Consider the following 56,769-nt stretch of genomic DNA (forward strand, 5'->3'; position numbering starts at 1 on the left):
CGCCCAAGGTGAACCAGAGACTCTCGGTCGTACGGTGCGTTCGGCCGTCCGCCGTGCCGAGTGGTGTTCCTCGGACCCGCTCTGTATGGAGACCGAGGCGTCCGGTGCCGGCGGAATCAACCTGGCGGCCTGCCACGCCTGCGTGATGCTGCCGGAGACGAGTTGTGAGCACAACAACATCCTGCTCGACCGCGCCCTGCTCGTCGGTACCCCCGACGACCCTCGACTCGGGTACTTCGAGGGCGTCCTGGGGCAGTGACGTCGAATCATCCGCAATGGCGCCGATGGTGATCCGACACGTGCCGCTCTCCCGGCTTCGGAGCCAGAGGAACTGCCCCAACAGCTCCGAAAGTCGGTAGAGCGCAGCCCGGAGCGTCAAGTCGCTCACTTCGCAATACGCTCTGCCTCCGCATCGAAGCGCAACTGGGCCCGGTCGCGGGACCTCGTCCGCGTCATGGCCATGCACCCGAAGCCAATGAAGGAGGTCAGCGATGGCCTCGACCGCAGTCGTCTCGGCAACGGTGGTCATCAACCTGTTCGACGCGGCCGGACGTACAGGCTGCCGCACTTCGTAAGAAACCGCCCAAGAAGTAGGCCACCGGCTCCCTCCGCTCACGCAAGTCATCCCACGGCGCCCCGGCCGTGTGACGCGTCACACCCCGAGCAACGCAAAACCCCAGGTCACGCAGTACATGACCTGGGGTTTCAGGTGAGCCGCCTTCGGGATTCGAACCCGAGACCTACGCATTACGAGTGCGTTGCTCTGGCCAACTGAGCTAAGGCGGCGTGGTGCGCGGCCCAGTCTACACAGGAGCAGGGGGTGCTCTGTACTCGGTTCCGGAGGGGGCCCTGGTGGGGGCGGGTGAGGCGGGCGGAGTGGGCGGAATAGACCGATATGGGGTGTGGGTCAGGTGCAGCGCTTGTTCTTGGCGGGTGGGGTGCCTTCGAGGAGGAAGGTGTTGATGGCGGTGTCGATGCAGTCGCTGCCGCGGCCGTAGGCGGTGTGGCCGTCGCCGACGTAGGTGAGGAGGGTGGCGCTGGAGAGCTGGGCGGCCAGCCCCTTGGCCCAGGCGTACGGGGTGGCCGGGTCGCGGGTGGTGCCGACGACCACGATCGGGGCGGCGCCCTTGGCCGGGATGCGGCGGGCCGTGCCGGTGGGCTTGACCGGCCAGTAGGCGCAGTTCAGGGCGTTCCAGGCGAAGTTGTCGCCGAAGACCGGGGATGCCTTGCGGAAGGCCGGCAGGGCGGCGCGGACCTGGTCGGGGCTGGTGAAGGGCGCGGGGAGGTCGAGGCAGTTGACGGCCGGGTTGGCGTACATCTGGTTCGCGTAGTGGCCCGAGGCGCTGCGCTCGTAGTAGCTGTCCGACAGGGCGAGCAGGGCACGGCCGTTGCCGTCCTTGGCCTGGGCGATGGCGGTGCGCAGCAGGGACCAGGCACCCTCGTCGTACATGGCGGCGATGACGCCGGTGGTGGCCAGGGACTCGGTGAGCTTGCGGTCCTGGCCGGTGGGCACCGGGTGGGTGTCCAGCTTCTTGAAGAGGGCGGAGAGCTGCCGACCGGCGTCCGCGGCGCTCTTGGTGCCGAGCGGGCAGTCCTGCCTCTTCACGCAGTCCGTGGCGAACGCGGTGAAGGCGGTGTTGAAGCCGGCGGTCTGTTCGAGGTTGACGGTGCGGGAGTCCAGCGACGGGTCCGTCGCACCGTCGAGGACCAGGCGACCGGAACGGGTCGGGAAGAGGCCGGCGTAGGTCGCGCCGAGGAAGGTGCCGTAGGAGGCGCCGACATACGTCAGCTTCTGGTCGCCGAGGACCGCGCGCAGGATGTCCATGTCGCGGGCCGCCTCGATGGTGGAGACGTGCGGCAGCAGCTTGCCGGAGCGGGCCTCGCAGCCCTCGGCGAAGTTGCGGTAGGCGGTGACGAGCTTGCCGACCTCGGCGGGGGTGTCGGGGGTGGTGTCGATCTGGGTGAAGTGGTCCATCTGGCGGTCGGTGAGGCACTCGACCGGTTCGCTGCGGGCCACGCCGCGCGGGTCCATCGCGACCATGTCGTACCGCGCGCGGACCGCGGCCGGCTGGGGCGCGTACTGCTGGAGGTAGTCGATCGCCGAACCGCCGGGGCCGCCCGGATTGACCAGGAGGGAGCCGATCCGGGGGCCGGGGCCGGTGGCCTTCTTGCGGGCCACCGCCAGCTTCAGGTCGGTGCCCGGGTCGGGCTTGTCGTAGTCCAGGGGCGCCTTCATCGTCGCGCACTGGAAGCCGGCCACACCGCAGTCGTGCCAGCTCAGCCGCTGGTCGTAGTACGGGCGAAGAGCAGTCGGGACGACGGCGGGAAGCGGCTCCAGGGGCGAGCCGTCGGACGCCGGGAGCCCGGCGCCGGCCTCCGTCGAACGGCCCGGGGCAGCACCGCCAGGGGACGGGCCGCCCGACGAGCAGCCGGAGATCATCAGGGCGAGGGCCGCGGTCGCAGCGGCCGCGGCGGCGGTGGTCGAGCGGAACAGGCGGCTGGGCGGCATGGCGGTCCCTCGGTGTCGGTCCCGGGTGGAGATGGTCCCGGTGGTGGCCGGCGTGACGGTCGTTCCTGGTGGCGGCGCCTCGGCGGGTGAGGCTCCTGGCTCCCCGGCCCCGGCTGGGCGGTTCGAGGTCACCAACGGAGCGTATCCAGAGATGAACGGTGTGTGCGCGGTGATCGGGCGACCGGACGTCACGAGGGGGAGCAGGACGGCGGGCGGAGCGGCGCGCGGTCGGCCCGGCCGAGCAAAACCCGCCAGGAGGCCGGGGCAGCCCCGTCAGCCGGCCCGGAGGGCGACGGTCATGGCCTCGACGGCGAGCAGGGGGGCGACGTTGCGCGACAGGGCCTCCCGGCAGGCGATCACCGCTTCTATGCGGCGCAGGGTGCGCTCGGGGGTGGAGGTGCCGGCGATGCGCTGGACGCTGTCGCGGACCTCGTCGTTGGCGAGCGGGACACCGGCGGCCATCTGGACGGCGAGGACGTCGCGGTAGAAGCCGGTGAGGTCGACCAGGGCGAGGTCGAGGCTGTCGCGCTGGGTGCGGGTGGCGCGGCGCTTCTGCCTGTCCTGGAGCTCCTTCATGGCGCCCGCGGTGCCGCGGGGCAGCCGGCCGCCGGTGCCGGCCGCGGCGCCGAGGGCGGCCCGCAGCTCCTCGGTCTCCTTGGCGTCGACCTCCTCGGCGACCTGCTTGGCGTCCTCGCCGGCGGCGTCGATCAGCTCCTGGGCGGCCTTGAGGCAGCCGCCGATGTCGTCGATGCGGAGGGGGAGCTTCAGGACGGCGGCGCGGCGGGCCCGGGCCCGCTCGTCGGTGGCGAGCCGGCGGGCCCGGTCGATGTGCCCCTGGGTGGCGCGGGCGGCGCGGTCGGCGGTCTCCGGGTCGATGCCGTCGCGCCGTACGAGGACGTCGGCGACCGCGCCGATCGGGGGCGTGCGCAGCGACAGATGGCGGCAACGGGAGCGGATCGTGGGCAGGACGTCCTCGATGGAGGGGGCGCAGAGGAGCCAGACCGTGCGGGGGGCGGGCTCCTCGACGGCCTTGAGGAGCACGTTGCCCGCGCCCTCGGTGAGGCGGTCGGCGTCCTCCAGGACGATCACCTGCCAGCGGCCGCCGGCCGGGGAGAGCGAGGCCCGGCGGACCAGGTCGCGGGTCTCCTTCACGCCGATGGAGAGCAGGTCGGTGCGGACGATCTCGACGTCGGCGTGGGTGCCGACCAGGGTGGTGTGGCAGCCGTCGCAGAAGCCGCAGCCGGGTGTACGGCCGGCGTCGAGGGCGAGCGAGGCGTCGGAGCACTGGAGGGCGGCCGCGAAGGCGCGGGCGGCGGTGGCCCGGCCGGACCCGGGCGGGCCGGTGAACAGCCAGGCGTGCGTCATCTGGGAGGCGCCGCTCCGCTCCGCGGCCTCCCCCTGCGGCTCATCGGGCCGCGACTCCTGCGTGGCGGCCTCCGCGGCCACGAGGGCGTGCGCATCGCGTGCGGCCGCGGCGAGCTGCTCCGTCACCCGCTCCTGGCCGACCACGTCGTCCCATACCGCCATCGCTGCTGCCGTCCTGTCCGTTCCGCCGGTGCTGCCCGGGGCGCCGCACGCGTCCGCGGACCGTGCGGCGGTGGCTCGGCCGTCCCGACCCGGCCGTCCTGACCCGCGCCCCACCCATTGTCGTGCACCCCACTGACAACCCGCGCCGGGCGCCCGTGACGACGAACGGAGAACGGCCGTGGCCGCGGCGCTCGCGCGCTGCGGCCACGGCCGTTCATGCCGGGACTTCGGAGCCGGTCCGGTCAGTCGCGCCGGCCCCGGCGGCGGCCCTTGCCGCCCGTCCCGTGGTCGGTGTCCTCGTCCGCCTGCCGGCCCAGGAGCTCGTCGGCGAGCGTCGGCAGGTCGTCCAGCGGGGTCTCCTCGGCCCACTCCGGACGGGGACGGCTGCGCCGCGGGGGCTCCGCGGGGCGGCCGGTCTCCGGATCGACCTGCGGAAGCTCCCGGGTCCGCTCGACGCCGTGCTCGGCCGCTCCGGCGTTCCCGCCCGCGCCCTGCTCCTCGGCGAACATCCACGGCGGCACCCGGTCTCCCGCATGGCCCTCCCGGACGGACGGCAGGACGGTGGTCTCCTCGGAGTCCGCGCCGCCTGCCTGGTGGCCGCCCCGGGCCTCGTCCCGTACGGACGGCAGGACCGCGGTCTCGTCCGCCGGGCCGTGCGCGCTCTCCGCCTCGGGCCGCGGCAGCGCCGTCGTCCGCTCGCTGTCCGGGTCGCCGGCGGAGCCCCTGCCGGAGCCCGCGTCACCGGAATCGGCACCGCCCTCCGTGGCCATCCGCTTCCGCAGCTGCGTCACATCCGTCTCGGCGGTCGGCGCGTCGGCCGCCGCGGCCGACTCCGTACGGGCCCGGGCCTCGGCCGCCGCCGTCTCCGCGGCCGCCGCGATCCGGGCCTCCTCGGCGCGCAGCAGCGCCTCCTCGGCCTTGCGCTGCTTCTCCAGGCGCCGCTCCTCGGCCTCCTGGCGCAGCCGCGCCTGCTCCTCGTGCAGCTGGCGCAGCCGCTCCTGCTCGTCCTTGCGGGCCTTCTCCTCCGCCTCGCGGCGGCGGCGCTCCTCCTCGGCGGCCCGGCGGGCCTCCTCGGCGCGCTTGCGGGCCTCCTCGGCCTGGCGGGCGGCCTCCCGGGCCTTGGCCTCCTCGGCCTCCCGCCGCTTGCGCTCCTCTTCCTCGGCGCGCAGCTTGGCGAGCTGCTCCTCGAGCTCGCGCTCCCGGCGCTCCTCCTCCGCCTTGCGCGCGGCCTCCTCCTCGGCCTTGCGGCGGGCCTCCTCCTCGGCGCGCTTGCGGGCCTCCTCCTGGGCCTTGACCTCGGCCTCGGACAGCGGCAGCACCTGGTCCAGCCGGTGGCGGACGACGGTGGTGATGTCCGCCGGCTCCTGGGCCGCGTCGACGACCAGATAGCGCGCGGGGTCGGCGGCGGCCAGGGCCAGGAAGCCGGCCCGGACCCGCTGGTGGAACGCGGCGGGCTCGGACTCCATGCGGTCCGGCGCCTCGGTGAACCGCTCGCGGGCCGCCTCCGGGGCGATGTCCAGCAGCACGGTCAGGTGCGGGACCAGGCCGACCGTCGCCCAGCGGTTGATCCGGGCGATCTCCGTGGGCGCGAGGTTGCGGCCCGCGCCCTGGTAGGCCACGGACGAGTCGATGTAGCGGTCGGTGATCACCACCGCGCCGCGCTCCAGCGCGGGGCGGACGACGCTGTCGATGTGCTCGGCGCGGTCGGCGGCGAACATCAGCGCCTCGGCGCGGTCGGACAGCCCGGACGTGGACACGTCCAGGATGATCGAGCGCAGTCGCTTGCCGATCGCCGTGGCACCCGGCTCCCGGGTCACCACGACCTCGTGGCCCTTGCCGCGGATCCACTCCGCCAGCGCCTCGACCTGGGTGGACTTCCCGGCCCCGTCGCCGCCCTCCAGGGCGATGAAGAACCCGGTGGTCGCCGTTGCCTGCGCCGGGTCCCCGCCGCGCACCGCCTCCTGGAGGTCGTGCCGCAGCGGGACGCCCTGCCGGTCGTCGGTCTTGCCCAGCACCCACGCGGCGACCGGCAGCAGCAGCGCGCCGACCAGCATCAGGGTGTACGCGGCGCCGCCGTGCGCGAAGACGAAGGCGCCGCCGCCCAGATGGTGCGGGCCGATCACCGCGGCCAGCAGGGGCGCGACGATCGCGGCCACCCCGATGGCGAGCCGGACGACGGCCTGGAGGTGCTCGGTCGTCCGGGCGCTGCGGGACTCCTCGGTCTCCAGGTCCAGCAGGGCGTGGCCCGTGTTGGCGGCGATGCCGGCGCTGACGCCGGCGAGCAGCGCGAGCAGCAGCACCGTGGTGGTGTCCGGGACCAGCCCCATGGCCAGCAGCAGCAGACCCGTGACGGCCACCGCCAGGGCGAGCAGCCGACGCCGGGAGAATCCGGGCAGCACCTTGCGGGCGCTGCGGATGCCCAGGGCCGTGCCGCCGCTGAGCGCGAGCACCAGCAGTGCGTAGCCGGCCGGTCCGGCGCCCAGGTCGACCGCGTGCAGGACGACGAGCGAGGCGGCCGCGGCGATCGCGGCGGCCACCGCGGCGCAGGCCAGCACCAGCAGCGGAAGGGCGCCGGTGCGGCCCCGTTCGGCCGCGGCCGAGGTGATCTTCGGGCGGCGCAGGCCCTCCAGGGGCGAGCGCGGCCGCGGCGTCTGCCCACCGGGCAGCGCGATGAAGTAGAGGATCGAGACGGACGCGGCGAACAGTCCGGCCGCCAGATACGAGCCGAGGGCCGCCTGGTGCAGGTGGAACCACTCGACGCCGATCCCCAGCAGCTTCCCGATCAGCGCACACACCAGCAGGGCGGCGGCCGCGAGCGGCACGGCGACGAAGCCGGTGCGCAGCGACAGCCGGCGCAGCGCGTCCAGGTTGTCGGGCAGCGGCCGGATGGCGGCGCCCTCCGGCGGGGGCGCGGGCAGCAGGGCCGGCGCGGCGCTCTCCCGGGCCACGGTCCAAAAGCGCTCGGCGACGCCGGTGACGAAGACCGTCACCAGCAGCCAGGCCAGGGCGCTGGTGGGCGTCCAGTCGATCCACAGGGGGGCGATGACCAGCAGTGCGATCCGCAGTCCGTCCGCGGCGATCATCGTCCAGCGGCGGTCCAGCGGCCCGTCGGGCGCCGTGAGCGCGGACAGCGGCCCCAGCAGGACGGCTCCGAAGAGGAGCGTCGCCAGGACCCGGACGCCGAAGACGGCGGTGACCGCGAGGGCGGCGCCACGGTAGCCACCGCCGAACACGGCCTGGCCGCCCAACGGCACGTATTGCGCCGCCTGAAGGCCGAGGAGCACCAGGACAAGCAAGGACAGGGCATCGCCGACACCCCCTACGAGCTGGGCACTCCACAGTCGCTTCAGCGGGGGGAAGCGCAGCAGGGCTCGTACCGCACGCTCGCGGGAATCGGCTGCGAGGGCGTCTGACGTGGGGGTCACGACCGTTGGCTGCTCGGTACGCGTCATCTCGCCAGCCTATCGGGACACGGCACTCCACCGGGCGCCCGCCCGAACAGATGGGCGGATACGTGGGCGGGCCGGCGGAGCGCATCCGCCCGCCTGCCCGCCCACGTTCCGCGCCGGACCGCCCCGGACCACACCGGCCCGGGACCGGCTCACTCCTCGTTCTTGGCCGCCGTCTTCTTGGCCGCGGTCTTCTTGGCGGTGGTCTTCTTGGCCGCCGTCTTCGTCGCCGCGGTCTTCTTGGCCGCGGTCTTCTTCGCGGCCGTCTTCTTGGCCGGCGCCTTCTTCGCCGCCTTCTTGGCGGTCTTCTTCGCCGGCCCCTTGGCGCGCTTCTCCGCCAGCAGCTCGTAACCGCGCTCCGGCGTGATCGTCTCGACGTCGTCGTCCCGCCGCAGCGTCGCGTTGGTCTCGCCGTCGGTGACATACGCGCCGAACCGGCCGTCCTTGACCACCACCGGCTTGCCGCTCACCGGGTCGGTACCCAGCTCCTTCAGCGGCGGCTTGGCGGCGGCCCGCCCGCGCTGCTTGGGCTGCGCGTAGATCGCCAGCGCCTCGTCGAGAGTGATCGTGAAGAGCTGCTCCTCACGCTCCAGGGAACGCGAGTCGGTGCCCTTCTTGAGGTACGGGCCGTAGCGGCCGTTCTGCGCGGTGATCTCCACGCCCTCGGCGTCGGCGCCCACCACCCGCGGCAGCGACATCAGCTGGAGCGCGTCCTGGAGCGTCACGGTGTCCAGGGACATCGTCTTGAAGAGCGAGGCGGTGCGCGGCTTGACCGCGTTCTTGCCGGTCTTCGGGGTGCCCTCGGGCAGCACCTCGGTGACGTAGGGGCCGTAGCGGCCGTCCTTCGCCACGATCTGGTGGCCGGAGACCGGGTCCATGCCCAGCTCGTAGTCGCCGCTCGGCTTGGCCAGCAGCTCCTCGGCGTACTCCACGGTCAGCTCGTCGGGCGCCAGGTCGTCGGGGACGTCGGCCCGCTGGTGGCCCTCCTCGTCCTTCTCCCCGCGCTCGACGTACGGGCCGTAGCGGCCGACCCGCAGCGTGACGCCGTTGCCCACCGGGAACGAGGAGATCTCCCGGGCGTCGATCGCGCCCAGGTCCGTGACCAGCTCCTTCAGGCCGCCGAGGTGGTCGCCGTCGCCGTTCCCGGCATCCGCCGCGCCGCCCGCGCCCTGGCCCTCGCCGAAGTAGAAGCGCCGCAGCCACGGCACGGCCTGCGCCTCACCGCGGGCGATGCGGTCGAGGTCGTCCTCCATCTTGGCGGTGAAGTCGTAGTCGACGAGCCGGCCGAAGTGCTTCTCCAGGAGGTTGACCACCGCGAAGGAGAGGAACGACGGGACGAGCGCGGTGCCCTTCTTGAAGACGTAGCCGCGGTCCAGGATCGTGCCGATGATCGACGCGTACGTCGACGGGCGGCCGATCTCCCGCTCCTCCAGCTCCTTGACCAAGGTGGCCTCGGTGTAGCGGGCGGGCGGCTTGGTGGCGTGGCCGTCGGCGGTGATCTCCTGGGCGGCCAACGCGTCGCCCTCGGCGACCTGCGGCAGCCGCCGCTCGCGGTCGTCCAGCTCGGCGTTGGGGTCGTCGGCCCCTTCCACATACGCCTTGAGGAAGCCGTGGAAGGTGATGGTCTTGCCGGACGCGCTGAACTCGGCGTCCCGCCCGTCCGCGGCCCGGCCGCCGATCTTGACGGTGACGGAGTTACCGGTCGCGTCCTTCATCTGGGAGGCGACGGTCCGCTTCCAGATCAGCTCGTAGAGCCGGAACTGGTCGCCGGTCAGCCCGGTCTCGGCGGGCGTGCGGAAGCGGTCGCCGGAGGGGCGGATCGCCTCGTGCGCCTCCTGCGCGTTCTTGACCTTGCCGGCGTACGTGCGCGGCTTGTCGGGGAGGTACCCGGCGCCGTACAGCTGCGTCACCTGCGCCCGGGCCGCGGCGACCGCGGTGTCCGAGAGCGTGGTGGAGTCCGTACGCATATAGGTGATGAAGCCGTTCTCGTACAGCTTCTGCGCGACCTGCATGGTGGCCTTGGCGCCGAAGCCGAGCTTGCGGCTGGCCTCCTGCTGGAGGGTCGTCGTCCGGAACGGCGCGTAGGGCGAGCGGCGGTAGGGCTTGGACTCGACCGAGCGCACCGAGAACGCGGTGTCCGCCAGGGCGGCGGCCAGCGCGCGGGCGTTCGCCTCGTCCAGGTGGAGCACGTCGGCGTTCTTCAGCTGCCCGTTGGGGCCGAAGTCGCGGCCCTGCGCGACGCGGCGGCCGTCGACGGTGTTCAGACGGGCGGTCAGCGTCGACGGGTCGCTGGTGTCGCCGGCCCGCCCGGTGGAGAAGGTGCCGGTCAGGTCCCAGTACTCGGCGGAGCGGAAGGCGATGCGCTCGCGCTCCCGCTCGACGACGAGCCGGGTCGCCACCGACTGCACCCGGCCCGCGGACAGCCGGGGCATGACCTTCTTCCACAGCACCGGGGAGACCTCGTAGCCGTAGAGGCGGTCGAGGATCCGGCGGGTCTCCTGGGCGTCGACCAGCTTCTTGTTCAGGTCGCGGGGGTTGGCGACGGCCTCGCGGATGGCGTCCTTGGTGATCTCGTGGAAGACCATCCGGTGGACCGGGACCTTCGGCTTGAGGATCTCCTGGAGGTGCCACGCGATGGCCTCGCCCTCGCGGTCCTCATCGGTGGCGAGGAAGAGTTCGTCGGACTCGGCCAGCAGCGCCTTGAGCTTCTTGACCTGGTCCTTCTTGTCCGCGTTGACCACATAGATCGGCTGGAAGTCGGCATCGACGTTCACACCGAGGCGGGCCCAGGACTCACCCTTGTACTTGGCCGGGACCTCGGCCGCGCCGTTGGGGAGGTCGCGGATGTGCCCGACGCTGGCCTCGACCACATAGCCGGGGCCGAGGTAGCCCTTGATCGTCTTCGCCTTGGCAGGCGACTCCACGATGACGAGTCGGCGGCCGCCGCCCTCTGCGGTCTCGCTGGTCGGGGACAACTTGGCTCTTCTCTCCGGTCGACGCTGGGAACGCTCCCGGGCCGGACGCCCGAGGTGCACTGCGGTGACGCTTGACGCTGCGGAGTGTGACGGTACCTCCCGCCCCCGTGTCAAACGGAAAAACCCCGCAACGCCACTCGAACGGTAACCCGACTACATGCCTTCGTGCCGCCCCGACCGCTCCGGCCGCTCACCGGCGCCCCCGTCCCCGTCCCCGTGGATCACCGCGGCCCGCGCCGCCCGGCCGTCCGACGCCGGCCGACCACCGTCCCGGCCTGCCCCCGCTCTCACAGAGTGACCGTCCGGTGCCCCTCTTCGCCCCTCCGCGCGCACCCCGGGTGCGGAAACGGTCACACGGCGGGCCCGGTTGCCGTCATCGCCTTGATACAGCAGGTGACCGGGCTGGCAGGATGGACGCGGCACGGCTCACCGGGTGAGCCGGTGAGCCGCCGTCACCACGCACTCTCGGGGGGAACCCACCCATGGCGAACCAGTACCCCGGCCCGCCCCCGGAACAGCCGCCCGGCCCGCCCGGCCCGAGCCCGTACGCCACCCCGGAGGGCGGCGGCCCCGCCGGCGCCGGCTACGGCTACCCCCAGGGCGGCCGCCCCGGCGAGCCCGGCTACGGCTACCCGCAGGCCGCCCCGCCGCCGCCCATGCCCGCCGCTCCGCCGCCCCCGCTCGGCGGCTTCCCGGGCCAGCCGCAGCCCGGCGGCATGGTGCTCTCGCTCGGCGACATAGCGGTCAGCGGCGACACGATCATGACGCCGGTCGGTCCGCTGCCCCTCAGGGGCGCGGTCTGGACGGCCACCGACATGTCGCGCACGGAGGAGAAGATCCCGTCGCACGCCATCGTCCTGGCCGTCGTCTTCTTCGTCTTCTGCTTCCTCGGGCTGCTCTTCCTGCTGATGAAGGAGCGCACCACGAGCGGCTTCGTCCAGGTCACGGTGAACAGCGGCGGACGGCATCACGCCACGATGGTCCCGGTGCACTCCCGCGAGCAGGTGATGTTCGTGCTGAACCAGGTCAACTACGCCAGGTCGCTGAGCGTGTGAGCGGCATATGAGCGCCGACGTGCCTCCGGAGCCCACCGGCCCGCCACCGCCCGGCGGGCCCGTACCGCCCGGCGGCCCCGGGGGCCCGCGCATCGAGGCCGCGGCCCACGGCGCCGACCCCGCGGCCGTCCGCCGGCGCACCCTGCGCACCGCCTCCCTGGCGCTGGGCACCGGCGCCCTGGCCGCCGGCTACCTCTGGCACACCGACCCGCACCAGTCGGGGCAGTTCCTCATCCCCTGCCCCTTCCGCCTGCTGACCGGTCTGCTCTGCCCGTTCTGCGGCGGGACGCGGATGGCCTACGACCTGATGCACGGCGATCTGGCGACCGCGTTCGGCGACAACGCCGTGCTGCTCGTCCTCGGCGTCCCGGCCTTCGCGTACGCCGTGGGGCGCTGGCTGGTCGCCGGGCTGCGCGGGCGGCGCCGGCCGATGAGGCTGACGGCCCGCGGCAATGCCGTGGTCCTCGGCATCGCCGCGGTGTGGATGGTCGCCCGCAACCTCATCGGCTGACGGCCGGCCTTCCCGCCGCGTCAGCGGACGGTGACCTGCACCACCGGGGAGAGCGTGCTGCCGGAGGCGATCCGCAGGTGGTTGAGGCCCTTGATGCCGAGCTCGACGCGGATCCCGTAGCTGCCGCTGTGGTTGATCGGTGCCTGGGCCGGCAGCGAGACCCACTTCGCGCCCTGCTTCTGCTGGACGGTGACCTTGCTGCCCGCCTTGATGCCCTTGGCGATGCCGGTGATCCGGAACTCCTGCCAGGCCTTCACCGTCGTCGCGCTGGCCTTGGCGGTCAGCGTCGCGTTCGCGGGCGCGGTGGCCACGACCGGGGCGGGCGTGTGGACCTGCTCCGGCGCGGCGAAGGCGGCGGCCGTGCCGCCGGCGAACAGGGCGACGGCGGCCATGCCGACGGCGGCGTAGCGCAGTGCACGATTCATGTCGGATTCCTCACTGATGGGCCAATGAGCCGGTTGGTGACCTTCCCTCAGGAATACGGGCCCCCGCAGGCGGAGGTTCCCCCTCCGCCGCACATCCAGCCGAAATCCCCGAAACTGGCCGGAACTGAACACCCGCTTCCACAGGGGCAGTTGTTCCTCAGAGCGCACCCAGCAGCCGGCACCCCAGGGCCAGGAACGCCACCCCGGCCAGCAGCGCCGTCACCGCACCGGCCACCCGGCCGTACCCCACCGCCACCGGCTGCCCGCTGCGGGCGCAGACCCCCGCCCACAGCAGCAGCCCGCCCCCGAACAGCGCGAACGCCGCGCCCGCGAACACCTCCGGCCCCCTGTCCATGGCGCCAGCCTGGCAGCCCCGTACGGCGGCGGGACGAACACCGTGTGAACGTGCACCCGCCGCCGCGCCGCCCCGGCTCAGCCCACCGGCTCCAGGAAGCCCTGCTCGACCAGCATCCGGATCGAGGCCGGTGTGCGGTCCCGCAGCAGCACCGGGTCCTCGCCGACGAGTTGGGCGATGGCGTCCAGGATCCGCCCGGCGGGCAGCGATCCGTCGCAGACGCCCGCGAACCCGGCGCCGACCGTGTCCACCTTCGTGGCCCGGCGCATAGCGCGGTTCTGACGGAGCACCACATGCTCCGGATCCTCCGCGCCGGGCAGCCCGACCTGCTCCTGCACCACCTCGTCGACCAGCCGGAAGCGCCCGGCCAGCAGCGCCGCGTCGTCGGTGGTGCGCAGGTAGTCCTGCCGGTCGAAGTGGCGCAGCACCGCGTCCCCCAGGGGCTGTTCGACCGGGTGCGGCCATTCCTCGACAGTGAGGGACGGGTCCTCGGCGCCGGACTTGCGCAGCGTGATCCAGCCGAAGCCGACGGCCTTGGTCTTGCGCGCCTCGAACTCGTCCAGCCAGGCGTCGTAGCGCGCCGCGTACGCCTCCGGGCCGGCGCGGTGGTCGCCGCCGTCGCGCAGCCACAGCTCGGCGTACTGGGTGATGTCCTGCACCTCGCGCTGCACGATCCAGGCGTCGCAGCCGCGCGGCACCCAGGAGCGCACCCGGTCCTGCCACTCCTCGCCCGCCACGTGCTGCCAGTTGGCGAGCAGTTGGCAGTAGCCGCCGTCGGTGAGATGCGCGGCGGCCTGCTGGACGAGGGTGCGGCACAGGTCGTCGCCGCCCATCCCGCCGTCCCGGTAGGTGAGCCGCGCGCCCGGTGAGATCACGAACGGCGGGTTGGAGACGATCAGGTCGTAGGTCTCCTCGCCCACCGGCTCGAAGAGCGATCCCTGGCGCAGATCGGCCGGACCGGCGCCGGAGAGCGCCAGGGTCAGCGCGGCGATCCGCAGCGCGCGGGGGTTGAGGTCGGTGGCGGTGACGCGGGTGGCGTGCTGGGCGGCGTGCAGCGCCTGGATGCCGGAGCCCGTACCGAGGTCGAGCGCCCTGGCGACCGGGCGGCGCGTGGTGATCCCGGCGAGGGTCGTGGACGCCCCGCCGACGCCGAGCACCAGCTCGGAGCGGTCCACCCCCGCGGCGCCCTGGATGCCGCCGGCGCCGCCGACCGCGCAGCCGAGGTCGGAGACGATCCACCAGTCCTGTCCTTCGGGGCCGCCGTACGGCCGCACGTCCACCGTGGCGCGCACCTCGTCGCCGTCCCGCACCAGCCAGCCGTCGGCCAGGCAGTCCGCCAGCGGCAGCACCGCGGCCGCCCGCGCCTGGCCCACCGGACGCTGCAGCAGGAACAGCCGCACCAGGGTCTCCAGGGGGCTCTCCCCCCGGGTCGCGCGCAGCGCGGGCACGGTCTCGCTGCGGGCCAGCGCGGCGTACGCGGGCGCGCCGAGCAGCTCCAGCAGGCCGTCGGCGGTGAAGGCGGCGGCCAGCAGCGCCTCGCGCAGCCGGCCGGTGCGCGCGGTGCTCTCGGGGTCCTGGGCATCTGCGGTGGGGAGGTGCATCGTCACCCCACCATTGTCGGCCCTGCCACCGACAATCGGCGACGGCCCGGCGCCCCGCCCGTCTCGGGCGCGTCGCCGGGCCGTGGCCGCGGGCCTTCGTGGCGGTCTCAGAAGCCCTAGGCGCTCTTGGACGGCGCCGCGGACGGCCCCTTGGACGAGCCCTGGTTCTGGCAGCCCTTCTGCTGGGCCATCGCCTTGCCGACGTCACCGGCCTCCAGCTTCTTGAAGGCCTGCTCGCTCTTGGCGTTGAGCTTGTTGATCCCGTCGGAGAGGCTGCGCAGCCCGTCGGCGAACTTCAACTTGTCGCCGGTGTCCAGGCCGTCCACCTGCTTCTTGAGGTCGGCGTACCCCTTGGAGAGGGAGTTGAGCTCCTTGACCGCGTTCTTCTGCGCGTCCTCGCCGCCCTCGGTCGGCGGCGCCCCGGCCTTGTCCAGGGACGTGGCCAGCTTGGCGTACGCGTCGGAGATCTTCTGGAAGGCCGCCGAGTCGGTCTGCTGGACCTTCTTGGAGTCCGTGTTGCCGCTGTCGGCCGTCTGCATGGCGGCGTTGGCGGCCTGGATCTGCTTGAACGGCGCCTCCGCGGGGTCGCAGAACGACTTCGCCCAGCTGTTGAGCTTCTCACCGCTGTTGTCGCTGCCGCAGCCGGTCAGTGCGAGCAGGAGTGCGGCACCGCCGGACAGGGCAGCCACAAGCTTCTTGTTCACCGGATTGGTCCCTTCCATGGCTCTCGGCCCCGGAACATACACGTCCAAACGGCCTGGCTTATGGGTCGGCCATCCTCCCCGGCCCGCATTGCAGCCATTTGCACCAAGGCCCGCGGACGCGGCCGAGCACGCCGCGGGCGGGTGTCCGGCGCGCACAAAAAGCGCCGTACACCCGCCCGTTGAGCGGTCAGCGGGCCGCTCGCGCGGCCCTTCCCTTCAGGACGCCACGGCGGTCTCGGCCGACTTGGCCACGCTTTCGGAATCCTCGGAGTTGTTGCCTTCGTCACCCACGGCGATCCCGCGCCGCTTGGAGACGTAGACCGCGCAGACGATGACCAGCAGCGCCAGCACGGCGGCCGCGATGCGCACGGCGAGGCTCTTGTCGTGGCCGTACGAGAACTTCACCACCGCCGGCGCGATGAGCAGCGCGACCAGGTTCATGACCTTCAGCAGCGGATTGATCGCCGGGCCCGCGGTGTCCTTGAACGGGTCGCCGACGGTGTCGCCGATGACCGTCGCGGCGTGCGCCTCGCTGCCCTTGCCGCCGTGGTGGCCGTCCTCGACCAGCTTCTTGGCGTTGTCCCACGCGCCACCGGAGTTGGCGAGGAAGACCGCCATCAGCGTGCCCGCGCCGATCGCCCCGGCCAGGAACGAGCCGAGCGCGCCGACGCCGAGCGCGAAGCCCACCGCGATGGGCGTGAGCACCGCCAGCAGCCCGGGCGTGGCCAGTTCGCGCAGCGCGTCCTTGGTGCAGATGTCGACCACCCGCCCGTACTCGGGCTTCTCGGTGAAGTCCATGATCCCCGGCTTCTCGCGGAACTGCCGGCGCACCTCGAAGACCACCGATCCCGCCGACCGCGACACCGCGTTGATCGCCAGCCCCGAGAACAGGAAGACGACCGACGCCCCCAGGATCAGCCCCACCAGGTTGTTGGGCTGCGAGATGTCCAGGCTCAGGCTCATCCCGCCGGCCTCCCGGCCGATCTCCCGTACGGCCTTGCCGATCGCGTCCCGGTACGAGCCGAACAGCGCGGACGCCGCGAGCACCGCGGTCGCGATGGCGATGCCCTTGGTGATGGCCTTGGTGGTGTTGCCCACCGCGTCCAGGTCGGTCAGCACCTTCGCGCCGTCCCCGGTGACGTCACCGGACATCTCGGCGATGCCCTGCGCGTTGTCGGAGACCGGCCCGAAGGTGTCCATCGCCACGATGACCCCGACGGTGGTCAGCAGGCCGGTGCCGGCCAGCGCCACCGCGAACAGCGCCAGCGTGATCGAGGCGCCGCCCAGCAGGAACGCCCCGTAGACCGCCAGAGCGATCAGCACCGCCGAGTAGACCGCCGACTCCAGGCCGATGGAGATGCCGGAGAGCACGACGGTGGCCGGCCCGGTCAGCGAGGTCTTGCCGATGTCCCGGACGGGCCGCCGGTTGGTCTCGGTGAAGTAGCCGGTCAACTGCTGGATCAGCGCGGCCAGCACGATGCCGACGGCGACCGCGACCAGTGCCAGCATCCGCGGGTCGCCGCTGCGGCCCAGGATCTCCGGGTCGCTGACGCCGCTGAGGTCCTTGTAGCTGGACGGCAGGTAGGTGAAGACCGCGACGGCCACCAGGACCAGCGAGATGCCCGCGGAGACGAAGAAGCCGCGGTTGATCGCGGTCATCCCGCTGCGGTCCCGGCGCCGGGGCGCCACGACGAAGATGCCGACCATCGCGGTGAGCACGCCGATCGCGGGCACCAGCAGCGGGAAGGCCAGCCCGGCGTCGCCGAAGGCCGCGGTGCCCAGGATGAGCGCGGCGACCAGCGTCACCGCGTACGACTCGAAGAGGTCGGCCGCCATACCGGCGCAGTCGCCCACGTTGTCGCCGACGTTGTCCGCGATGGTGGCGGCGTTGCGCGGGTCGTCCTCCGGGATGCCCTGCTCGACCTTGCCGACGAGGTCGGCGCCGACGTCCGCGGCCTTGGTGAAGATGCCGCCGCCGACCCGCATGAACATCGCGATCAGCGCGGCGCCGAGACCGAAGCCCTCCAGCACCTTGGGCGCGTCCACCGCGTACACGAGCACCACGCAGGACGCGCCCAACAGGCCGAGTCCCACGGTGAACATGCCGACGACGCCACCGGTGCGGAAAGCAATCTTCATGGCTTTGTGCGCGACCGCCGTAAGATCCTTTTGCGCTGTCGCGTCTTCACCCTGAGTCGCCTCTCGGGCCGCTGCCGCCACACGCACATTGCTCCGCACCGCGAGCCACATGCCGATATAGCCGGTGGCCGCCGAGAATGCCGCGCCGATCAAGAAGAAGGCGCTGCGCCCTGCGCGCTGCGTCCAATTGTCCGCGGGGAGCAACATGAGCAGGAAGAACACGACCACGGCGAATACGCCGAGGGTCCGCAACTGCCGTGCCAGGTAGGCATTTGCGCCTTCCTGCACCGCCGCCGCGATCTTCTTCATACTGTCGGTGCCCTCACCGGCCGCGAGCACTTGGCGGACCAGCACCGCCGCGACCGCCAGGGCGGCCAGGGCGACGACGGCGATCACCAGCACGATCCCGCGGTTGCCCGCGGTGAGTGACGGTCCGGCCAGCACGGTGGGGGTGTCCAACAACTGAGGGGTGGAAGGCCCCGCCATTCGTCCTCCTTGACGTTATGGCACATGGGCGCGCGAAAGCACGCTCAGGCGTCCTGAGCAAGATGTGGACGGATTGTAGGGAGCCACGGTTGATCAAAACAGGGCGCCGCAAAGGGAATTCGCCTGCTCCACGCGAAGATCAAAAGGCCGAGGGTTCAAGAAATTCGCCCGGACGAAGGAAAGCGGCGAATTCGCTGACCCTCCACCGATGATCGCCATTCCCTACTGATCCCCGCTGCTCAAGGACCCCGCGCCGCGCCCCGATCCACCTGTGACCGCCTGGAAACCGGAGAGAATTGAGCCGCCGACCGCCCCTCCACAAGCCGCCGCACACCCCATTCCACGCCCCCGTAAACCTGGTGACACCCCGTCAGATCACGTCCGGATCGCATCGCCCGCGCCGTATCGCACCGGCCACGCCGGAGCGGCGTATCCAGACCAAGCCAGGGAGCGAACAGGGCGCCCGGCCGAGCCAGGACCTGACGCGGGGAGCCCGGCCGAGCCAGGACCAAAGGGGCGCCAGGGCCGCCAGAAGCCCGGACATCAGCGACGCCCGGACGCGAACGCACTCCCCCACCGCGCCCCACAGGAGCGGATCACTCGCCAACCCAACTCAACGCAGAAGGAGGCAAGTTCACGCAGAAGCAGTCCGGAACACACAAGACCGCAGATGAGCTGTCACTTGGGGACACACAAGACCGCGGATGAGCTGTCACATGGGGACACACAATCCCGCGCCCGCGGCAACGCGCAGACACAGAACGCCGGACACCGGCCTCAACGCCGGACCACAGGACGCCGGCCCACAGGACGCAGTCCCTCCGCACGGCGAAGAAGCCGACGAAGCCGCCCACGCGACGAAGTGCCGTCCGCAGGGCATCCCCACGACGCGCGGCGCCCCGCCAACTGCCGCGATTCCCGCGCCAGGAACTCCAGAACCACGAGCCTCAGGAGCTACACGCATCCCACGGCTACGGACGTGGCCCGACCGGCCACCGCCCGCTCTCTCCCCGACGGCCGCGAGCTACGGCAGCACCGGCGTCGGGTGCGCGGGCCAGCTCATGCGGATCCGCCCGCCCTCCTCGCCGGAGGTCACCTCGACGTCGTCGACCAGCCCGCTGATGACCGCGAGGCCCATCTCGTCCTCGCCCTCGGCGTCGGTCTCCCCGCCGCCCTCGGTCTCGGCACCGCCGGCGGCGGTCCCACCGGAGCCGGGGACCTCGTCGCCCACCTCGATCGAGAACGTCTTCTCGTCCTCGACCAGCACCACCCGCACCGGTGCCGAAATGCCGTGGCTCTCGTGCAGCCCGACGGCGCGGCTGCACGCCTCGCCCACGGCGAGGCGCACCTCGTCCAGCACGGCCTCGTCCACCCCCGCACGCCGTGCCACGGCAGCCGCGACCAGACGCGCGGTCCGGACGTGCTCGGGAAGGGCGCTGAAGCGAAGTTCGACGGTGGCCATGCCATCCCCCTCATCATGCGGACGTGCATTGCAGGGGGCCGGACGAGTACGCCCGGTACCCCCCACTCCTTCCACCCCCCGCGCCCCGGGGCGCGGGGGACCGGTGAACCGTCAGTCGGTTGCTGCGACGGCGTCGTCGACCGAGGTGTGGATCGGGAACACCTTGGTCAGACCGGTGATTCGGAAGATCTTGAGAATGCGCTCCTGGTTGCAGACCAGGCGCAGCGAGCCCTCGTGGGCACGCACCCGCTTGAGCCCGCCGACCAGGACGCCGAGCCCTGTGGAGTCCAGGAAGTCGACACGTTCCATGTCCACCACGAGGTGGTAGCTTCCGTCGTTCACAAGCTCGACCAGCTGCTCGCGCAGCTTGGGCGCGGTGTATACATCAATCTCGCCACCGACCTCGACGACCGTACGGTCGCCAACGGTCCGGGTCGACAGGGACAGGTCCACGGATCCTCCAGCACCTTGCTATCGAGCGGTCGCCCCCCTGGGGCCTCCCCACCGAGGTAGGGGCGGATCGGCAGCCGCCATGGCATTCAATCACTTACCAGCAGGCGTGCACGACGCCTTGTGAGCATTGTCCGTCACACCGGTGACACACTCGGCGCCGATGGCCTCCAATCGACTCCCGCCGGATCATGACGCGCGCACGTCCCCAGGCATGATTCTCGACCGCCTCGCCCGGGGCGCGACCCGCGCTGCGCGCATCACTCATACGGAGCACTTGCCCCCGCGCATCGGCACCCATGCCGACTGGCCGGCACGGATCCGTCCGGAAGTGATCGACGCCATCCGTTCGGCCGGAATCGATCGCCCCTGGGCCCACCAGGCAAAGACGTCCGAACACGCGCTGCGCGGCGAATCGGTCGTGGTCGCCACCGGCACCGCCTCGGGCAAATCCCTGGCGTATCTCGCCCCGGTCCTCTCCACCCTGCTGGACGGGGCGCAGGCGCCCAACGGGCGGGGGACCACGGCCCTGTACCTGGCCCCCACCAAGGCCCTGGCGGCCGACCAGCGGCGAGCGGTGCGCGAACTGTCCGCCCCGCTCGGCACGGCGATCCGGTCCGCGGTCTACGACGGCGACACCCCGGTCGAGGAGCGCGAGTGGGTCCGCCAGTACGCCAACTACGTCCTGACCAACCCGGACATGCTGCACCGCGGCATCCTCCCGGCCCACCCCCGGTGGTCCTCCTTCCTGCGCGCCCTGCGCTACGTCGTCATCGACGAATGCCACACCTACCGCGGCGTCTTCGGCTCCCATGTCGCCCAGGTCATCCGGCGGTTGCGCCGGGTGTGCGCCCGCTACGGCTCCGAGCCGGTCTTCCTGCTGGCCTCCGCCACCGCCGCGGAACCGGCGCAGGCGGCGTCCCGGCTGACCGGCCTGCCCGTGGCGGAGATCACTCAGGACACCTCGCCGCGCGGCGAGTTGGTGTTCGCCCTGTGGGAGCCGCCGCTCACCGAACTCCACGGCGAACAGGGCGCCCCGGTCCGCCGCACCGCGACCGCGGAGACCGCCGACCTGCTCACCGACCTCGCCGTCCAGGGCGTGCGGACGGTCGCCTTCGTCCGCTCCCGGCGCGGCGCCGAACTGATCGCCCTGATCGCGCAGGAGCGGCTCGCGGAGGTGGACCGCTCGCTGCCCGCGCGGGTCGCCGCGTACCGGGGCGGCTATCTGCCCGAGGAGCGCCGGGCCCTCGAACGCGCCCTGCACAGCGGTGAACTGCTCGGCCTTGCCGCCACCACCGCGCTGGAACTGGGCGTGGACGTCTCCGGCCTGGACGCCGTGGTCATCGCGGGCTATCCCGGCACCCGGGCCTCCCTGTGGCAGCAGGCCGGCCGCGCCGGGCGCGCCGGGCAGGGCGCGCTGGCCGTCCTGGTGGCCCGTGACGACCCGCTGGACACCTATCTCGTCCACCACCCCGAGGCGCTGTTCGACCGTCCCGTCGAGTCGACCGTGCTCGACCCGGACAACCCCTACGTGCTCGCCCCGCACCTCTGCGCGGCCGCCGCCGAACTGCCGCTCACCGAGGCCGACTTCCCACTCTTCGGCCCGGAGGCGGCCGGGCTGCTGCCCCAGCTGGAGGCGGCGAACCTGCTGCGGCGGCGCGCCACCGCCTGGTACTGGACGCGCCGCGAGCGGGCCGCCGACCTCACCGACATCCGCGGCCAGGGCGGCTCGCCCGTCCAGGTCGTGGAGGCCGGTACCGGGCGGCTGCTGGGCACCGTGGACGCCGCGGCGGCGCACAGCACCGTGCACGACGGGGCGGTCCACCTCCACCAGGGCCGCAGCTATCTGGTCCGACACCTGGACCTGGCGGACCACGTCGCCCTCGTGGAGGAGGCCAATCCGCCGTATTCCACGACCGCCCGCGACACCACCGCGATCTCCGTCCTGGAGACCGACTCCGAGGTCCCCTGGGGCGACGCCCGGCTGTGCTTCGGCTCCGTGGAGGTCACCAACCAGGTCGTCTCCTTCCTGCGCCGCAAACTGATCACCGGGGCAGTCCTCGGCGAGACCAAGCTCGACCTGCCGCCCCGTACGCTGCGCACCCGCGCGGTGTGGTGGACGGTCACCGAGGACCAGCTCGACGCCGCCCGGGTGGGCCCGCAGCAGCTGGGCGGCGCCCTGCACGCCGCCGAGCACGCCTCCATCGGGATGCTGCCGCTCTTCGCCACCTGCGACCGCTGGGACATCGGCGGCGTCTCCGTCCCCCTGCACCCGGACACCCTGCTGCCGACGGTCTTCGTCTACGACGGCCACCCCGGCGGCGCGGGCTTCGCCGAACGCGCCTTCCACACCGCCGCCGACTGGCTCGCCGCCACCCGCAGCGCCATCGCCGCCTGCGAGTGCGAGGCCGGCTGCCCGTCCTGCATCCAGTCCCCCAAGTGCGGCAACGGCAACGATCCGCTCCACAAACGGGGCGCCATCCGTCTGCTGACGGAACTGCTGCGCGGGGCCCCGGCCGATTCTCCCGGCTGACGCCCGCCACGGGCGCCCCCGGCCACCCGCTCTCGGCCCGCCCGGCAACGGCCCCGTGCTGGACGTGCCGGCGCCATCGCCCCGTGCGGCGAGCGTGGCCCCCAGCGGCCGCACGGCGGGCGGGACTTCACGGGTATGGCCCGCCCCCGGGCCGCACCGCCGCGTCGTCGCCAGGAGGGCAGGCACGCGGCTCCAGGTGCGGCGCAGCTCGGCTGCCGCGCACGGGCGCCGTGGCTCGTCGGCGGCCGGCGTACGAGGCGGCGTACGAGGCCGAGAGGGCGTACGGCACCGGAGGGCGGGACCGGCGCCCGCGCGGCGGCTCCCCACGGGCACGGGCTCAGGACACCCAGGAGGACGTACCGCGCCCGGAGTCACTCCCCCAATCGCCACCGCCCGAGGACGGCCGGAGCGGCCGCGCGCACCAGGCGGCCCGGCGCGCTCCGGCCGCGCGCCCATCCGCCCCCACGCCGGCCCGAGGGCAGGCCCTCGGGCCGGCGTCCGTGATCGCGACGCCGGTCCGCTCCAGCCCGCCGGTACGAGCCCGGCGCCCGCTCCCGCCCCGGCAGCCGGCAGACCCGTGGCCGGCCCCGCCCGTGCGCGGACCCGCGAGGCGAACGGGCCGCCACCCGCCTCGGCCGTGACATCGGCGATCCGTGCGTCCACCGCGCAGCGCACCAGGCGGGCGTGCTGTCCGGCGGCCACCCGGCGTGCCGTGGCGCAGGCCGCCGCCGGGCCGCGGAGCGCCTGGTCGGCGGCGGCCAGCGCAGCCAGGTCGGCCGCGGCGCCCGCCCGGTGCCGGGCGGTGACCGCCTGCCCGACGGCCATCAACGCGGCGAAGGCCGCACACAGCGCCGCCGCCACGCAGACCGTCCACACCGTGGCGGAACCCTCGTCAGCGCACCGTTTCCTCCGCAAGGGCCACCGCCTCTCCCTGGACCCGTACCGGCAGCCGCGCGACTCCCGGCAGCCCGGCCTCGACCCGTACGCGCACCAGGTCGCCCTCCCGCGCCACCGCGATCCGCGCGCCCCGGGGAGCCGCCGCCCGGGCCGCGGCGAGCACCTGTGCCGGCGGCTCCTGCCGTGCCGCCGCCCGCGCCCCGGCCCGCGCGGCGTCCACGCAGGCGATCCGGGCGCAGGCGGCCAGCAACCCCCAGATCAGCGCCGCCGCGACCGCCACCAGCACCGGCAGCACCACCGCCGCCTCCGCCGTGACGAATCCGGCGTCCCGCGCCCCGGGCCCACGGGGCGGGTCCGCACCGGCACGCGCGGCACGGCCCCGCCCGCGGCCCTCAGAACGGCGCATCGAGCGCCCTCTGGAGCAGGGACCGCAGCGCCGCGGCCACCGGTCCGCTCGTCACGAGCTTGTAGAGCACCGCCGCGAACGCACACGCCGCCAGCGTCCCCACCGCGTACTCCGCGGTGCTCATCCCCCGGTCCACCCCGGCCGCGCGCACCCGCGACCACCATCGACGGAACATGCCCTGCCTCCTTGGAATCTCCTGAACGAACTCGCTTGTGCACCCGTGCACCTGCACGGCCTGAGAAGCCCGAACGCCACAGCCGGACCCCGGCCTCGTCCTGCCTCGCCCGTGCGCGCCCCGTTCCCACCGGTCCGCGCACCGCCGCGTCACCTCATCCCGTCACCCCCTCAGCAGCCCTCCCGCCAGCCCGATCGCACCGGCGCCACCCCGAGGACAGGGACTGCCTGGGACGCCCGGGCGCCATAGCCGGCCCCCGCCCCTCGCCCTGTCTCGCGCGCACGCCCCGCCGGACCACCGCACCTCCCCCTCACGCATCCCCTCACCCCTCCAGCAGCCCTCCCGCCAGCCCGACCAACACCGGCGCCACTCCGAGGACGAGGAAGGCCGGCAGGAAGCACCCCGACAGCGGGAGGGTGACCAGCACCCCCGCCCGCCGGGCCCGCGCGGTCGCGGCCCGCCCCCACTCGGCGCGCAGTTCGGCCGCGACCCGAAGGGCCGGCTCCACGGCCGGAGCCCCCGATATCCCCGCGCGCTCCATGCAGCGCGCCAGCTCCTCGGCACCGGGGAGTTCCGCCAACCGCGGCCATACGGCGGCGGGTTCACCGCCCAGGCGCAGCTCGGCCGCGATGTGGCGCAGCCGCTCGGCGACCGTCCCGTCCAGCGACCGGCCCACCGCCTCGACCGCCTCCCGGGGCCCGGCGCCGGCCGCCAGGCAGGCCGCCAACAGATCACCGGCCGGGGCCAGTTCGGCGGCCACCCGCCCGGCGACGGCCCGTTCGACCGCCGTGGCCCGCTGCCACCGCAGCCAGCGGTGGGTGCCCCAACCGACGGCGATCCCCGCCAGGACACCGGTCGCACCGCCAAGGAGGAAAGCCAGGCATCCGCCCGCCCCCACGGGGCCGGCCCACTTCCCCAGCCGGCTCTCCGGCCGACCGCCCTCCCGAGCCGTTCCCCGCTTCCCCCACGGGCCGCTGGCGCTGCCCCACCACACCCGTGCGCGCGAGCCGCCCTCGCCGCCTTCCAGGCCCTCTCCCGCCCCCTCCAGCACGATCGCCACCCGCCGCCGTACGGCGCTCTCCGCACGCATCACCCGCACCAGCGCCCCCGCACACAGCAGGACCGCCGCGACCAGCGCCACTGTCCCCACCCTGTGGACAACTTCCGACCCCATCACGCCCACCTCCCCTTCACGTCCGCATCGCCGACGCATCGGCGACGATCCGTCCCGCCCAGGCCACTCCGCCCCACTCCAGAAGCCCGCCGACGAGCAGGCAGCCCCACCCGGCCGGGGTGTGCAGCAGCACCCCGAGGGGGTCGGCGCCGAGCGCAGCGCCCATCAGGAGCCCGCCCGCCGGGAGCAGCGCGAGCATCAGGGCGGTGGCCCGCGGCCCCGCCAACTGGGCCTGCAACTCCTCCCGTTGGTCCCGTTGCGCGGCCAGGCCGGCCGCGATCCGCTCCAGTCCGCGGGCCAGCCCCGCCCCGCCCTCCACCGCCACCTGCCAGCACGCCGCCGCCCCGATCAGCCCCTCGGCACCGGGCTGCCGCGCCGCCACCCGCAGCGCCCCGGGGACGTCCCCGCCGTACCGCGCGGCCGCGAGCACCGCGGGACCCGCCCCGCCCAGTCCCGCCGCCCCGGCCGCGACCAGGGCCCGGTCCGGCTGCCGGCCGGCCCGCAGCTCCCCCGCCACCGCCCCGCAGAACCGGATCACCGCGGCCGCTCGCTCGTCCGCCGCCCGCCGCCGCGCCCGCCGGGCCAGCCACCGCCGTACGACGACCAGAGCCGCCACCGAGGCCACGACGGGCAGCACCGACCGCCCCAGCACCCCCAGCGCGACCCCGGCCGGCAGGCACCAGACCTCCGCCCCGACCTCGCCCCGGCGCCCGAGCCGCCACCGCCGGCCCCCGGCCCCGCCGGCCACCCGCCCGGCGCACCACTCCCGCAGCGCCGCACCGCGTCCCGGCTGTCCGCCCCCGGCGCCCGCCGCCCCGGCATCTCCCAGGACCGCAGCCATCCGTCGCCGCAGGGCGCGGCCGCGCCGCAGCCGCCGCGCCAGCACCACCGCGCAACCCGCCGCGACCGGCACCACCACCGGCCCGGCCCCCTCCCTCAGCACGCCTCGCCGCCCCTCTCGCACAGCCGGGTCAGCCGCCCCCAACCGCGCGCCTCGCGGAACCCGTCCGGGCCCCACACCGCCGCCGGCACCGTCACCACGAAGCCGTCGCGGTCCCGCTCCAGGACGTGGATCTCGGCGATCCGCCGCCGCCCCGCCCGGTCGCGGACGAGGTGCAGCACGACGGACAGCGCGGCCGCCAACTGGCTGTGCAGGGCCGCCCGGTCCAGTCCGGCGGTGCAGCCGAGCGCCTCCAGACGGACCGGCACATCGCACGCTGCATTGGCGTGGACGGTGCCGCAGCCCCCTTCATGGCCCGTGTTGAGCGCCGCCAGCAGATCCGTGACCTCGGCGCCACGGACCTCGCCGACCACCAGCCGGTCCGGCCTCATCCGCAGCGCCTGCCGCACGAGGTCCCGCAGGGTCACCCGGCCGGCGCCCTCCTGGTTCGCGGGCCGGGCCTCCAGCCGCACCACATGGGGGTGGTCGGGCCGCAGCTCCGCCGAGTCCTCCGCCAGCACGATCCGCTCAGCCGGGCCGACCAGCCCGAGCAGCGTGCTGAGCAACGTGGTCTTGCCGGAGCCCGTACCACCGCTGACCAGGAACGACAGCCGGGCCTCCAACAGCGCCCGGAGCAGCCGGTCACCCCCCGGCGGAACCGTCCCGGCGGCCACCAGCTCCGCGAGCGCGAAGGCCCGGGGGCGCAGCACCCGTAGGGACAGGCACGTCCCGCCGACCGCCACCGGGGGCAGCACGGCATGCAGCCGGGTGCCGTCGGGGAGCCGGGCGTCCGCCCACGGCCGGGCGTCGTCCAGCCGCCGTCCGGCGACCGCCGCCAGCCGCTGCGCCAGTCTGCGCACTTCGGCCTCGCCCCGGAAGCGGACGTCCGTGCGCTCCAGTCCACCGCCGCGGTCCACCCACACCGCGTCCGGCGCGGTCACCAGGACGTCCGTCACGTCGGGCGCGGCCAGCAGCGGCTCCAGCGGCCCGCTGCCCACCATCTCCGAGCGCAACGCGCCCACCACACCCAGCACTTCGGCGTCCCCGAGGAGCCTCCCCTCCTCGCGCAGCGCCACCGCCACACGGGCCGGCGTCGGCTCCGCCCCGGCCTCGGCGAGCCGCCGGCGCACCCCGTCCAACAGCTCCCGGCTCATCCCGCACCACCGCCCAGGACAGCCGCCCCGCCCCACGCGCCCCCGTAGGAACCGACGGCGCCCCGGCTCCTACGGGACCACCACCCTGCCCCGCACCGCAGCCCGTCCCGCCACCAGTCCCCGAACCGGGGACCGCGCCGCCCCGTGGCCGCCTCGCTCCCCACTCCGACCGCCCGGCCCCGGCACCACAGCGCCCCGGCGTTCCGCTGCCTCATTCCGCCGCACCCCCGAACTCCCGCTCTCCTCCGCGACCGGCACCCCCAGCGGCCGCCATACCGGCCCCGCCGCCCCGCGCCCGCTCCCAGAACCCGGCGCAGAACCGCGCCAGCGGCCCCCGCGCTCCGGGCACCGCCCCCCGTGCAAGGTCCTCCGGCAGCCCCGCGTCCCACGGCAGCTCACCCGCCAGCGGCAGCCCCACGAGGCGCGCGATCTCCTCCGCGGTCGGCCCGCCGCCGTACCCCGGCCCGGACTGCCCGCAGGCCACCACCCGGACGTCACGGAGCACCGCCCGCACCGCATCGGCCACCCGTCGCGCCGCCGCCACCGCACGCAGCTCCGCCGGAACGAGCAGCAGCCCGACATCCACCTGGGCCAGCGCTTCGGCGACCGTCCCGTCGACCCGGCGCGGCAGGTCGACGACCACCACACCGCCGCGCCGCCTGGCCGCGGCCAGCACCGCCCGCATCGCCGGCGGCCCAATGGCCACCTCCGCGCCCCGGTCCCAGCTCAGGACGCGTAAGGAGTGCAGCTGGGGCAGCGACTCGGCGAGCGCGCCGCCCGCCACCCGGCCGCGCGACTCGGCGAAGGCGGGCCAGCGCAGCCCCTTCTCCTGCTCACCGCCCAACAGGACGTCGAGCCCGCCGCCCAAGGGGTCGCCGTCCACGAGCAGGGTGCGCTCCCCGGCGCGGGCGGCGGTGACGGCCAGCGCGGCCGCGAGGGTGCTCGCCCCCGCGCCGCCCCGCCCGCCGATCACCCCGACTGTCAGGGCCGACGCGCCCGCCCCCTCGACCGCGTCGGCGATCCGGTCCACCAGCCAGCGCTCGCCGTCGGGGAGGGCCACCACCCGCTCCGCCCCGATCGCCACCGCCTGGCGCAGCACCGTGACGTCGTCCGCGTCCCGGCCGGCGATGACGACGCCGGGCCGGCGCCCGGTGCCGGACAGCCGGGCGGCGCAGTCCGCGCCGACGACCACCAGCGGTGCCGATTCCCACTCCGCCGTGGAAAGGGGCGGGCGGGGTGCCACTTCGGGCAGCGCGCCGGCCGCCGCACACAGCCGCAGAAGGTCGTCGAGGAGCTCTTCGTCCTCGGTGATCAGCAGCAGCCCGTCCCGCTCTTCACCGCTTCGCACCGGCTGGTCGGAAGTAGATGATCCGGACACGTTCCGTCCCCCTATCGCTACGCAACTCGCGCTTCCGCGAACTTCGCGGACTTTCACGGTGCAGCGATCGGGAAATCTTTGTGGATCTTGACCCAAAACTGTGGACAACTCCGCGGCTGTGAATATCCCCGTCACCTATTCCAGCGACGCAGAGCTACTCCTGAGACGGATGGGAAGCCTCCACAGAGCAGCCCGACGGCTACCGTGAGTGATGGCATATGCACGCGAGAAGCCGAGGTCATCAACGCGCGGAGAACGCGCGGATCAAGGAATCACGGCGAAAAAAGCGTCCGGACATGCGACGACCCCCGCCGGGGGGGAGAGCGGGGGTCGTCCCCACGGCCGACTCGGGGGGGGAGGAGCCGGACCGGGTTAGCACGGTCGCGAACGATCCGTGACTTCCATGGTGTACCCGAGAGCCTTCTCAGGCAAACCCACGCGCCACACCTTACGCCGAATGGTGGGCGCCTATGCTCGCCCCCGTGGAAAACCACTCCGTGCCTCACTCGACTCCCCGTACTGCCGCGTTCTTCGACTTGGACAAGACCGTCATTGCAAAGTCGAGCACGCTGACCTTCAGCAAGTCCTTCTACCAAGGCGGCCTGATCAATCGGCGGGCCGTACTGCGCACCGCGTACGCCCAGTTCGTGTTCCTCGCGGGCGGCGCCGATCACGACCAGATGGAGCGGATGCGCGAATATCTCTCGTCGCTGTGCCGCGGCTGGGATGTGGCCCAGGTCCGGGAGATCGTCGCCGAAACGCTGCACGATCTCATCGACCCGATCATTTACGACGAGGCGGCCTCGCTGATCGAGGAACACCACGCGGCCGGGCGGGACGTCGTGATCGTCTCCACCTCCGGCGCCGAAGTCGTCGAACCGATCGGCGAACTCCTGGGCGCGGACCGGGTGGTGGCCACCAGAATGGTGGTCGGCGACGACGGCCGCTTCACCGGAGAGGTGGAGTATTACGCCTACGGGCCGACGAAGGCGGAGGCGGTCAGGGAACTCGCCGCGTCCGAGGGATACGACCTCCAGCGCTGCTACGCCTACAGCGATTCGATCACCGACGTGCCGATGCTGGAGACGGTCGGCAACCCCTGCGCGGTCAATCCGGACCGGGCGCTGCGCCGCGAGGCGGTCGCCCGCGGCTGGCCGGTGGTCACCTTCAGCCGGCCGGTCCCGCTCAAGAAGCGGCTGCCCACGCTGACGATGCCCTCCCGCCCGATGCTCACCGCCGTCGCCGCGATCGGCGCGGCCGTCGCCACCGCGTCGCTGGTCTGGTACGCGACCCGCCGCAATAGCGGAAAGAAACGGCTTGCCGTAATGCCCGCATTTGTGGCCAAACGTAAAGATCTGCGGGCCGGGGTTCCACTCACCCCGCATGAGTAGTACAAAGGACTTAACGGCCCGCGAGACCAAGGACATCCGAGAGGAACGCCTTTAACGCATCAAGGCCCACGGACCGATGCATGAATGCCGAGCACCCACGCGACGCCGACCCGTCGATTGCGGGCCAGCCGCACCAGGTAAGCGGACAACGAATCCGACCTGATGGGCAAAACGCAGAGCACGCTTGGTAACTCGGCGGACGTGCCAGCGGCGGTACCGAAGGGTTGGTACCGCCGCAACCCGTGTCAGGAGCCGTGCACCGCGCCGCTATGCCGCTCCGCGTTGCAGCGCCTCGCAGACCGCCGCGCTCTCCCGTGCGCCCAGTTCGACCGCGCGCCCGCAGTGGGCGATCCACTGCGCCACGCCTTCCGGGGTGCCCGAGGCGTAGCCCTGGAGGGCCGCCGCGTAGGCCGCGCTCCCCTGTTCCGCGTGCCCGACCTCGGCCGGACAGATCGACTTCGGGTCCAACCCGCTGCCGACCAGCACGATCCGCTCCGACGCCCGCGCGACCAGCCCGTTGTACGAGCCGAAGGGGCGCAGCGCCAGCAGTTCGCCGTGCACCACGGCGGCCGTCACCAGGGCCGGTGCCGCGGTGCCCGCCAGGAGGAGCCGCGCCAGCCCGTCCAGCCGTCCGGCGACCTCGTCGGCGTCCGGCAGCGGCAGTTCGATCGACGGCTCGTCCACCGGCTCGGCGCCCAGCCGGGGCCGGCCCACGGTGTCATCCGCCGCGCCGCCGCTCGCCGCGACCAGGTGCAGTCGGGCCAGCACCCGCAGCGGCGACTGCCGCCAGACGCTGAGCAGTTGACCCGCCTCGGCGGTCAGCCGCAGCGCGGCGCCGACCGTGCGCGGCTCACCGCCGGCGCCGAAGTCGGTGCGGCGCCGGACCTCTTCGAGCGCCCAGTCGGCCCCGGACAGCGCCGCGGAGGCCCGGGAGCCGCGCAGTGCCGCCTCGGCGGTGATCTCGGTGCTGCGGCGCCGCATGATCCGGTGCCCGTAGACGCGGTCGACGGCCTTGCGGACGGATTCCACGGATTCGGCGACCCCCGGGAGCGACACCAGGGCCGCGAGCGGGTCGTTGCTCGCCTGGGGAGGTTCGGGGGGCGTGCCCCGGGAGATTCCAGCCATGGTGACGACCCTACGCACCACCAGGCCGGACCCCTCGAAGGAGTGGTCTTCTTCACGTAAACCGCTCGTCGAGAGGTTGACCACACCTACGCTTGCTGAATATGAAGATCGCTTTCGTAGGCAAGGGCGGCAGCGGCAAAACCACGCTGTCCTCCCTGTTCATCCGCCACCTCGCCGCGGCCCGGATCCCCGTCGTCGCGGTGGACGCCGATATCAACCAGCACCTGGGCGTCGCGCTCGGCATGGACGAGGCGGAGGCCGCCGCGCTGCCCGCGATGGGCGCCCATCTCCCGTTGATCAAGGACTACTTGCGCGGCAGCAACCCCCGCATCCCGTCCACCGAGACGATGATCAAGACGACCCCGCCGGGCGAGGGTTCCCAACTGCTGCGCGTCTGCGAGGACAACCCGGTCTACGACGCCTGCGCGCGGCCCCTGCCGCTCGACGAGGGGGCGGTGCGCTTGATGGCCACCGGCCCGTTCACCGAGGCCGATCTGGGCGTGGCCTGTTACCACTCCAAGGTCGGCGCGGTCGAGCTGTGCCTGAACCATCTCGTCGACGGCCGCGGGGAGTACGTCGTCGTCGACATGACCGCGGGATCGGACTCCTTCGCCTCCGGGATGTTCACCCGCTTCGACATGACGTTCCTGGTCGCCGAGCCGACCCGTAAGGGCGTCGCGGTCTACCGCCAGTACAAGGAGTACGCGCAGGACTTCGGCGTGCCGTTGAAGGTCGTCGGCAACAAGGTCCAGGGGCCGGACGATCTGGCGTTCCTCCGCGCGGAGGCCGGCGAGGACCTCCTGGTGTGCGTCGGCCACTCCGACTGGGTGCGGACCATGGAGAAGGGCCGCCCGGCTCCCTTCGCCCTCCTGGAAGAGGCCAACCGCCGCGCCCTGGAGGTGCTGCACGGCACCGCCGACGCCTCCTACGAGCACCGTGACTGGGAGCGCTACACACGCCAGATGGTGCACTTCCACCTGAAGAACGCCGAGAGCTGGGGCAATGCGAAGACGGGGGCCGACCTGGCGGCCCAGGTCGACCCCGCCTTCGTGCTCTGCGAGGGGGCGGCTACCCCACAACCGGCATGATCCCGGCCGTCGGCGCCGGACCGGAGGCTTCCGACGCACCCGAGAGGTACGTCGCCCAGCCGTCCTCCGGCGCCTGGCCCACCGGCAGGTCCTGGAGCCGGGCCAGCACCTCCGGGTCCTGTGCGTCCAGCCAGTCGCTCAACTGCTTGAAGCTGACGCAGCGCACGCCCTTGCGGGGGCAGATCTCCTTGATCGCCTCCTCGACGGCCTTCATGTACGTGCCGCCGTTCCAGGACTCGAAGTGGTCGCCGACGAACAGGGGGGCGCGGTTGCCCCGGTAGGCGCGTGCGAAGGCGTCCAGGATGCCGTCGCGCATCTGCTTGCCCCAGGTCGCGTGCATCGCGCGGTTGCCGTGGGTGGTGCCGGACTGGTTGGCCAGGAAGTTGTAGTCCATCGAGAGGGCCTCGAAGTCCCGGCCGGGGAACGGTATTTGCTGGAGCGGGAAGTTCCAGATGCCGTCGATCTTCCGCGGCCAAGTCTGCAGACCACCCGAGGAGCTGGCGTCGTAGCGGAAGCCCATCTCCTTGGCCGCGGGTATCAGGTTGCGCTGGCCCTCCAGGCAGGGCGCGCGGCCGCCGACCAGTTCCTTGGCGTAGTCGAACGGGAGCGGGGGCTCTTCCTTGAGGCCGGAGTTGGTCTTCCAGTTCCGGACGAAGGAGACGGCCTGTTCGATCTCGCTGCGCCACTCCTCGGGCGTCCACCTGCCGACCCCGTTACGACCGCAGAAGTGGCCGTTGAAGTGGGTTCCTATCTCGTTGCCGTCCTCCCAGGCGCCGCGCATCTGGGCCACGGTGTCCTTGATCCCCTGGATGTCGTTGAAGCCGATCGCCGACGCACCGGCATCGTGCCCGGGGGGTTCGTAGAGCTCCGCCCTGTCGGCGGGGAGCATGTAGACGCCGCTGAGGAAGTACGTCATCGTCGCGCCGTACTTCTTGCCGACGGCCCGGAAATGGGAGAACAACTTCTGGCCGTCCTCGCCGGCGCCGTCCCAGGAGAACACCACGAACTGCGGTGGTCTGCGGCCCGACTTCAGCCGCGCGGGCCGGGGTTGGTGGGGCTGCGCCCCGGTGTACGCGGTGGAGCCGTCGCCTATCAGGCGGACCGGGCGGGTGGCCGGGACCTGGGCGGGCGCCGCGCGCCCCTCGCTCGTGCTCTGCGGGGGCCCGCCCTGGGTCGCCGCGGAGCAGCCGGCTATCGCCGCCAGCGCCACCGCTGCCGCGATGCGCACCGTCGCCTTCGATATGACCGCCATCAGCCACCTCATTCCTGGCACACAGGGCGCCATGGTGATTAATCGGGACGAGCCTGAGGAAACGCCTATATTCATTGACAGGTGACGAAAAGAGCACAGCGAAAGTCGTTTTATTCACTCGATAGATGGAACAGCTGCGCCATACGCCCAAAAAGCCTTCTCAGGGTCTTTACGCGTCATTACGATTCGTTTACCGACGCTTGAGAGTCACCGGATCGTCACCGACCGCGACGTCCGCCGGCTTGGCTCGCTCCCGCCACAGCACACCGCCGCCCCGTGGTCGCGCCCGAAGGCCGACCGCGCCGCCCCGGAGGAGACGGGAATGACGCAGCTCCAGAAGTCACCGCAGCCGCCGCCGGCCGAGCCCTCGCCCGAGCCCGCCACCCCCTTCGTGGCCACGCCCCGAGGGAAACGGGCAGGGCCCCGGGGAAAGAGCGCGGGCCGGCGCGGGGACCTCTCCGCCTCGGTCGCGGTCTTCCTGTTGGCCGTCCCGCTGTCTCTGGGCATCGCCCTGGCCACCGGCGCACCGCTCCAGGCGGGCCTGGTCGCCGCGGCCGTCGGCGGGATCGTCGCCGGACTGCTGGGCGGTGTCCCGCTCCAGGTGACCGGTGCCGCCACCGGCCTCCTGGTGGTCACCGCCGACCTCGTCCAGCGCTACGGCTGGCGCGCCACCTGCGCCGTCACGGTCCTGGCCGGGCTCGCCCAACTCGCCCTCGGGGCGCTGCGGGTGGCTCGTGCGGCGCTCGCCGTCAGCCCGGCGCTCGTGCACGGCATGCTCGCCGGCATCGGCGTCACCCTCGCCCTCGGGCAGCTCCACGTCCTGCTCGGCGGCAGCCCCGACAGTTCCGCCCTCGACAACGCCGCTGCGCTGCCCGGCCAGTTGGCGCATCCGCACGCCGCCGCGCTGCTGATCGCGGCCGTCACGGTCGCCGTGCTGATCGGCTGGCCGCGGCTGCCGGGCCGCGCCGGGCGCTGGGCGCGGCTGCTGCCGGCGCCGCTGGCCGCGGTGCTCGCCGCGACGGCGGTCGGCGCGGGTACGGCGGTGCCGCGGGTCGCCCTGCCGTCCTGGCGGCTGCCCGAGCCGCCCGTGCTGCCCGGCGGTTCGCTCGCCGTCCTGGTCACGGCGGTGCTGACGGTCACCCTCGTCGCCAGTATGGAGTCGCTGCTGTCCGCGGTGGCGGTGGACCGGCTGGCCGCCGAGCGGCCGGGGACGCCGCCGGGACGGCCGCGGCTCGACCGCGAGCTGGCCGGCCAGGGCCTGGCCAACGTCGTCTCCGGCCTCCTGGGCGGCCTGCCGGTCTCCGGTGGCGCGGTCCCCGGTTCGGCCAATGTGCGGGCCGGTGCGACCAGTCGCCGGGCCGCCGTGCTGCACGGCGTCTGGGTACTGCTCTGCGCGGGCCTGCTGGCCGGGGTGCTGAAGCTGATCCCGTTGGCCGCGCCGGCCGCCCTGGTGATGGTCGTCGGGGTGCGGATGGTCGGCTTCGCACACCTCCCGCACGTCCAGCGGCACCGCCAATTCCCCGTGTATGCGGCCACGTTGGGTGCGGTGGTGCTCTTCGGGGTACTGCCGGGCGTCCTGGTGGGCATCGCGGTCGGGGTCCTCCTGGCGCTACGGCGGCTGATCCACACCCGTATCCGGGTGACGGAGGAGGCCGGGCGCCACCGGGTGCGTGTGAGCGGCCAGCTGACGTTCCTGGCGGTGCCGCGGCTGACCTGGGCGCTGGCACAGGTGCCGCCGGGCGCCGACGCCGTCGTGGAGCTGTGCGGATCGTTCATGGAGCACGCCGCCTACGAGGCGCTGCAGTCCTGGGCCGCCGTCCATCGGGCGGACGGCGGGCGGGTGATCGTCGGGGGCCCCGCGGGCTCGATCGCCGAGCCGGCCGGCGCCCGCGACCGCCGGCCGTGGACGCCCTGGCGCACGCACCACGGCACCCGCCCCGCACCGGACCGTACGGAGCCCCACCAGGGCGGCGGTCTGCTGCTGGACGGGGTCAGCGCGTTCCAGCGGCACACCGCCCCGCTGGTGCGCGAGGAGCTGGCCCGGCTGGCACGGGAAGGCCAGCGCCCCACCCAGCTCTTCCTGACCTGCGCCGACTCCCGGCTGGTGACGAGCATGATCACATCGAGTGGACCGGGCGACCTGTTCACCGTGCGCAACGTCGGCAATCTGATGCCGCCGCCCGGCTCGGACGCCACCTGCGACTCCGTCAGCGCCGCGGTCGAGTACGCGGTCGAGGTGCTGCGGGTCGAGTCGATCACCGTGTGCGGCCACTCCGGCTGCGGCGCCATGGCGGCGCTGCTCGGTTCGGCCACCGCCCCGCCACCGTCCGACGACGCCACCCCGCTGGCCCGCTGGCTGCGGCACGGCCGCCCGAGCCTGGCCCGTATGGCGCGCATCGGACGCCTCGGTAGAGGTGAAGTCGCCCTGGCCGAGCGGCCGGTGGCCGACGAGCAGGAGCGGCTGGCGCTGGTCAACGTCCGGCAGCAGCTCGACCATCTGCGGGCGCACCCCTGCGTCGCCCGGCGGATGGCCGAGGGCGCGCTCTCCCTCCACGGCATGTACTTCCACGTCGCCGAGGCCCAGGCGTATCTGCTCGACGAGCGCACCGGGCGGTTCCGGGCGGTGTCCGCCGACACACCGGCGGTGGGGGCCTGACCTGCGCGGCTACCCCCGAACGAGGGTACTGCGGAATGAATCGCTACAGGTCTACACCAATAGTTGTCCACAGCCCTTGTCAGGGTCGTCGCGGGCTGATGAGCTATGGCTCGGGACACATCGCACGCCCTGGGAATGGGAGATGTCGTGAGCAACGAAAGCCTGGCCAACCTCCTGAAGGAGGAGCGGCGGTTCGCACCGCCCGCCGAGCTGGCCGCGGACGCCAACGTCACGGCCGCCGCGTATGAAGAGGCCGCGGCGGACCGGCTGGGCTTCTGGGCCGAGCAGGCCAAACGCCTGACCTGGGAGACCGAGCCCACCGAGACCCTTGACTGGTCCAACCCGCCGTTCGCGAAGTGGTTCGCCGACGGCAAGCTCAACGTCGCCTACAACTGCGTCGACCGCCATGTGGAGAACGGTCTCGGCGACCGGGTCGCGATCCACTTCGAGGGCGAGCCGGGCGACAGTCGCGCGATCACCTACGGCGAGCTCAAGGACGAGGTCTCCAAGGCGGCCAACGCGCTGATCGAGCTGGGCGTCGGCACCGGCGACCGGGTCGCCATCTACATGCCGATGATCCCGGAGACGGTCGTCGCCATGCTGGCCTGCGCCCGGCTGGGCGCCCCGCACTCCGTCGTCTTCGGCGGCTTCTCCGCGGACGCCCTGGCGACGCGGATCAAGGACGCCGACGCCCGCGTGGTGATCACCGCCGACGGCGGATACCGCCGCGGCAAGGCATCGGCCCTCAAGCCGGCCGTGGACGAGGCGCTGACCAAGCCCGGCACCGAGAACGTCCGCAGCGTGCTGGTCGTCCGCCGCACCGGCCAGGACATCGGCTGGGCCGAGGGCCGCGACGTGTGGTGGCACGACCTCGTCGAGCGGCAGAGCGCACAGCACACCCCCGAGGCGTTCGACGCCGAGCACCCGCTGTACGTCCTCTACACCTCCGGCACGACGGGTAAGCCCAAGGGCATCCTGCACACCAGCGGCGGCTACCTCACCCAGGTCGCGTACACCCACCACGCGGTCTTCGACCTGAAGCCCGAGACCGACGTCTACTGGTGCACCGCCGACGTCGGCTGGGTCACCGGCCACTCGTACATCGCCTACGGCCCGCTCGCCAACGGCGCCACCGAGGTGCTCTACGAGGGCACCCCGGACACCCCGCACCAGGGCCGCTGGTGGGAGATCGTCCAGAAGTACGGCGTGACGATCCTGTACACCGCGCCGACCGCGATCCGCGCCTGCATGAAGTGGGGCGACGACATCCCTGCGAAGTTCGACCTGTCGTCGCTGCGCGTCCTGGGCTCGGTGGGCGAGCCGATCAACCCCGAGGCGTGGATCTGGTACCGCAAGCACATCGGGGCCGACAAGGCGCCGATCGTCGACACCTGGTGGCAGACCGAGACCGGCGCGATGATGCTGAGCCCGCTGCCGGGCGTGACGGAGACCAAGCCCGGCTCCGCGCAGCTTCCGCTGCCCGGCATCGCCGCCACGGTGGTCGACGACGACGCACGCGAGGTGCCCGACGGCGCCGGCGGCTACCTCGTCCTGACCGAGCCCTGGCCGTCGATGCTGCGCACCATCTGGGGCGACGACCAGCGCTACCTCGACACCTACTGGTCCCGCTTCGAGGGCAAGTACTTCGCCGGCGACGGCGCCAAGAAGGACGAGGACGGCGACATCTGGCTGCTGGGCCGGGTGGACGACGTGATGCTGGTGTCCGGCCACAACATCGCCACCACCGAGGTGGAGTCCGCGCTGGTCTCGCACCCGAAGGTGGCCGAGGCCGCGGTGGTCGGCGCCGCGGACCCGCAGACCACCCAGGCGATCTGCGCCTTCGTCATCCTGCGCGGCGGCGCCGCCGAGGACGCCGGCCTGGTCGACGAGCTGCGCGCACACGTCGCCCAGCAGCTCGGCCCGATCGCCAAGCCCAAGCAGATCCTGCCGGTCGCGGAGCTGCCGAAGACCCGCTCGGGCAAGATCATGCGCCGCCTGCTGCGCGATGTCGCCGAGAACCGCGACCTGGGCGACGTCACCACGCTCACCGACTCCTCCGTCATGGACCTGATCCAGGCGAAGCTGCCGGGCGCGCCGAGCGAGGACTGAGGGCGCCGGGCGAGGGCTGACGCCGCGACCCGCGGCGCAGCGTGCCGACGCGCTCACGAGGGGGCACCGGGCCACTGCGGCCGGTGCCCCCTCCGGCGTCCCCGGGCCCGGACCGGCCCCGAATCGGCGACTCGAAGCCCGAAATGCCCGTAAAGTAATCCCCACGCCTTAACCCTTCGCGTTGCACCCGGTAGGGTTAAGGGGGCGTCAGGGAGACGCCAAGAAATCTGGGTGCGCCGGGAAGTCTGGTCGGCAACTGTTATTGCCGTTCTCAGCTGCCGGAGGTCCACGCGTGACTGCACCCAGCAACCGCCGCTCCATATTCCTCGGCCGGATGCCGCTGCCCGAGCGGAACTTCGTCGCCGACGCGCTGCGCACCGAGACCGTCGGCGGAGTCCTCCTCCTCGCCGCCGCCATCGCCGCCCTGATCTGGGCCAACACCTTCGGCGGCAGCTACGAGGCGGTGCGCGGTCTACACCTCGGCCCGACATCGCTGGGCCTGGACCTCTCCCTCCAGCACTGGGCCGCCAACGGCCTGCTCGCGATCTTCTTCTTCGTCGCCGGCATCGAGCTCAAACGCGAACTGGTCGCCGGCGAACTGCGCGACCCCAAGGCCGCCGCCCTCCCGGTGATCGCCGCGGTCTGCGGTATGGCGACCCCCGCCGTGGTGTACTTCCTGGTCAACGTCACCGACGGCGGCTCCCTCAAGGGCTGGGCGGTCCCCACCGCCACCGACATCGCCTTCGCGCTCGCCGTCCTCGCGGTGATCGGCACCTCCCTGCCGTCGGCGCTGCGCGCCTTCCTGCTCACCCTCGCCGTCGTCGACGACCTCTTCGCGATCCTGATCATCGCGATCTTCTTCACCTCGAAGCTGAACTTCCTCGCGCTCGGCCTCTCCGTCGCCGGCCTGGTGCTCTTCTACGTACTGCTGCGCAAGGGCGTCCGCGGCTGGTACGTGTACGTCCCGCTCGGCGTGACGATCTGGGCGCTGATGGAGAACAGCGGGGTGCACGCCACCATCGCCGGTGTCGCCATGGGCCTGATGCTGCGCTGCCACCGCCGCGAGGGCGAGGAGCAGTCCCCCGGCGAGCACATCGAGCACCTGGTCCGCCCGCTGTCGGCGGGGCTGGCGGTGCCGCTGTTCGCCCTCTTCTCCGCGGGCGTGGCGGTGTCCGGCGGCGCGGTCCACGACGTCTTCACCCGGCCGGAGACGCTGGGCGTGGTCCTCGGCCTGATAGTGGGCAAGGCGCTGGGCATCTTCGGCGGCACCTGGTTCACCGCCCGCTTCACCAGAGCCGAGCTCAACCCGGACCTGAAGTGGCCCGACGTCTTCGGCATCGCCGCCCTGGCCGGCATAGGTTTCACCGTCTCCCTGCTCATCGGCGAACTGGCCTTCGCCGGCGACTCGGCCCTGACCGACGAGGTCAAGGCGTCGGTGCTGATCGGCTCGCTGCTCGCCGCCGTCTTCGCGGGCATCTTCCTCAAGATCCGCAACAACAAGTACCGGCGGCTGTGCGACGAAGAGGAGCGGGACGAGGACCAGGACGGCATCCCCGACATCTACGAGCAGGGCCGGCCCGAGTACCACCTGCGGATGGCCGCGATCCACGAGGCGAAGGCCGCCGAGCACCGCCGGCTTGCCGAAATGGCCGCCGACGCCGGCTCCGGGGACGATGGTCCGGCATGATCTGAGAGGCTTTGCATCCAGGAGAAGGAAAGAGGGAGACGGCGATGAGCGCAGCCGACGACGGTGCGGACCGCAGCCTCGGGCAGCTGGTGGCGACGGCGACCGCCGAGATGTCCGCGCTGGTGCACGACGAGATCGCACTGGCCAAGGCGGAAATCCGGCAGGACGCCAAGCGGGCGGGCATCGGCAGTGCCGCGTTCGTCGTGGCGGGTGTACTGGCGCTGTTCGCCCTGCCGGTGCTGAGCTTCGCGGCGGCCTACGGCATCCACAACCTCGGCCTCGGCCTCGCCTGGTCCTTCCTGATCGTGGGCGGCGCCTTCCTGATCATCGCCGCGCTGCTGATCCTGATCGCGATGGCCAAGATCAAGAAGATCAAGAAGCCGGAGCAGTCGATCGCCTCCGTCAAGGAGACCGCCGCCGTGCTCCAGAAGGCCAAGCCGCACCCGCGCGCGGCGGACGAGGAGCATCCGGCCCTCACGTCCGTGACCCGCTCCTCGGTATGACGGCCTCTGACAGCACCGCGGCGGTCGTCCGGCTCGACGTCCCCGGCGGGCGCGAGGTGACGCACCGGGACGTCGCGGCCAACGGCGCGCGCTTCCACATCGCCGAGATGGGCGACGGCCCGCTCGTGCTGCTGCTGCACGGCTTCCCGCAGTTCTGGTGGACGTGGCGGCACCAGTTGCCCGCACTGGCCGACGCGGGCTTCCGCGCGGTCGCCATGGACCTGCGCGGCGTCGGCGGCAGCGACCGCACCCCGCGCGGCTACGACCCGGCGAACCTCGCCCTCGACATCACCGGCGTCATCCGCTCCCTGGGCGAGCCGGACGCCGCCCTGGTCGGGCACGACCTGGGCGGCTACCTCGCCTGGACGGCCGCGGTGATGCGGCCCAAGCTGGTCCGCCGGCTCGCGGTGTCGTCGATGTCGCATCCGCGGCGCTGGCGGTCCGCGATGCTCGCCGACGTCCGCCGCAGCTCGCACATCTGGAGCTTCCAGCGCCCCTGGCTCCCGGAGCGGCAGCTGACCGCGGACGACGCGGCGCTGGTGGGCCGGATGATCCGCGACTGGTCCGGCCCCCGGCTCCCCGAGGACGAGAGCCTCGAGGTCTACCAGCGGGCCATGGCCATCCCGTCGACGGCGCACTGCTCGATCGAGCCCTACCGCTGGATGGTGCGCTCGATGGCGCGCCCCGACGGCCTCCAGTTCAACCGCCGGATGAAGCTGCCGGTGCGGGTCCCGACCCTGCATCTGCACGGCTCCCTGGACCCGGTCATGCGCACCCGCACCGCCGCCGGCTCCGGCGAGTACGTCGAGGCCCCCTACCGCTGGCGGCTCTTCGACGGCCTGGGGCACTGGCCGCACGAGGAGGACCCGGTGGCCTTCTCCACGGAACTGATCAACTGGCTCAAGGACCCGGAACCGGACCGCTGACGGGCCCACGGGCCCGCGCCCACCGCCTCCACCCGGTGACCGTCCGGCTCCACCGCGTCATACGAACGCTCGTCTGACGAACAGCCAATTGCCTCCCGCATAGGCCGATTGGCCCTCTACGAGGCGGTTACGGACCTTGGGCCACGGGCAGAGTCGTGGGTATGGGCTGGACGCACGACTACCGTGACGTGGCACGCAACCGCCGCAGCAGCGCCGCTGCGCTGGGCACACAGGACAGGGGCACCCCGGACCTCACCTCCGGCGGCTCCCCTGACGCGGCGCACCCGATGGGCATCCCCCGCATCCTGCGCCGCAGAGCGCGCTGGATGAGCGCGCGGCTACGCCATCCCCGCAGCTGACCGGCGCCCCCGAAGCGGCCGTCGGGCCGCGTCCCGTCCGCCACGGAACGGTGCGCGGCCCCGCGCCCGGACTCAGATCGCGCACCCCTGGGTGTCGACCTGCCCGGACGCGACCCGCCCGCGGACGGCGTCCTGCCGGATCTCGTCGGCGGTCAGCGCGTAACCGGTGTGCGCGTCGTCCCGCGACTTGGCGAAGACCACGCCGTAGACCTCGCCCTGGGGCGTGAGCAGCGGGCCGCCGGAGTTGCCCTCCCGGACCGTCGCGTAGAGCGAGTAGACGTCGCGGCCGACGGTGCCCCGGTGGTAGATGTCCGCGCCGTCGGCCTGGATGCGGCTGCGGATCCGGGCCGGGCGGACGTCGTAGCCGCCGTTCTCCGGGAAGCCGGCGACGATGGCGCTCTTGCCGCTGGTCGCGTCCTTGTCGGCGAACTTCAGCACCGGGGCGCGCAGATGCGGGACGTCCAGCACGGCGATGTCGCGCTCCCAGTCGTAGAGCACCACCTTGGCGTTCACCGGGAGTCCCTCGCCGCCCACCTGGACCGTCGGGTCGGTGACGCCGCCGACGACGTGCGCGTTGGTCATCACGCGGTTCGGTGCGAAGACGAAGCCGGTGCCTTCGAGGATCTTGCCGCAGCTGGGCGCCCGGCCGACGATCTTGACGATGCTGCGCCGGGCGTCCGACGCCACGGGGCCGTTCGCCAGCCCCGGGTCCGGCGGCCGGACCTGTCGGATCGGTTCGTTGGAGAACGGCGTGAAGACCTGCGGGAAGCCGTTCTGCGCCAGCGCCGAGGTGAAGTCCGCGAACCAGGTGCTGGCCTGCTGCGGCATGACCTGGGAGACCCCGAGCAGCACCTTGGAGTTGCGGACCTCCCTGCTGGGCGTCGGCAGGGACGTGCCGGCCAGCGCGGAGCCGATCAGCCAGGCGACCAGCAGCATCGCCAGGACGTTGACCAGCGCGCCGCCGGTGGCGTCCAGGGCCCGCGCCGGTGTCCAGGTGATGTGGCGGCGGAGCTTGTTGCCGAGGTGGGTGGTGAGCGCCTGGCCCACCGACGCGCAGACGATCACGATGGCGACCGCCGCGATCACCGCGAAGGTGCCCGGTTGGGCGTCGTCGGTGACCCCGTTCCAGATCACCGGGAGCACGTACACCGCGATCAGACCGCCCCCGAGGAAGCCGATCACGGACAGGATGCCGACGAGGAAGCCTTGCCGGTAACCGACGATCGCGAACCACACGGCCGCGATCAGCAGCAGGATGTCCAGGACGTTCACGCCGGACACCGTCTCACGAGCGCCAGTCGAGCGGGACCTGCTTGTCGCGGTCCCATGGGATCTCCCATCCCGCGTAGTGCAGGATCCGGTCGATCACTCCGGCCGTAAACCCCCAGACCAGGGCATCCTCGACGAGGAAGGCGGGGCCGACGTGGCCGCTGGGGTGGCGGGTGGTGACCCGGTGCGCGGGGTCCGTGAGATCCGCCACGGGGACCGTGAAGACCCGGGCGGTCTCCGCGCGGTCCACCACGCCCACCGGGCTCGGCACCCGCCACCACCCCAGGACGGGCGTCACCACGAAGCCGCTGACGGGGATGTAGAGCCGCGGGAGCACGCCGAAGACCTGGACGCCCGACGGGTCGAGCCCGGTCTCCTCCTGGGCCTCGCGCAGCGCCGCATGGACCGGACCGTGGCCCTCCGGATCGCCGTCCTGAGGGTCGAGCGCCCCACCGGGGAAGGAGGGCTGTCCGGCGTGCGAGCGCAGGGTGCCGGCGCGCTCCATCAGGAGCAGCTCGGGCCCTCGGGCACCGTGCCCGAAGAGGATCAGCACGGCGGACTGCCGCCCGCCGCGCTCCGGCGGCAGGAAGCGGCTGAGCTGGCGCGGCTCCACCGTGGCGGCCGCGCGGGCCACCGGGGCCAGCCACTCGGGCAGCCCCTCGGTCGTCACCGCGACCTCCCGCCCGGCCGCTGCCGTGTCCGTCGTCTCGCCGTACTGCTCCCGTGCACTCGTCATCCGCGCCCCCTCAGGCATTGCGTCGATGGTCGGTCCCCCCGGTGGGTCGTGCTCGGCGCCGTCCTACGAGGCCGCCAGCGGGCGCGCGGGCTGCCCCGGATAGCCGGCCGGCGGCTTCAGCCGCTGCCCTGGCTGGCCGCCCAGCTCGTACTTGAGCAGCTTCTTCGCCTTCTCCGGGTCGGTCTCGCCCTCGCCGTACGAGGGGCACAGCGGGGCGATGGCGCAGGCCCCGCAGGCGGGCTTGCGGGCGTGGCAGACGCGCCGGCCGTGGAAGACCACGCGGTGCGAAAGCATCGTCCACTCGCTCTCCGGGAAGATCGCGGCGACATCGGCCTCGACCTTCTCGGCGTCCTGCGCGGTCGTCCAGCCGAAGCGGCGCGCCAGCCGGCCGAAGTGGGTGTCGACGGTGATGCCGGGGACGCCGAAGGCGTTGCCCAGCACCACATTGGCGGTCTTGCGGCCGACGCCGGGGAGCGTGACCAGGTCCTCCAGGCGGCCGGGCACCTCGCCGCCGAAGCGGTCGCGCAGCGCGACGGACAGGCCGATCAGGGACTTCGCCTTGGCGCGGAAGAAGCCGGTGGGGCGGATCAGCTCCTCCAGCTGCTCCGGGGGGATCACGGCCATGTCCTCGGGCGTGGGGCAGACCGCGAAGAGCCGGGGGGTGGTCTGGTTGACCCGCAGGTCGGTGGTCTGGGCGGACAGGACCGTGGCGACCAGCAGCTCGAAGGGGTTGGTGAAGTCCAGCTCCGGGTGGGCGTACGGATACAGCTCGGCCAGCTCGCGGTTGATCTCGTGGGCCCGGCGCACCATGGCGGCCCGGGACTCCCGCTTCCGGGCGGGGGTCGCCTTCTTGGCCGCGGCCTTCTTCGCGGGCGCCGTCGCCTTGGCGGTCGCCTTCTTGGCCGCGATCGTCTTCTTCGCGGTCACGGTCTTCTTCGCCGTGGCCTTCTTGGCGGCGGTCTTCTTCGTTGCGGTCTTCTTGGCCACGGTCTTCTTCGGGGCGGTCTTCTCGGCCGCCGGCTTCGCGGGGGTCTCCGGCACGGCCGTCTCCTTCGCCTCGGTGGACGGCGCGGCGGGCACGGGTGCCGGCGCCTTCCGCCCAGCCGTCACCCCGGAGGGCGATTCGTTACGTTCGTCGGTCTTCGAGGCGCCTGCGGGCAGCTGTTCGCCCACAGCGGAATCGCGCCCTGCGCTCACTCTGTCGGCCCCCCAGTCCTCTGCTCTCACCGGCGTATTGGACACTCGGCCAGACTAAGGCCACCCGCTGACATCCGACCCGATCACCGGGATTCGTGGCCCCAATCGGCCCCCTGCCTTATGGCTTGGACCACTGGTCCGGCAAACTTGTGATTGATCGCACTGTTTTGCATTCCGGCATGATGGGGACCACAGTCCTCCGGAGCATGTCGACAAGGAGAGAACTCGTGGACGACGTTCTGCGGCGCGCCCCGCTCTTCGCGGCGCTCGACGACGAGCAGGCGGCCGAGCTTCGCGCCTCGATGGGAGAGGTCACGCTCGCACGCGGCGACGCCCTGTTCCACGAAGGGGACCCGGGCGACCGCCTGTACGTGGTCACCGAGGGCAAGGTGAAGCTTCACCGCACCTCCCCCGACGGCCGCGAGAACATGCTGGCCGTCCTCGGTCCCGGCGAGCTGATCGGTGAGCTGTCCCTCTTCGACCCGGGACCGCGCACGGCCACCGCCACCGCGCTCACCGAGGTCAAGCTGCTCGGCCTGGGCCACGGCGACCTCCAGCCCTGGCTGAACGCCCGCCCGGAGGTGGCCACCGCGCTGCTGCGCGCGGTCGCCCGCCGGCTGCGCAAGACCAACGACCAGATGTCCGACCTGGTCTTCTCGGACGTGCCGGGCCGTGTGGCGCGCGCCCTCCTGGACCTCTCGCGCCGCTTCGGCGTGCAGTCCGAGGAAGGCATCCACGTCGTGCACGACCTCACGCAGGAGGAGCTGGCCCAGCTGGTCGGCGCCTCCCGGGAGACGGTCAACAAGGCGCTCGCGGACTTCGCGGGCCGCGGCTGGCTGCGCCTGGAGGCGCGCGCCGTGATCCTGCTGGACGTCGAGCGGCTGGCCAAGCGCTCGCGCTGACGCCCCGCGCGCTCCACGACCACCCAAGGGCCCCGCTCCGGCGGGGCTCTTGGCGTCCGTGGGGGCGCTGGGCTTGCCGCGGGTAATCGGCTCGCGGCCGGTCGTTCCGCCGCTCCATAGTGGGCGCCATGACGACCGGCGACGTATCTCGGGGCAAGGGCCTCGACCAGGACGGCTGTTTCGTACGGGAAGGCTCCCTGGAGCGGGTGCCCGCGCCGTTCGCGCCCGTGGTGGCGGCGCTGTCCGCCCGGCTGACCGCCCGCTTCGCACCCGACCGGCTGGTCAGCACGTACCTGTACGGCAGCATCCCGCGCGGCACCGCCGTCCCCGGGGTGTCCGACCTCGACGCGCTGCTCGTGCTGCGGGACGGGCCCACCGACGCCGACCGGGCCGCCGTCCGGGCCGTCGAGGCGGAGCTGGACGCCGCCTTCCCGCAGATCGACGGCGCCGGCCTCCTGCTGGTCACCGCGGACCAGCTGCTGAGCGAGCTGGAGCGGTACGACCTGGCGTGGTTCGTGGCCTGCCTGTGCACGCCGCTCAGCGGGCCCGACCTGACCGCGGCGCTGCCCCGTTACCGCCCCACCTCGCTGCTGGCCCGGGAGACCAACGGCGACCTCTTCCGGCGGCTGCCCGGTCTGCGCCGGCGGGCCGCCGCGGCCACCGCCCCGGAGGAGCGCGCCCGGCTGACCCGGGCGGTCACCCGGAACCTCGTCCGCACCGGATTCACCCTGGTGATGCCGCGCTGGGGCGGCTGGACCAGTGATCTGGCCGAGTCCGCCGAGGTGTTCGGGAGCTACTACCCGGCGTACGCCGAGCAGATGCGCACCGCGGCGCGCGCCGCCCAAAACCCCGCCGCGCATCCCGAGCTCCTCGACGACCTGCTGAACGGCCTCGCCCCCTGGCTGGCCGAGGAGTACCTGGCCGTCCACGGGGCCAAGACCCCTCGCCCAGAGGGGTGTTGACGCCCCCACAGCGCCTCAGGGGCGCCCGGGCGGGCCCCGCCGCGCCCGGCCCGTCGGACCGGCCCCAGGCGTACGGGACGACCCGGCAAGGCAGCACGGCGCGGCGCCGGGCACCGCGGGCCCACGTGGCCCCGTCGGACCGGTCCTAGATCAGCCCGTGCTCGCCGAGGTAGTCCAGCTGGGCCCGTACCGACAGTTCGGCGGCGGGCCACAGGGAGCGGTCGACGTCCGCGTAGACGCTCGCCACGACCTCGGCCGGGGTCCGGTGGCCGGTCTCCACCGCGGTCTCCACCTGGGCGAGCCGGTGGGCCCGGTGCGCCAGGTAGAACTCCACCGCCCCCTGGGCGTCGTTGAGCACCGGCCCGTGGCCCGGAAGGACCGTCGCGACCCCGTCGTCCACGGTGAGGGAGCGCAGCCGGCGCAGCGAGTCCAGGTAGTCGCCCAGCCGCCCGTCGGGGTGCGCGACCATGGTGGTGCCGCGTCCCAGGATCGTGTCCCCCGTCAGGACCGCCCGGTCGGCGGGCAGATGGAAGGAGAGCGAGTCCGCGGTGTGCCCCGGGGTGGGCACCACCCGCAGCTCCAGGCCCCCGGTGGTGATCACGTCCCCCGCGCCGAGCCCCTCGTCCCCCAGGCGCAGCGCCGGGTCCAACGCCCGTACGGGGCTGCCGGTCAGCTCGGCGAACCGGGCCGCCCCGTCGGCATGGTCCGGGTGCCCGTGGGTGAGCAGGGTCAGCGCGACCCGCTGTCCGGCCTGCTCCACGGTGTCGATGACGGCCCTGAGGTGGCCCTCGTCGAGCGGCCCGGGGTCGATGACGACGGCCAGTGGGGCGTCCGGCTCGGCGACGATCCAGGTGTTGGTGCCGTCCAGCGTCATCGGGGACGGGTTCGGGGCCAGGACGCAGTGGGTGCGCGGGGTCGCCGGCCCGGAGACGACCCCGCCGCGGGGTTGGCCGGGGAGGGCCGCTGCTTCGGTCATGCGGAGGTCCCTCCCGGGGCGTCGTCGTCCGTCGTCGCGATGTGCTTGGTGAACTCGTCGTGGCCCGGCCAGCTCAGCACGATCTCGCCGTTCACGAGGCGGGCGCGGGCCAGCACCGGCGTCAGGTCCTGCGCACCGGCCGCGGACAGCGCGTCGGCGACGCTCGCATGGGGCTGGAGGGACCGCAGGGTGGAGATCGTCGGCGGCATCATCAGCAGTTCGCCGCGGTCGTAGCCGGCCGCCGCCTCCCCGGGGCGGAGCCACACCGTGCGGTCCGCCTCCGTGGAGACGTCGAGGGCGCGCTGCCCCTCGGGGAGCGCGGCGACGAAGAAGAACGTGTCGTAGCGGCGCGGTTCGAACTCCGGGGTGATCCAGCGCGCCCAGGCGGCCAGCAGGTCGGAGCGCAGCACCAGGCCGCGGCGGGCCAGCAGGTCGGCGAAGGACAGCTCGTGGGCGACCAGCGCCGCGCGGTCGGCCTCCCAGTCCTCACCGGTGGTGTCCTCGACGACCGTGCGGGCCGAGTCGCCGGCGAGCAGCACCCCGGACTCCTCGAAGGTCTCGCGCACCGCGGCGCAGATGATGGCCTGCGCGGTGGCCGGGTCGACGCCCAACCGCACCGCCCACTCGGCGCGCGAGGGGCCCGCCCACTCCACGGGGCGTTCGTCGCGCGGGTCGACCGATCCTCCCGGATAGGCGTACGCGCCTCCGGCGAAGGCCATGGAGGCGCGTCTGCGCAGCATGTGGACGGCGGGGCCGCCCTGGTCGGTGTCCCGCAGCAGCAGAACCGTCGCGGCCCGCCGGGGTGCGGGCGGCGTCAGTTCGCCGTTCGTCAGGGCCCGGATGCGGGCCGGCCATTCGGGCGGGTACCACTGGCCATTGGTCGTCGACGCCATGGCCGGATGCTATGCGCTCACGCGCGGATGTTCGAGGGGCCCTCCAGGGCGGAGGGCCCGCTCTCCGGGCGCGAGCGCACCGCGTACGGCCCGTCAGTCGGCGATCTCGACCTGGATCTCGACCTCGACCGGTGCGTCGATCGGCAGCACCGCCACGCCCACCGCGGAGCGGGCGTGCACGCCCTTCTCGCCGAGGATCTCGCCGAGCAGCTCGCTGGCGCCGTTGATGACGCCCGGCTGGCCGGTGAACTCGGGCGCGGAGGCCACGAAGCCGACGACCTTCACGACCCGGACGATCTTGTCGAGGTCGCCGACGACGGACTTCACGGCGGCCAGCGCGTTGAGCGCGCAGGTCGCGGCGAGTTCCTTGGCCTGCTCGGGGCTGACCTCGGCACCGACCTTGCCGGTGGCCGGCAGGGCGCCGTCCACCATGGGCAGCTGGCCGGAGGTGAAGACATAGGCACCGGAGCGCACCGCGGGCTGGTAGGCGGCCAGCGGCGGCACGACCTCCGGCAGCTTCAGGCCGAGCGACGCGATCCTGTCCTCTACGGCACTCACGCCTTCTCCCGCTTCAGGTAGGCCACCAACTGCTCGGGGTTGTTCGGGCCCGGCACGACCTGGACCAGCTCCCAGCCGTCCTCGCCCCAGGTGTCCAGAATCTGCTTCGTCGCGTGCACGAGCAGCGGCACGGTCGCGTATTCCCACTTGGTCATGGGCCGAGCGTAATGCCTGTCCCGGGGGCTCCGGGCCCGCGACCCCTAGGGCATATCCCGGACGCGGCCCCTGACCGCGCACGGGCGGATCTCCGGGTGCTCCCAGGCGTATCCCGTGCGTGAGCCGGACGCGGACTGGTTAGGCTCCTAGCCGTGAGCAGGCTCCATGTCGTCAGCGGCAAGGGCGGCACCGGAAAGACCACGGTCGCCGCTGCCCTCGCCCTCGCCCTCGCCACCGAGGGACGCCGTACCCTCCTGGTCGAGGTCGAGGGTCGGCAGGGCATTGCCCAGGTGTTCGAGACCGAAGCGCTTCCCTACGAGGAGCGCAAGATCGCGGTGGCCCCAGGGGGCGGCGAGGTGCACGCCTTGGCCATCGACGCCGAGCGCGCCCTGCTGGACTACCTCCAGATGTTCTACAAACTCGGTGGCGCCGGCCGGGCCCTGAAGAAGCTCGGCGCGATCGACTTCGCCACCACCATCGCCCCCGGCCTGCGGGACGTCCTGCTGACCGGCAAGGCGTGCGAGGCGGTCCGCCGCAAGGACAAAAGCGGCGCGTTCGTCTACGACGCGGTCGTGATGGACGCCCCGCCCACCGGCCGCGTCACCCGCTTCCTGAACGTCAACGACGAGGTCGCCGGCCTGGCCAAGATCGGCCCGATCCACAATCAGGCGCAGGCCGTGATGCGGGTCCTGAAGTCGCCCGAGACGGCGGTGCACCTGGTGACGCTCCTGGAGGAGATGCCCGTCCAGGAGACCGCCGACGGCATCGTCGAGCTGCGGGACGCCGGCATCCCGGTCGGCGGCGTGGTCATCAACATGACCCGCCCCGCCCTGTTGGACAACGGCGATCTGGAGGTCGCCGCCCGCGGCGCCCGGACCGGCATCGCCAAGGCGCTCTCGCAGGCCGGGCTGGGCGGCGCCCGCCGCGGCGGCCTGGCCGAGCGCCTGATCGACCCCCTGCTGGAGCAGGCGCGCGAGCACGCCGAGCGGGTCGAGCTGGAGCGCGCCCAGCACGCCGCACTGACCGACCTCGGCCTGCCCACCTACGAACTGGGGCTGCTCCCCGAGGGGGTGGACCTCGCCGGGCTCTACGGCCTGGCCAGAGACCTGCGGAAACAGGGGCCCATATGACCTGCGACGACACGACGCTGGACGCCTCGGCCCCCTGGCTGGAGGTCGACGCGCTGATCGACGACCCGGGCACCCGCATCGTGGTGTGCTGCGGCTCGGGCGGCGTCGGCAAGACCACCACCGCCGCGGCGCTGGGGGTGCGCGCCGCCGAGCGCGGCCGCAGGGTCGTGGTGCTGACGATCGACCCGGCCCGCCGCCTGGCGCAGTCGATGGGCATCTCCGAGCTCGACAACGTCCCCCGCCAGGTCAAGGGCGTCGACGAGGCCGCCGGCGGCGAACTCCACGCGATGATGCTGGACATGAAGCGCACCTTCGACGAGATCGTCGAGGGCCACGCGGACGCCGAGCGGTCCCGCGCCATCCTGGAGAACCCGTTCTACCAGTCCCTGTCGGCCGGTTTCGCCGGCACGCAGGAGTACATGGCAATGGAGAAGCTCGGCCAGCTCCGCGCCGACGACGAGTGGGACCTGATCGTCGTGGACACCCCGCCGAGCCGCTCCGCGCTGGACTTCCTGGACGCGCCCAAGCGGCTGGGCTCCTTCCTGGACGGCAAGTTCATCCGGGTCCTGATGGCGCCCGCGAAGGTCGGCGGGCGGGCCGGCATGAAGTTCCTCAACGTCGGCATGTCGATGATGACCGGCACCCTCAGCAAGCTGATGGGCGGCCAACTCCTGCGGGACGTCCAGACGTTCGTGGCCGCGATGGACACCATGTTCGGCGGTTTCCGCACCCGTGCGGACGCCACCTACCGCCTGCTCCAGGCGCCCGGTACGGCGTTCCTGGTGGTCGCCGCGCCGGAGCGGGACGCGCTGCGCGAGGCGGCGTACTTCGTCGAGCGGCTGGCCGCCGAGCAGATGCCGCTGGCCGGGCTGGTGCTCAACCGCGTCCACGGCAGCGGCGCGGCCCAGCTCAGCGCCGAGCGCGCGCTGGCCGCGGCGGAGGCACTGACGGAGGACTTCACCGACCGCGCGCCGGAGGACGCCGGAGAGCCGGCGGACCCCGACGGAAGCCCCAACTCCGCTTCTGACGACGCCACTTCACCGGTCGTCGAAAATCTTGGCCCGGACGGCATTGTGGATCTCACCGACGGGAAGACTGGAGCAGGTACCCCCGGCGGCCCCTCCCCCGCCGCCGCGGAGCATGCGGCATCCCCTTCGGCCTCGGCGGAGCAACTCGCCGCCGGGCTGCTGCGGTTGCACGCGGAACGCATGCAGGTCCTGGCGCGCGAACGACGCACCCGCGACCGCTTCACCGCACTGCACCCGGAGGTGCCGGTGGCCGAGGTCGCCGCACTGCCCGGCGACGTCCACGACCTCGCGGGCCTGCGCGCGATCGGCGACCGCCTGACACTGCGGCCGGACGTGACCTGCGACTGACCGGCGTCCGCGGCCCCGTGGGGCCCCGCGCCGGCCGGCGGTGGGCCCTACCCGACCGCCGCGTACTCGTCGTCGAAGGCGTCGTCCGAGCAGTCCACCGGCAGCATGCCCGTGCTCCGCTCGTATTCCGTGCGTGCGGTCTCCAACAGCCGGCGCCATGACGTCACCGTCGGGCGGCGGCGCAGCAGCGCCCTCCGTTCGCGTTCCGTCATCCCACCCCACACACCGAACTCCACCCGGTTGTCCAGGGCGTCGGCCAGGCACTCCGTGCGCACCGGACACCCGGTACACACCGCCTTGGCGCGGTTCTGCGCCGCCCCTTGCACGAACAGTTCATCCGGATCGGTAGTGCGGCAGGCTGCCTGTGCACTCCAGTCGGTTACCCAGCCCATGCTGGCGCCGTCCTCTCCCGAATCGAGGCTCCCCCACGGCGGCAAACGGCATATTCACCGTTGCCAGTTGAGGACGTTACGGAAGGCAGGCAGGGCGCAACACCTCCTTCGGGCCCAATCTTGAATGGCCCGAACGGACTATGCGTACGCGGCAGATCACCCAACGGAGTGACCGCACGACATTCGTCACTTATCTCCCAAGCGGGACACTTCGCCGTAGTGGCAAGGGATTTCCGGCACACGACGGGCATATGAGACAGTGCCCGTGCCGGGAGCCGGGGTTGACGAACCGAGGCGTAACCGTCCGCCGCGGCAGACGGGAACAGGCTAAACGAACAGGTGCGCCCCTGTCCGGCGAATGAGAACGTAGGCTGCCCTCATGGCTAAGAAGCGCGAGGGCAGGGGTCAGTCCAGGACCCAGCAAGCCGCCAAGTTCCTCGGTGTCAGCGTCCTTGCCGGAGCCGTCCTCGCCGGGCTCGCGCTCCCGGCAGCGGGGGCGCTCGGCCTCGTGGCCAAGACGTCCGTCGAGGGCTTCGACGACATCCCGGCCAATCTCAAGACCCCACCGCTCAGTCAGCGCACCACGATCCTCGACGCCGACGGCGGCGCCATCGCGTCCGTCTACTCCCGCGACCGCACCGTCGTCGGCCTCAAGGACATGTCGCCGTACATCCAGAAGGCGATCGTGGCCATCGAGGACGCCCGCTTCTACCAGCACGGCGCCATCGACCTGAAGGGCATCGCGCGGGCGGTCAACCAGAACGCGCAGTCGGGCGGCGTCTCCCAGGGCGCGTCCACGCTGACCCAGCAGTATGTGAAGAACGTCTTCGTCGAGGAGGCCGGCGACGACCCGGACAAGGTCGCCCAGGCCACCCAGCAGACGCTCGGCCGCAAGGTCAAGGAGCTGAAGTACGCGATCAAGTTGGAGGAGAAGCTCGGCAAGCGCAAGATCCTCCAGAACTACCTCAACATCACCTTCTTCGGTGAGCAGGCGTACGGCGTCGAGGCCGCGTCCCAGCGGTACTTCAGCAAGCACGCCAAGGACCTGAGCGTGGAGGAGGCGGCGCTGCTCGCCGGCATCGTCCAGTCCCCCACGCGCTACGACCCGGTGAACCACCCGCAGGCGGCGACGGCGCGGCGCAACACCGTCCTGCGGCGGATGGCCGACCTCAAGGCCATCACCCGGGCCGAGGCGAACGCCGCGGCCGCCCGGCCGATCACCCTGAAGGTCAGCCGCCCGAAGAACGGCTGCATCACCGCCACCGACGGCGCCGGCTTCTTCTGCGACTACGTCCGCGAAGTGCTGCTCAACGACAAGGCGTTCGGGGCGACCCGGGAGGTCCGTTCCAAGCGCTGGATGCAGGGCGGTCTGACCATCCGCACCACGCTGGACCGGCAGACCCAGAAGGCGATCCAGGCGTCGCTGAGCCGGCACGTCTACGAGGACGACCCGGTGGCCGGCGCCAGCACCGTCGTCCAGCCGGGCACCGGCAAGATCCTCGGCATGGGCCAGTCCCGCCCGTACGGCTTCGGCACCAACCAGACGCAGATCAACCTCTCGGTGGACCACAAGATGGGCGGCGGCGCCGGCTACCAGCCCGGCTCGACCTTCAAGCCGATCATCGCGGCGGCCGCCCTGGAGCAGGGCATCGCCCCGGACCAGCAGTACTCCTCGCCGTTCAAGATGGCGTACCCGAAGCCGGTCCAGACCTGCACCGGCACCTGGGACGGCGACGACACCGTCAACAACGAGGACCCCAAGGAAGTCGGCCCGTACGACATGAAGGAGGCGACCGCGAAGTCGGTCAACACCTACTACGTGCAGTTGATCAGCGACATGGGCATCTGCCCCGCGGTCACGATGGCCCAGAAGATGGGGCTCCAGCGGGCCGACGGCAAGCCGCTCAAGCAGGTTCCCTCCATGGCGCTGGGCGGCCAGGAGATGTCCCCGCTGAACATGGCCTCGGCGTACGCCACCTTCGCCAACGAGGGCACCTACTGCTCCCCGGTCGCCATCGAGTCGATCACCGACGCGCAGGGCAAGGCGCTGAACGTCCCCAAGACCAGTTGCAGCAGCGCGATGTCCAAGAAGACCGCGGACACCGTCAACACCCTCCTCAAGGGCGTCGTCGAGGACGGCACCGGCAAGCAGGCCGGCCTCAGCGGCCGCGACAGCGCCGGCAAGACCGGCACCACGGACCGCCGCTACGCCGCCTGGTTCGTCGGGTACACCCCGAACGCGGCCGGCGCCGTCTGGGTCGGCGACCCCCGCCACCAGCGCCAGATGTACAACATCACCATCGGCGGCGTCTCCCACGACAAGGTCTACGGCGCCGACACCCCCGGTCCCATCTGGCGTGACCTGATGTCCGGCGCGCTGGCCGGCCGCCCGGCCCCGACGCTGCCGACCGTCCCGATCGGCGCCCCCAAGGACCAGGGCAACGACGACGGCAAGGGCAAGGGCAAGCCGCAGGGCCCGAAGTCCAACCCCGGCAAGGGCGGCGACAAGCCCGGCGGTGGCTGGCACCTCCCCGGCTTCCCCGACATCCTGGGCGGCGGGGACGGCGGCTGGTGAGCGGCCGGTGAGCCGCTGATCCGGCCGCGGTCCGGAGCGCGGGAAACCGGAGCACAGAAAAAAGGGGGCGCCCTCCTGAGGAGGGCGCCCCCTTCCGCGTTTCCACACCGGGCCGGACGGGCCTGCCGCCCGCCCCCGGCCGCGCGTCAGCCGGCCAGCAGCTTCTTCACCATCGCGGCGACCCGGCCGCCGTCGGCCCGGCCCGCCACCTTCGGGTTGACGATCTTCATGACGGCGCCCATCGCCTTCGGGCCCTCGGCGCCGGCCTCCGCGACCGCCTCGGCGACCAGTGCCTCCAGCTCGCCGTCGGTCAGCGGCTTGGGCAGGTAGGTGGCGAGCACCTCGCCCTCGGCCCGCTCGCGCTCGGCCTGCTCGGCCCGGCCGCCCTTGTCGAACGCCTCGGCGGCCTCACGGCGCTTCTTCGCCTCCCGCGCGATGATCTTCTCGACCTCGCCGTCGGACAGCTCACGCGCCTCGGTGCCCGCCACCTCCTCCTTGTTGATCGCGGTCAGCGTCAGACGGAGGGTGGAGGAACGCAGCTCGTCGCGCGCCTTGATCGCGGCGGTGAGGTCGTCCCGGAGCTTGTCCTTGAGCGTGGTCATACCGTCGAGTATGCCCCCACCCACCGACAACCGCCGCGCCTTTTCCCGCTGGTGCCCCGCCTGTTCACCAGGAACTCTCCCCCACGCCCCACCGAGGCGCCCGGAGCCGACAAGATCACCACCCCGCCGCGCCCCGCGCCCACTCTGCGACCATGGACCCATGCGCGCGCGATACGGAGTCCCCCTGTCCCTTGCCGCGGTCGGCGCGGCCGGTCTGGCCTACGCCGCCGGCTACGAAGTCCGCTCCTTCCGCCTGCGACGCGTCACCGTGCCCGTACTGCCCCGTGGCATGCGGCCGTTGCGCGTCCTGCAGGTCTCCGACATCCACATGGTCAGCGGGCAGCGCAAGAAACAGCGCTGGCTCCAGTCGCTCGCCGGGCTCCGCCCCGACTTCGTCGTCAACACCGGCGACAACCTCTCCGACCCCGAGGGCGTCCCGGAGGCCCTGGACGCCCTGGGCCCCCTGATGGAGTTCCCCGGCGCCTATGTCTTCGGCTCCAACGACTACTACGGCCCCCGGCTGCGGAACCCCGCCCGCTACCTCCTCGAAAAGGCCCAGGGCCGGCACGGCCTGAACGGCAACGCACCGGCCGTCGGCGTCGTCCACAACCCGTGGGAGGAGCTCCGCGACGCCTTCGACGCGGCCGGCTGGGTCAACCTCTCCAACACCCGCGGCCGCCTCAAGCTGGACAGCACCGAGATCGCGCTGACCGGCCTGGACGACCCGCACATCAAGCGCGACCGCTACGCCGAGGTCGCCGGCGGCCCGGAATCCGGCGCGGACCTCTCGCTGGCCGTCGTGCACGCCCCGTACCTGCGCTCCCTGGACGCCTTCACCTCCGACGGCTACCCGCTGATCCTCGCCGGCCACACCCACGGCGGCCAGCTCTGCATCCCCTTCTACGGCGCCCTCGTCACCAACTGCGACATCGACACCGGGCGCGCCAAGGGCCTCTCCACCCACACCACCGCCGGCCGCACCTCCTACCTCCATGTCTCCGCAGGCTGCGGCACCAACCGCTACACCCCCGTCCGCTTCGCCTGCCCCCCGGAGGCCACCCTCCTGACGCTGACGCCCCGGGACTGAACCACCCCGCACCACACCGGCGCCCGGCCCCGCACCTCAGGGGCCGGGCGCCGGCGCGTTCGCGGGAGGCGTCCCGACCGCCGTTCGGCACCGGACCACCCCGAATTCCGGGTGACCTGCGTCACTTTGCCCCCTCAGGCCGCCCACTCCCCCACTCCCCCGCCTCTCGCCCCCGTCGCGCCAGCCTCACAAAACCCCAGGTCAGAGCGGTTTCCCCCGCCGGCCGAAACCGGATTTCACGTACGGGGATCAGTCCGCTAAAGTAGAGCTCGTTGCTTCGGGGTGTAGCGCAGCTTGGCAGCGCGCTTCGTTCGGGACGAAGAGGTCGTGGGTTCAAATCCCGCCACCCCGACTGAAGGAACACCAGGTCAGGGGCCTGATCCACTCAGTGGATCAGGCCCCTGACTCGTTTCCAGGACCCTCTTGGGAGCCATTTGGGAGCCGACTTCGAAATCCGGCTCCCGGGGCGGTTCACAGGCTTCAGGGGAGCCGGCTCGGGTCCGATCGCGGGAGCTACGACCTGAGGGATCGAACGAGGGCGGTGGCCTCCTTCATCC

The 56,769-nt window shown here is 72.8% G+C and carries 47 protein-coding genes, 2 tRNA genes and 1 pseudogene (2 of these 50 running past the window's edge); 19 read left to right on the forward strand and 31 right to left on the reverse strand.

Translation table 11 applies throughout. The features are described 5' to 3' along the window. Positions 1 to 259: the 3' portion of a DrmB family protein gene (drmB, locus tag ACIQE0_RS08265; RefSeq protein WP_402329942.1), read on the forward strand. The gene continues 1,607 nt to the left of window position 1, outside the view; the window shows 259 of its 1,866 coding nt (coding positions 1,608-1,866); its start codon lies beyond the left edge, outside the window; it ends in the stop codon at positions 257 to 259. A 453-nt stretch (positions 260 to 712) separates the two neighbouring features. Here the strand turns inward: drmB and ACIQE0_RS08270 are convergent. From ACIQE0_RS08270 to topA, 5 genes are all read right to left on the reverse strand, one after another. Beyond that, positions 713 to 786 (reverse strand) — tRNA-Thr (locus ACIQE0_RS08270). 121 nt (positions 787 to 907) lie between these two features. Continuing rightward, positions 908 to 2,509 carry an alpha/beta hydrolase gene (locus ACIQE0_RS08275; protein ID WP_402329943.1) on the reverse strand — a complete coding sequence of 534 codons (1,602 nt, stop codon included), beginning with the start codon at positions 2,507 to 2,509 and terminating at the stop codon, positions 908 to 910. Positions 2,510 to 2,782: 273 nt separating this feature from the next. After that, positions 2,783 to 4,036 carry a DNA polymerase III subunit delta' gene (locus tag ACIQE0_RS08280; protein WP_402329945.1) on the reverse strand — a complete coding sequence of 418 codons (1,254 nt, stop codon included), beginning with the start codon at positions 4,034 to 4,036 and terminating at the stop codon, positions 2,783 to 2,785. A gap of 242 nt (positions 4,037 to 4,278) precedes the next feature. Continuing rightward, positions 4,279 to 7,488 carry a dTMP kinase gene (gene tmk, locus ACIQE0_RS08285; protein WP_402329947.1) on the reverse strand — a complete coding sequence of 1,070 codons (3,210 nt, stop codon included), beginning with the start codon at positions 7,486 to 7,488 and terminating at the stop codon, positions 4,279 to 4,281. 149 nt (positions 7,489 to 7,637) lie between these two features. After that, the gene (gene topA, locus ACIQE0_RS08290) at positions 7,638 to 10,460 is read right to left on the reverse strand and encodes a type I DNA topoisomerase (protein ID WP_366331416.1); all 2,823 of its coding nucleotides are present in this window, start codon (positions 10,458 to 10,460) and stop codon (positions 7,638 to 7,640) included. Positions 10,461 to 10,942: 482 nt separating this feature from the next. Here topA and ACIQE0_RS08295 point away from each other — a divergent pair, with 482 nt between their 5' ends. Next, on the forward strand, positions 10,943 to 11,515 hold the full coding sequence (locus ACIQE0_RS08295) for a hypothetical protein (RefSeq protein WP_402329949.1): 573 nt from the start codon (positions 10,943 to 10,945) through the stop codon (positions 11,513 to 11,515). 7 nt (positions 11,516 to 11,522) lie between these two features. Continuing rightward, positions 11,523 to 12,026: a DUF2752 domain-containing protein gene (locus tag ACIQE0_RS08300; RefSeq protein WP_402329951.1), complete on the forward strand. Its 504-nt coding sequence runs from the start codon at positions 11,523 to 11,525 to the stop codon at positions 12,024 to 12,026. A 20-nt stretch (positions 12,027 to 12,046) separates the two neighbouring features. On the opposite strand, the gene ACIQE0_RS08305 is transcribed toward ACIQE0_RS08300, so the two are convergent. From ACIQE0_RS08305 to bldG, 7 genes are all read right to left on the reverse strand, one after another. Beyond that, positions 12,047 to 12,451, reverse strand: coding sequence for a hypothetical protein (locus ACIQE0_RS08305; protein ID WP_402329953.1), 405 nt, complete (start codon positions 12,449 to 12,451; stop codon positions 12,047 to 12,049). Between the two features lie 157 nt (positions 12,452 to 12,608). Beyond that, the gene (locus ACIQE0_RS08310; protein WP_366331413.1) at positions 12,609 to 12,806 is read right to left on the reverse strand and encodes a hypothetical protein; all 198 of its coding nucleotides are present in this window, start codon (positions 12,804 to 12,806) and stop codon (positions 12,609 to 12,611) included. 77 nt (positions 12,807 to 12,883) lie between these two features. Next, entirely contained in the window at positions 12,884 to 14,413 is a 1,530-nt protein-coding gene (locus ACIQE0_RS08315) for a methyltransferase (RefSeq protein ID WP_402329955.1), read from the reverse strand. A gap of 110 nt (positions 14,414 to 14,523) precedes the next feature. After that, positions 14,524 to 15,111, reverse strand: coding sequence for a small secreted protein (locus tag ACIQE0_RS08320; protein WP_366331411.1), 588 nt, complete (start codon positions 15,109 to 15,111; stop codon positions 14,524 to 14,526). Positions 15,112 to 15,327: 216 nt separating this feature from the next. Continuing rightward, positions 15,328 to 17,736 (reverse strand): sodium-translocating pyrophosphatase, encoded by a 2,409-nt coding sequence (locus tag ACIQE0_RS08325; RefSeq protein ID WP_402329957.1) that lies wholly within the window; start codon positions 17,734 to 17,736, stop codon positions 15,328 to 15,330. Positions 17,737 to 18,760: 1,024 nt separating this feature from the next. Further along, positions 18,761 to 19,198, reverse strand: coding sequence for an ATP-binding protein (locus ACIQE0_RS08330; protein ID WP_366331409.1), 438 nt, complete (start codon positions 19,196 to 19,198; stop codon positions 18,761 to 18,763). Between the two features lie 111 nt (positions 19,199 to 19,309). Then, positions 19,310 to 19,651 (reverse strand): anti-sigma factor antagonist BldG, encoded by a 342-nt coding sequence (gene bldG, locus ACIQE0_RS08335; RefSeq protein WP_150208987.1) that lies wholly within the window; start codon positions 19,649 to 19,651, stop codon positions 19,310 to 19,312. A gap of 160 nt (positions 19,652 to 19,811) precedes the next feature. On the opposite strand from bldG, the gene ACIQE0_RS08340 reads away from it, so the two are divergent. Then, complete coding sequence (locus tag ACIQE0_RS08340; RefSeq protein ID WP_402329958.1) at positions 19,812 to 22,181, forward strand: DEAD/DEAH box helicase; 2,370 nt, start codon at positions 19,812 to 19,814, stop codon at positions 22,179 to 22,181. Between the two features lie 642 nt (positions 22,182 to 22,823). On the opposite strand, the pseudogene ACIQE0_RS08345 reads toward ACIQE0_RS08340, so the two are convergent. The 7 genes and pseudogenes from ACIQE0_RS08345 to ssd all read right to left on the reverse strand — a co-directional run. Next, positions 22,824 to 23,057 (reverse strand): annotated as a pseudogene (locus ACIQE0_RS08345) (Rv3654c family TadE-like protein); the annotation flags it as partial. Positions 23,058 to 23,073: 16 nt separating this feature from the next. Next, the gene (locus ACIQE0_RS08350; RefSeq protein ID WP_402329959.1) at positions 23,074 to 23,484 is read right to left on the reverse strand and encodes a TadE family type IV pilus minor pilin; all 411 of its coding nucleotides are present in this window, start codon (positions 23,482 to 23,484) and stop codon (positions 23,074 to 23,076) included. Continuing rightward, positions 23,471 to 23,659 carry a DUF4244 domain-containing protein gene (locus ACIQE0_RS08355; protein ID WP_366331406.1) on the reverse strand — a complete coding sequence of 63 codons (189 nt, stop codon included), beginning with the start codon at positions 23,657 to 23,659 and terminating at the stop codon, positions 23,471 to 23,473. Before ACIQE0_RS08355 ends, ACIQE0_RS08350 begins: the two co-directional genes overlap by 14 nt. 322 nt (positions 23,660 to 23,981) lie before the next feature. Then, a complete protein-coding gene (locus ACIQE0_RS08360; RefSeq protein WP_402329961.1) occupies positions 23,982 to 24,833 on the reverse strand; it encodes a type II secretion system F family protein in 852 nt (283 codons plus the stop codon). A gap of 16 nt (positions 24,834 to 24,849) precedes the next feature. After that, the gene (locus ACIQE0_RS08365; RefSeq protein WP_402330303.1) at positions 24,850 to 25,773 is read right to left on the reverse strand and encodes a type II secretion system F family protein; all 924 of its coding nucleotides are present in this window, start codon (positions 25,771 to 25,773) and stop codon (positions 24,850 to 24,852) included. Next, on the reverse strand, positions 25,770 to 26,927 hold the full coding sequence (locus ACIQE0_RS08370; protein WP_366331403.1) for a TadA family conjugal transfer-associated ATPase: 1,158 nt from the start codon (positions 26,925 to 26,927) through the stop codon (positions 25,770 to 25,772). Before ACIQE0_RS08370 ends, ACIQE0_RS08365 begins: the two co-directional genes overlap by 4 nt. Positions 26,928 to 27,138: 211 nt before the next feature. Then, on the reverse strand, positions 27,139 to 28,305 hold the full coding sequence (ssd, locus tag ACIQE0_RS08375) for a septum site-determining protein Ssd (protein WP_402329963.1): 1,167 nt from the start codon (positions 28,303 to 28,305) through the stop codon (positions 27,139 to 27,141). 470 nt (positions 28,306 to 28,775) lie between these two features. Between ssd and ACIQE0_RS08380 the strand changes: the two genes are divergently transcribed. Continuing rightward, the gene (locus ACIQE0_RS08380) at positions 28,776 to 29,696 is read left to right on the forward strand and encodes an HAD family hydrolase (protein WP_402329965.1); all 921 of its coding nucleotides are present in this window, start codon (positions 28,776 to 28,778) and stop codon (positions 29,694 to 29,696) included. A 267-nt stretch (positions 29,697 to 29,963) separates the two neighbouring features. On the opposite strand, the gene ACIQE0_RS08385 is transcribed toward ACIQE0_RS08380, so the two are convergent. Next, positions 29,964 to 30,821 carry an oxidoreductase gene (locus tag ACIQE0_RS08385; protein WP_402329966.1) on the reverse strand — a complete coding sequence of 286 codons (858 nt, stop codon included), beginning with the start codon at positions 30,819 to 30,821 and terminating at the stop codon, positions 29,964 to 29,966. 101 nt (positions 30,822 to 30,922) lie between these two features. On the opposite strand from ACIQE0_RS08385, the gene ACIQE0_RS08390 reads away from it, so the two are divergent. Then, positions 30,923 to 31,909 (forward strand): ATP-binding protein, encoded by a 987-nt coding sequence (locus ACIQE0_RS08390; RefSeq protein WP_402329968.1) that lies wholly within the window; start codon positions 30,923 to 30,925, stop codon positions 31,907 to 31,909. Here ACIQE0_RS08390 and ACIQE0_RS08395 read toward each other — a convergent pair. Then, positions 31,890 to 33,161 carry a hypothetical protein gene (locus tag ACIQE0_RS08395; protein WP_402329970.1) on the reverse strand — a complete coding sequence of 424 codons (1,272 nt, stop codon included), beginning with the start codon at positions 33,159 to 33,161 and terminating at the stop codon, positions 31,890 to 31,892. The two genes, ACIQE0_RS08390 and ACIQE0_RS08395, sit on opposite strands and share 20 nt — an antisense overlap. A gap of 322 nt (positions 33,162 to 33,483) precedes the next feature. On the opposite strand from ACIQE0_RS08395, the gene ACIQE0_RS08400 reads away from it, so the two are divergent. The 6 genes from ACIQE0_RS08400 to ACIQE0_RS08425 all read left to right on the forward strand — a co-directional run bounded on the left by ACIQE0_RS08400 (position 33,484) and on the right by ACIQE0_RS08425 (position 41,401). Then, positions 33,484 to 35,817: a SulP family inorganic anion transporter gene (locus ACIQE0_RS08400; protein WP_402329972.1), complete on the forward strand. Its 2,334-nt coding sequence runs from the start codon at positions 33,484 to 33,486 to the stop codon at positions 35,815 to 35,817. A gap of 147 nt (positions 35,818 to 35,964) precedes the next feature. Further along, positions 35,965 to 37,926 (forward strand): acetate--CoA ligase, encoded by a 1,962-nt coding sequence (gene acs, locus ACIQE0_RS08405; RefSeq protein WP_402329974.1) that lies wholly within the window; start codon positions 35,965 to 35,967, stop codon positions 37,924 to 37,926. Between the two features lie 334 nt (positions 37,927 to 38,260). Next, entirely contained in the window at positions 38,261 to 39,613 is a 1,353-nt protein-coding gene (gene nhaA / locus ACIQE0_RS08410; protein ID WP_402330306.1) for a Na+/H+ antiporter NhaA, read from the forward strand. 44 nt (positions 39,614 to 39,657) lie between these two features. Beyond that, a complete protein-coding gene (locus ACIQE0_RS08415; protein ID WP_366331394.1) occupies positions 39,658 to 40,116 on the forward strand; it encodes a phage holin family protein in 459 nt (152 codons plus the stop codon). Continuing rightward, positions 40,113 to 41,042 carry an alpha/beta fold hydrolase gene (locus ACIQE0_RS08420; RefSeq protein WP_402329977.1) on the forward strand — a complete coding sequence of 310 codons (930 nt, stop codon included), beginning with the start codon at positions 40,113 to 40,115 and terminating at the stop codon, positions 41,040 to 41,042. The genes ACIQE0_RS08415 and ACIQE0_RS08420 overlap by 4 nt, the downstream gene beginning before the upstream one ends. Before the next feature lie 161 nt (positions 41,043 to 41,203). Beyond that, positions 41,204 to 41,401: a hypothetical protein gene (locus tag ACIQE0_RS08425; protein WP_366331392.1), complete on the forward strand. Its 198-nt coding sequence runs from the start codon at positions 41,204 to 41,206 to the stop codon at positions 41,399 to 41,401. A gap of 72 nt (positions 41,402 to 41,473) precedes the next feature. Here the strand turns inward: ACIQE0_RS08425 and ACIQE0_RS08430 are convergent, their stop codons facing one another. From ACIQE0_RS08430 to nth, 3 genes are all read right to left on the reverse strand, one after another. Continuing rightward, positions 41,474 to 42,673: a MarP family serine protease gene (locus tag ACIQE0_RS08430; protein ID WP_366331391.1), complete on the reverse strand. Its 1,200-nt coding sequence runs from the start codon at positions 42,671 to 42,673 to the stop codon at positions 41,474 to 41,476. Positions 42,674 to 42,686: 13 nt separating this feature from the next. Next, on the reverse strand, positions 42,687 to 43,406 hold the full coding sequence (locus ACIQE0_RS08435) for an NUDIX hydrolase (RefSeq protein ID WP_402329980.1): 720 nt from the start codon (positions 43,404 to 43,406) through the stop codon (positions 42,687 to 42,689). Between the two features lie 63 nt (positions 43,407 to 43,469). After that, positions 43,470 to 44,447, reverse strand: a complete 978-nt coding sequence (nth, locus tag ACIQE0_RS08440; RefSeq protein ID WP_402329982.1) for an endonuclease III — start codon at positions 44,445 to 44,447, stop codon at positions 43,470 to 43,472. 383 nt (positions 44,448 to 44,830) lie between these two features. Here nth and ACIQE0_RS08445 point away from each other — a divergent pair, with 383 nt between their 5' ends. Continuing rightward, the gene (locus tag ACIQE0_RS08445) at positions 44,831 to 45,505 is read left to right on the forward strand and encodes a Crp/Fnr family transcriptional regulator (protein ID WP_003981529.1); all 675 of its coding nucleotides are present in this window, start codon (positions 44,831 to 44,833) and stop codon (positions 45,503 to 45,505) included. Positions 45,506 to 45,633: 128 nt separating this feature from the next. Further along, positions 45,634 to 46,467: a nucleotidyltransferase gene (locus ACIQE0_RS08450; protein ID WP_402329984.1), complete on the forward strand. Its 834-nt coding sequence runs from the start codon at positions 45,634 to 45,636 to the stop codon at positions 46,465 to 46,467. Positions 46,468 to 46,612: 145 nt separating this feature from the next. Here ACIQE0_RS08450 and ACIQE0_RS08455 read toward each other — a convergent pair whose 3' ends face one another. The 4 genes from ACIQE0_RS08455 to ACIQE0_RS08470 form a co-directional block, all read right to left on the reverse strand. Next, a complete protein-coding gene (locus tag ACIQE0_RS08455; protein WP_402329986.1) occupies positions 46,613 to 47,443 on the reverse strand; it encodes an MBL fold metallo-hydrolase in 831 nt (276 codons plus the stop codon). Then, positions 47,440 to 48,336 (reverse strand): NUDIX hydrolase, encoded by an 897-nt coding sequence (locus tag ACIQE0_RS08460; protein ID WP_402329988.1) that lies wholly within the window; start codon positions 48,334 to 48,336, stop codon positions 47,440 to 47,442. The genes ACIQE0_RS08455 and ACIQE0_RS08460 overlap by 4 nt, the downstream gene beginning before the upstream one ends. A gap of 93 nt (positions 48,337 to 48,429) precedes the next feature. After that, on the reverse strand, positions 48,430 to 48,894 hold the full coding sequence (locus ACIQE0_RS08465; protein ID WP_366331385.1) for a RidA family protein: 465 nt from the start codon (positions 48,892 to 48,894) through the stop codon (positions 48,430 to 48,432). Beyond that, on the reverse strand, positions 48,891 to 49,049 hold the full coding sequence (locus ACIQE0_RS08470; RefSeq protein ID WP_003967454.1) for a DUF4177 domain-containing protein: 159 nt from the start codon (positions 49,047 to 49,049) through the stop codon (positions 48,891 to 48,893). The genes ACIQE0_RS08465 and ACIQE0_RS08470 overlap by 4 nt, the downstream gene beginning before the upstream one ends. Positions 49,050 to 49,202: 153 nt before the next feature. Between ACIQE0_RS08470 and ACIQE0_RS08475 the strand changes: the two genes are divergently transcribed. Both ACIQE0_RS08475 and ACIQE0_RS08480 read left to right on the forward strand, forming a co-directional pair. Further along, entirely contained in the window at positions 49,203 to 50,180 is a 978-nt protein-coding gene (locus ACIQE0_RS08475) for an ArsA-related P-loop ATPase (RefSeq protein ID WP_366331384.1), read from the forward strand. Further along, a complete protein-coding gene (locus ACIQE0_RS08480) occupies positions 50,177 to 51,556 on the forward strand; it encodes an ArsA family ATPase (protein WP_366331383.1) in 1,380 nt (459 codons plus the stop codon). The genes ACIQE0_RS08475 and ACIQE0_RS08480 overlap by 4 nt, the downstream gene beginning before the upstream one ends. A 47-nt stretch (positions 51,557 to 51,603) precedes the next feature. Here ACIQE0_RS08480 and ACIQE0_RS08485 read toward each other — a convergent pair whose 3' ends face one another. Next, positions 51,604 to 51,948 (reverse strand): WhiB family transcriptional regulator, encoded by a 345-nt coding sequence (locus ACIQE0_RS08485; protein ID WP_366331382.1) that lies wholly within the window; start codon positions 51,946 to 51,948, stop codon positions 51,604 to 51,606. Between the two features lie 379 nt (positions 51,949 to 52,327). Here ACIQE0_RS08485 and ACIQE0_RS08490 point away from each other — a divergent pair, with 379 nt between their 5' ends. After that, positions 52,328 to 54,523: a transglycosylase domain-containing protein gene (locus tag ACIQE0_RS08490; protein WP_402329990.1), complete on the forward strand. Its 2,196-nt coding sequence runs from the start codon at positions 52,328 to 52,330 to the stop codon at positions 54,521 to 54,523. A gap of 146 nt (positions 54,524 to 54,669) precedes the next feature. Here the strand turns inward: ACIQE0_RS08490 and ACIQE0_RS08495 are convergent, their stop codons facing one another. Continuing rightward, positions 54,670 to 55,125, reverse strand: a complete 456-nt coding sequence (locus ACIQE0_RS08495) for a GatB/YqeY domain-containing protein (RefSeq protein ID WP_366331380.1) — start codon at positions 55,123 to 55,125, stop codon at positions 54,670 to 54,672. Between the two features lie 160 nt (positions 55,126 to 55,285). On the opposite strand from ACIQE0_RS08495, the gene ACIQE0_RS08500 reads away from it, so the two are divergent. Both ACIQE0_RS08500 and ACIQE0_RS08505 read left to right on the forward strand, forming a co-directional pair. Then, positions 55,286 to 56,212, forward strand: coding sequence for a metallophosphoesterase (locus ACIQE0_RS08500; RefSeq protein ID WP_366331379.1), 927 nt, complete (start codon positions 55,286 to 55,288; stop codon positions 56,210 to 56,212). 278 nt (positions 56,213 to 56,490) lie between these two features. Beyond that, positions 56,491 to 56,564, forward strand: a tRNA-Pro gene (locus tag ACIQE0_RS08505). Positions 56,565 to 56,725: 161 nt separating this feature from the next. Here ACIQE0_RS08505 and ACIQE0_RS08510 read toward each other — a convergent pair. Continuing rightward, positions 56,726 to 56,769 carry the 3' portion of a hypothetical protein gene (locus ACIQE0_RS08510; protein WP_402329993.1) on the reverse strand. It continues 268 nt past the right edge of the window, so only the last 44 of its 312 coding nucleotides appear in the window; its start codon lies beyond the right edge, outside the window; it ends in the stop codon at positions 56,726 to 56,728.

It is taken from the genome of Streptomyces sp. NPDC093097, assembly GCF_044754325.1.
In the GTDB taxonomy this organism is placed as follows: domain Bacteria; phylum Actinomycetota; class Actinomycetes; order Streptomycetales; family Streptomycetaceae; genus Streptomyces.

Bases quoted from the DNA above. Each gene is read 5' to 3' on its own strand.
- ACIQE0_RS08400 (WP_402329972.1), top strand. From the start codon at position 33,484: ATGACGCAGCTCCAGAAGTCACCGCAGCCGCCGCCGGCCGAGCCCTCG.
- ACIQE0_RS08460 (WP_402329988.1), bottom strand. From the start codon at position 48,336: ATGGCGTCGACGACCAATGGCCAGTGGTACCCGCCCGAATGGCCGGCC.
- ACIQE0_RS08470 (WP_003967454.1), bottom strand. From the start codon at position 49,049: ATGACCAAGTGGGAATACGCGACCGTGCCGCTGCTCGTGCACGCGACG.
- ACIQE0_RS08340 (WP_402329958.1), top strand. From the start codon at position 19,812: ATGGCCTCCAATCGACTCCCGCCGGATCATGACGCGCGCACGTCCCCA.
- ACIQE0_RS08275 (WP_402329943.1), bottom strand. From the start codon at position 2,509: ATGCCGCCCAGCCGCCTGTTCCGCTCGACCACCGCCGCCGCGGCCGCT.
- ACIQE0_RS08310 (WP_366331413.1), bottom strand. From the start codon at position 12,806: ATGGACAGGGGGCCGGAGGTGTTCGCGGGCGCGGCGTTCGCGCTGTTC.
- tmk (WP_402329947.1), bottom strand. From the start codon at position 7,488: ATGACGCGTACCGAGCAGCCAACGGTCGTGACCCCCACGTCAGACGCC.
- ACIQE0_RS08280 (WP_402329945.1), bottom strand. From the start codon at position 4,036: ATGGCGGTATGGGACGACGTGGTCGGCCAGGAGCGGGTGACGGAGCAG.
- ACIQE0_RS08300 (WP_402329951.1), top strand. From the start codon at position 11,523: ATGAGCGCCGACGTGCCTCCGGAGCCCACCGGCCCGCCACCGCCCGGC.
- ACIQE0_RS08305 (WP_402329953.1), bottom strand. From the start codon at position 12,451: ATGAATCGTGCACTGCGCTACGCCGCCGTCGGCATGGCCGCCGTCGCC.
- ACIQE0_RS08435 (WP_402329980.1), bottom strand. From the start codon at position 43,406: ATGACGAGTGCACGGGAGCAGTACGGCGAGACGACGGACACGGCAGCG.
- ACIQE0_RS08395 (WP_402329970.1), bottom strand. From the start codon at position 33,161: ATGGCGGTCATATCGAAGGCGACGGTGCGCATCGCGGCAGCGGTGGCG.
- ACIQE0_RS08500 (WP_366331379.1), top strand. From the start codon at position 55,286: ATGCGCGCGCGATACGGAGTCCCCCTGTCCCTTGCCGCGGTCGGCGCG.
- ACIQE0_RS08295 (WP_402329949.1), top strand. From the start codon at position 10,943: ATGGCGAACCAGTACCCCGGCCCGCCCCCGGAACAGCCGCCCGGCCCG.
- ACIQE0_RS08385 (WP_402329966.1), bottom strand. From the start codon at position 30,821: ATGGCTGGAATCTCCCGGGGCACGCCCCCCGAACCTCCCCAGGCGAGC.
- ACIQE0_RS08490 (WP_402329990.1), top strand. From the start codon at position 52,328: ATGGCTAAGAAGCGCGAGGGCAGGGGTCAGTCCAGGACCCAGCAAGCC.
- nhaA (WP_402330306.1), top strand. From the start codon at position 38,261: ATGCCGCTGCCCGAGCGGAACTTCGTCGCCGACGCGCTGCGCACCGAG.
- ACIQE0_RS08360 (WP_402329961.1), bottom strand. From the start codon at position 24,833: ATGGGGTCGGAAGTTGTCCACAGGGTGGGGACAGTGGCGCTGGTCGCG.
- ACIQE0_RS08480 (WP_366331383.1), top strand. From the start codon at position 50,177: ATGACCTGCGACGACACGACGCTGGACGCCTCGGCCCCCTGGCTGGAG.
- ACIQE0_RS08415 (WP_366331394.1), top strand. From the start codon at position 39,658: ATGAGCGCAGCCGACGACGGTGCGGACCGCAGCCTCGGGCAGCTGGTG.
- ACIQE0_RS08495 (WP_366331380.1), bottom strand. From the start codon at position 55,125: ATGACCACGCTCAAGGACAAGCTCCGGGACGACCTCACCGCCGCGATC.
- ACIQE0_RS08370 (WP_366331403.1), bottom strand. From the start codon at position 26,927: ATGAGCCGGGAGCTGTTGGACGGGGTGCGCCGGCGGCTCGCCGAGGCC.
- ACIQE0_RS08355 (WP_366331406.1), bottom strand. From the start codon at position 23,659: ATGTTCCGTCGATGGTGGTCGCGGGTGCGCGCGGCCGGGGTGGACCGG.
- ACIQE0_RS08330 (WP_366331409.1), bottom strand. From the start codon at position 19,198: ATGGCCACCGTCGAACTTCGCTTCAGCGCCCTTCCCGAGCACGTCCGG.
- ACIQE0_RS08450 (WP_402329984.1), top strand. From the start codon at position 45,634: ATGACGACCGGCGACGTATCTCGGGGCAAGGGCCTCGACCAGGACGGC.
- ACIQE0_RS08455 (WP_402329986.1), bottom strand. From the start codon at position 47,443: ATGACCGAAGCAGCGGCCCTCCCCGGCCAACCCCGCGGCGGGGTCGTC.
- ACIQE0_RS08390 (WP_402329968.1), top strand. From the start codon at position 30,923: ATGAAGATCGCTTTCGTAGGCAAGGGCGGCAGCGGCAAAACCACGCTG.
- ACIQE0_RS08350 (WP_402329959.1), bottom strand. From the start codon at position 23,484: ATGCGCCGTTCTGAGGGCCGCGGGCGGGGCCGTGCCGCGCGTGCCGGT.
- ACIQE0_RS08325 (WP_402329957.1), bottom strand. From the start codon at position 17,736: ATGGCGGGGCCTTCCACCCCTCAGTTGTTGGACACCCCCACCGTGCTG.
- ACIQE0_RS08420 (WP_402329977.1), top strand. From the start codon at position 40,113: ATGACGGCCTCTGACAGCACCGCGGCGGTCGTCCGGCTCGACGTCCCC.
- ACIQE0_RS08380 (WP_402329965.1), top strand. From the start codon at position 28,776: ATGCTCGCCCCCGTGGAAAACCACTCCGTGCCTCACTCGACTCCCCGT.
- ACIQE0_RS08425 (WP_366331392.1), top strand. From the start codon at position 41,204: ATGGGCTGGACGCACGACTACCGTGACGTGGCACGCAACCGCCGCAGC.
- ACIQE0_RS08485 (WP_366331382.1), bottom strand. From the start codon at position 51,948: ATGGGCTGGGTAACCGACTGGAGTGCACAGGCAGCCTGCCGCACTACC.